Raw genomic sequence first — 57,671 nt, 5'->3', positions numbered from 1 at the left:
GGGCGAGAGCGAACGCGCCGCCGCGCTGCTCATGGCGGTCCTGCTCGGCGGGCCCCGCACCACGGCCGCCCGCACCACCCTGGAGACCCTCCTCGGCGCCGAACACACCAGCCGGCTGCGCGACCACGGCGCACACCTGCTGAACGGCTGCATCGACAACGTCCTGCACGGCGCCCGCGATCTGCGCCTCGCCCCGCTGGACAGCCTCGTCTCCGGGCCCGAACCACAGATGGAACTCGTCGCCGCGTACTCCCTGCTCGGCCGGGAGTACGCGACACACCTGCGTGCCGCCGCCCTCACGGCGCCCGGCGCCTACAGCGTGCACAGGGAGAGGTGAGCCCGTGTCGGCCCCACACGACCACGACCCCGACGACACCCGCAGGCAGCGCACACACCCGCGCGCGGCCGCACTCCCGGACCCTCCGCAGCCCCACGGCCCGGCCTCCCCGCCCGGCCGCCCCTCGACCTCCGGGCCGCCCTCCGCTGGACCGTCCCCTGCCGGGACGCGTCCTCATGGACCCGCCGCTGACGCTCCCGCACCTGACGGCTCGGCTCCTGACGGCTCGGCTCCTGACGGGTCCGCCCCTCACGGCTCGGCTCACGGTCAGGTCCCTCACGGCCCGACCCCCTGCGGGCAGGCCGCCGACGGTTCGCACCCGGACACCGCCGAGACCGGCGCGGGCGACGCCTGCCGCGACGCCGGTACCCCGGACGCTCCCGGCACCACCGCTCGGGAGACCGGCCCCCCGACTCCCGCAGCCCCCGCGGGCCGGGCGGACGGCCGTCACGGGGACGCACCGCAGTCGGCGGACCGCGGCAGCGAGCGCGACGACGACCGTCCCGGAGACCCGTCCGGCCACGCCGCCCCCTCCGGTTCGTCCGAACACCCGTGGGACGACGGCCTGATCGCCCGCCGGGCCCGCCCCGAAGCACCCGCCGGTCACGAGACGGAGACGGCCCTGCCGCACCAGCCGGTCACCGACGTCCCGCAGCCGCCCGCCGGCATCCTCCGGCAGGTCAGAGACTCCCGGGAGGCCGGACGTGTCGAGGGAGTTGTGGGCATCGGGGGCGACAGGGAAGCCGGGGGAGCCGATCGGGCCGGGACGGTCAGGGAATCCGGTGGAGACGGGGGAGCCGAGCGGGCCGGGGGAGTGCGGGCGGTCCGGGAAGCCGGGGAGACCGGCAGCGCCCAGGACATCGCGGCAGTCGCGGGCTCGGCGCACGCCCGAGGCCCGGCGCAGAGGCTCGACTCAGCGCGGGTCACCAGCTCATCGCAGGCCACCAGTTCGGCACAGGCCGACAACTCGGCGCAGACCACCGGTTCGGTGCGGGCCGACGGCTCACCGCCCGCTCCCGGCAGGCCGCATGCGAGCGGCACACCGCGCACTCCCGGCACACCGCAGGCGACCGGTGTGCCGCCCGCTCCTGGCACGCCGACGGGCCGTCCGGCCGAGGCATACGGACCCGGCGCCTCCGGTGCGGCGCGCGCGACGGACGCCGGGACGGCCCGGCCCGGCACCGGTTCCGGCTCCGTCTCCGGCCAGGGCGCGGACCTGACCTCCGGACCGTCCGGAACAACGCCCTCCGCTGAGGCCCGCAACATCGCGGAGCAGACCGCCGGTCCGGCCACTGCCACCTCCCGGTGCGCCGCCGCCGAACCGCCTCCCGCACCGGGCCACCACGCGGAAGCGGTCACCGCCCACGATGCCGCCCCTGTCATGGAAAGGACCGGTGTGCCCGGAGCCGACGACAGCCAGGGCACGGTCGACGCGTGCGGCCGGGCCGAGGGGCACGGCGACTCGCTCGCGGACGGCGGCCGGTCCGGCGAGCGGGCCACGGTCGGCCCGTACGCGCAGCCCGGGGTGACGGACGGCACCGGCGTACCCGAGATCGACGCGGCGCCTCCGCTTCCGCCGCGCGCCGCCGCACAGGAGGAGGAACTGCGGCAGCGCCTCGGTGCGCTGCGCGAGCTGATCGGCCTGTCCCGCACCCGGCTCGACACCCGGGTCCTGGGCGAGGCGGGGCGCGTCCTCGACTCGGCTGCCGCCCGCCGGGCCCTGTCCCGTTCCTGCACGACCGTCGCCCTCGCGGGAGCCACCGGCAGCGGCAAATCCACCCTCTTCAACGCCCTCGCCGGTACCCAGCTGTCCGAGGCCGGGGTGCGCCGCCCCACCACGGCGCTGCCCGTCGCCTGCACCTGGGGCGCCGAGGCGGGACGCGCATCCGGCAGACTCCTCGACCGGCTCGGCGTACCCGGACACGCCCGCCACCACGCCCCGGATCCCGAGTCCGCCGACCTCGACGGCCTCGTCCTCATCGACCTCCCCGACCACGACTCCGTCGCCACGGAACACCGCGAGACCGCCGACCGGATCCTGGAGAAGGTCGACGCCGTCGTATGGGTCGTCGACCCGGAGAAGTACGCCGACGCCGTCCTGCACGAGCGGTATCTGCGCCGCCTCGCCGGGCACGCCGAGGTCACCTTCGTCGTCCTCAACCAGACCGACCGGCTCGCCCGCGACGCCGTCGACGCCGTCCTCGACGACCTGCGCAGACTCCTCGACGAGGACGGCATGGCGCTCGGCGAGCACGGCGAACCCGGCGCCGTCGTCCTGGCCGCCTCCGCGCTGACCGGGGACGGGCTGGGCTTCCTGCGGGAGGAACTCGGGACGTTCGTCGCCGCCCGGCACGCCGCCGTCCTGCGGCTCGGGGCCGACCTCGACGGCGCCATGGAACGCCTCCGCCCCGTCTACAGCGACCCCGCGCCCGGAACCAGCGGTTCACCCGCCGGCCTCACCGAAGAAGCCCGCGGCGACTTCGAACACCACCTTGCCGTCGCCGTCGGGGCAGCCGCCGCCGGGCAGGCCGCCGAACGCGCCTGGCTGCGCCAGGCCGAACACCTCACCAGCACCCCCTGGATGCGGCTCCTGCGCTGGTACGCGGCCCGGCCGGGGCCCGGCAACGTGCCCGACACCGCGCGGATCCAGACGGCCGGGCCCGCCACCCTCGGCTCCGCCGCGCTGCGCCGCCTGCTCGCCCGCACCGAACCCGGCACCCTCACCGTGAGCACCCCGGTACCTGCGGGCATCACCGGAGCGCCCTCCTCCGGTACGGACGGCGCCGCCGCCGGCACCCGGCAGCGCACCACCCTCCAACAGTCCTGTGCTGCACGCCCGGTGGTGGCCCAGGCGGTGCGGGAACTCTCCGACGCGGCGGCCCACGGACTGCCGCAGGCATGGGCCCGCACCGTCCGCGAGACCGCCCGGCGGGGCGCGGCGGGCCTGCCGGAAGCCCTGGACGAGGTCATCGCCTCCGTCCCCGGCGAAGGCTCGTCCCCTGCCGCTCCTGATGCCGAAGCCGCACCTGCCGCACCCACGGCGGCGGCCGCCGGGCCGACGGCAACCACCGCATCTGCCGCACCCGTCACTCCTGTTGCCTCGGCTGCGGCGCCGGGCGCCCCGGCCGTGGCCGAGCCCGGCGCGGCTGCCGGGACCGGAGCTGCCGACGGCGGCGTCGGTACAGGCAGTACGAGCGGTACGGGCAGCGTGCGTGGCGTCGACGGCCGCGACGATGCGGATGGCGTGACCGTGGCAGCGGGCGGGGGCGGCCGGGGTGCCGGGATCGGCGAGGCAGGTGTGGCCGGTGCCGAGCCGTCGCCCGTGGCCGGGGCGGAGGGGGAGCGTGCCGGCGAGCACGGGAGCGCGGAGCGGAAGCGTCCGCCGCGTCCGCCGTGGCTCTTCGCCGTCCTGGCCGGGCACGGTCTGCTGGCGGCGCTCCAACTGGCGGGCGCCGTCTGGCTGCTCGCCGCCGTCGTGGCGGGTGCCCGGGGCGCGGCGTTCGCCCCGCCGCTCACGGCTCTCGCGGCAGGCGTCGCGGGCGGACCGCTGCTGGCCTGGGGGAGCCGGGTGGCGGCACGCGGCCCCGCGCGCGCGTACGGACTGGAGCGCGAGCACACGCTCCGCGAACTGGCCGCTGCCTGCGGTGCGGAGCGGGTGCTGGAGCCGGTCGCCGCCGAGCTGGTGCGCTACCGGGAGGTCCGGGAGCGGTACGCGATCGCCTCGGGCGCGCTGGGCGTTCCCGGGCTGCCGCTCGACGACTCGCTGTCGGCCACAGGCGCCCTCGGCTCCTCCGCATCCACCGCATCCGCCTCATCCCCTGCGTCTCCCTCGTCCTCTGCGTCCACCGCATCCACTGCGGGCGCCGGCTCTCTCGCCTCCACCACTGTCACCGGATCCACGGCCTCCGCCGACTCCACTGACCCCGAACCACCCGTTTCAGCGGCCGAGTTGTCCACAACTCACCAGTAATCCCCAGTTTTCCCGCCCTTTTCCCACACCTCCCCCTTCCTCCCGCACCCTGGTTCCACCGACGACCTCGGAACCCACGGGACGAAGGGGGAGAGTCATGTACGAGACGCGTGTGACCGTCAACGGGCGGGTGGCCACCCAGGTCGACCACTGGACGGCGCCGAGCGGAGCGCCCGTCAGCAGATTCCGGCTCGCCAGCACCGTTCGCCGGCTCGACCGGCAGAGCGGCAGCTGGACGGACGCCTTCACCAGCTTCTACACGGTGTGGGCCTGGCGTGCCCTCGCCGTCAACATCGCCTCGTCGCTCGCACTCGGCGAACCGGTCCTCGTCAGCGGCAGGTTGCGGATCCGCGAGGGCGAACGCGAAGGCAGGCGCTTCGTCACCGCGGAGCTGACGGCCGAGACGGTCGGCCACGACCTCTCCCGCGGCACCGCCGCCTTTCTCCGCTCCTCCGGAGCCAAACCCGGGCTGGTCCCCGTACCGGGCGCGGACATCGACGAGGAGCCACCGGAGCCGGACGCCGGCGCGCCGCCGGGCCGGGCAGCGGCGGCACCAGCGGGAGGGCAGGCGAACGGAGCGCGGGCGGACGGGGCGCCGGCGCAGGAGTCTCCCGCATGGTCGGCACACACAGCGGAGGGAGGAATTCCATTTCCGGCGACGGCGCCGTGAACGTCCTGGTCCGCCGGATTCGGCGATAACGATTCCGAGTCGGAATGTGTCACGGACCGGATTCCAGGCAACTGGCGCACGCCCCTCTCTCTACCATCCAGAACCGTTACTGACCTGGGGGGTTGAGAGCTTTGCGGCAGAGTCCGCGACCGCGCGCGAGGTCGCACTGCCCAGAGGGGAAGCCGATGACTTTGGTACGCGGGCGGACCACGGCACACCGCCTCGCCGTCACCGCGGTGGCAGCCGGACTGTGCACCGCGGGCATGACGGCCCTGGCGAGCCCGGCCCAGGCCGGCGGCCGGCCCGACGGAACGGTCGAGCAGTACGGCGGGGCCCAGGCCACGCTCGTCGGACTCACCACACACGGCCCGGCCGTCATCCGCACCGACGGCGAACGGCAGGAAGTCAGCGCCGGACTCTTCGAGATGACCGTCGCGGGCGGGGGCTCGCTCCAGACCTACGGGCTCGACGCCCTCAACCCCGTCCAGGCCCAGACCCGTTACGCGGAAGGCTCCTGGAAGTCCTCCACGCTCCACGGCAACCGCAACGCCGGAAAGATCCGCTGGATACTCGAACACTCCTACCCGAAGGTCAACGACCTCCAGAAGCTGGCCGACGCGGCCGGCACCCGACACCTCACACCGCAGAGCGCCGCCGCCGGCACCCAGGTCGCCATCTGGCGGTTCGCGGAAGCCGGTTCACAGCGCCCCGACGACCACACACACGACAAGGCCCGCGGCCACACCGGCGACAGCGCCCACGGCACGGCCCGGCACGGACGGCCCGAGATCACCGCCGTCGATCCGGCCGCGGAGAAGCTCGCCGACCGACTCGTCAAGAACGCCCGGTCCATGCCGGAACCCGGGGCATCGCTCGCCCTCGGGCCGGCGGAGGTCTCCGGAAGGAACGGAGACCGCGTCGGACCCGTCACCGTACGGACCAACGCCACCACCGTCAGCGTCGCCCCCGATCCGCACGCGGTCTCCCGCGGAGTACGGATCGTCGACAAGGAAGGAAAGGAGACCGACACGGCCCACAACGGCAGCCGCCTGTACTTCGACGTGCCCCCGGGCTCCGATCCCGGCAGCGCCTCACTGACCGCAGAAGCCGCCACCAAGATTCCGGCCGGACGTGTGTTCACCCAAGCCGGGGGACGCGGCAGGAGCCAGACGCAGATACTCGCCGGCTCCAGCCGCTCCACCGTCTCCGCCACCGCCGGCGTCAACTGGGCGCCGAAGGGGCCCGTTCCGGCCGCCACCTTCGAGGAGGACTGCGCCAAGGGCGGAGTCGGCATCACGGTGGCCAACCACGGCGACGAACCCTTCACCCTCCGTGCCGGAGGGCAGCGCGCGGAGATCCCGCAGGACGACACCCGGACCGTCATGGTCCCCGTCGAAGAGGACCAGCCCTACCGGATCCCCGTCGCCGGACCCAACGGCTACGAGAAGACCTTCAGCGGAGTCCTCGACTGCGCCACGTCCGCCGCGACCGACAGCGTCGGGCCGCACGGCGCCGTCGCGGGCGGTGAACGGCCCGCCACCGTCGGCGGCGGGGAAGCGGTGATGGGCAGCAGCAAGGACCTCGCCGAGACCGGAAGCGGCGGCACACATCTGATGGCCCTGATCGCGGTCGGCTTCGTCGTCGCAGGCGGAGTGACCATGATCCTGGTGAGACGACGGGCCTGACCCCCAGGGCAGGCGCCGTACGTCCGCCCCGCCCCGCCCGACGGCGGACCGCGAGGCGGACAGCCGGCGGCGGAGGCGACACCGCGACGGTGCGCCGACCCCGCCGGGGTGGAGGAGGCGGTGGGAGGGGTGGGGAGGGGAGGGGGAAGGGGATCCCGTTTCCGGCCCGGACCCCCCGTGCGGCAAGATGGGTTGAGTATGCCCAGACGCGGTACGCCCGCAGTGAGCCGCGCTGTGTCGCTCGGTGTAGCCGCCCTTCCACTCCGCGGTGCTGCCGTGTGACAGGTGCGCGGTTCGTGGCGGGCGTACCGCGTGCGAATACCTACTGACTGCCGGACGGTTTCTCTTGGCTGAGTACATCTACACCATGCGCAAAGCGCGCAAGGCGCACGGCGACAAGGTGATCCTCGACGACGTCACCCTGAGCTTCCTGCCCGGCGCGAAGATCGGTGTCGTGGGCCCGAACGGTGCGGGCAAGTCCACCGTCCTGAAGATCATGGCCGGGCTGGAGCAGCCCTCGAACGGTGAGGCCATGCTCACCCCCGGTTACAGCGTGGGCATCCTGCTCCAGGAGCCGCCGCTGGACGAGTCGAAGACCGTGCTGGAGAACGTCCAGGACGGTGTGGCGGAGACCAAGCAGAAGGTCGACCGGTACAACGAGATCGCCGAGCAGATGGCGACCGACTACACCGACGAGCTGATGGAGGAGATGGGCAAGCTCCAGGAGCAGCTCGACCATCTCAACGCCTGGGATCTCGACGCGCAGCTGGAGCAGGCCATGGACGCGCTGGGCTGCCCGCCCGGCGACTGGCCCGTCGTCAACCTCTCCGGTGGTGAGAAGCGCCGGGTCGCGCTGTGCAAGCTGCTGCTGGAGCAGCCCGATCTGCTGCTGCTGGACGAGCCCACCAACCACCTGGACGCCGAGTCCGTGCAGTGGCTGGAGCAGCACCTGGCGAAGTACCCGGGCACCGTCGTGGCCATCACCCACGACCGCTACTTCCTGGACAACGTGGCCGGCTGGATCATGGAGCTGGACCGTGGCCGCGCCATCGGCTACGAGGGCAACTACTCCACCTACCTGGAGAAGAAGCAGTCCCGTCTGAAGGTCGAGGGCCAGAAGGACGCCAAGCGGCAGAAGCGCCTCAAGGAGGAGTTGGAGTGGGTCCGCTCCAACGCCAAGGGGCGGCAGGCCAAGTCCCGGGCGCGGCTGACGCGTTACGAGGAGATGGCCGCCGAGGCGGAGAAGACGCGGAAGCTGGACTTCGAGGAGATCCAGATCCCGCCGGGGCCGCGGCTGGGCAATGTCGTCGTCGAGGTGGAGCATCTGCACAAGGCGTTCGGCGAGAAGGTCCTCATCGACGATCTGTCGTTCTCGCTGCCGCGGAACGGCATCGTCGGCGTGATCGGCCCGAACGGTGCGGGTAAGACGACGCTGTTCAAGATGATCCAGGGCCTGGAGCAGCCCGACGACGGCAGCATCAAGGTCGGTGAGACGGTCAAGATCTCCTACGTGGACCAGGCGCGGGAGAACATCGACCCGAAGAAGACGCTGTGGGCGGTCGTCTCCGACGAGCTGGACTACATCAACGTCGGCCAGGTGGAGATGCCGTCGCGCGCCTATGTGAGCGCGTTCGGTTTCAAGGGCCCCGACCAGCAGAAGCCGGCCGGTGTGCTCTCCGGTGGTGAGCGCAACCGGCTGAACCTGGCGCTCACCCTCAAGCAGGGCGGCAACCTGCTGCTGCTCGACGAGCCGACGAACGACCTGGACGTCGAGACGCTGTCGTCGCTGGAGAACGCGCTGCTGGACTTCCCCGGCTGCGCCGTCGTCGTCTCCCACGACCGCTGGTTCCTGGACCGGGTGGCCACGCACATCCTCGCCTACGAGGGCGACAGCAAGTGGTTCTGGTTCGAGGGCAACTTCGAGTCGTACGAGAAGAACAAGATCGAGCGGCTGGGGCCGGACGCGGCGCGTCCGCACCGGGCCACCTACAAGAAGCTCACCCGGAGCTGACGGCGTGCGGCACAGTTACCGTTGCCCGCTGCGCTGGTCGGACATGGACGCCTTCGGGCACGTCAACAACGCGGTCTACCTCCGTTATCTGGAGGAGGCGCGGATCGACTTCCTGGCCGGCGTGGCGCGGCGGGCCGCGCCGGAGGCGTTCACGGGCGGCACCGTCGTCGCACGGCACGAGATCGACTATCTGCGTCCGCTGGTGCACCAGCCGGATCCGGTGGTGGTCGAGCTGTGGGTGACCAAGCTCAGCGCCGCCTCGGTGACCTTCGCCTACGAGGTGAAGGACACCGAGGGGGCGGCCGGCCCGTATGTGCGGGCGTCGACGGTCGTCGTGCCGTACGACTTCGACGAGCAGTACCCGCGGCGGCTGACGGCGGCGGAACGCTCCTTCCTGGAGGGCTATTTCGATGACAGCCAGCACGGCTGAGCGGCTGGTCTTCGCGGACCCGGGGGAGGCGGCGGGTCTCGCCGCCTTCCTCGGCCGGCTGGTGCGCTGGGAGAAGAACGCGGCCGTCCGGATCCGGTCGGCCGGCGGCGTGGCCGGGGTGTTCGCGAAGCCGGTGCGGTTCGAGGTGCTGGCGGTGCGCACCGGCCGGCTGCTGGAACCGGTGGAGCTGGATGTCACGGTCTCCGCCGGTGAGCTGCTGGAACGGGTGGACGAGCAGCACGAGGCCGTCGGGGTGCCGGCGGCGGTGACCGGCCCGTCCTGGGCGGGGCTGCTGCCGCCGCGCGGCGGCTGGGAGGAGTTCGGCACCGTGCCGGTGGATGCCGTGATGTCAGTGGCGGCGGCGGCGATCGGCGAGTTCAAGGAGCGCGCGGAGAAGCTGCCGCCGCAGCAGCGGGAACGGGGGACGCTCGACGCGCTCGCGGAGGAGATCTGGTCGCGCCCCCTGGGGCGCACGGGGCTGCCGCTGCGCGCCGCGCACGCCGCCCACGCGCTCGGTTTTCTGCGCGGTGCGGGCGCGGCTTCGCTGACCCGTACCGGGGCGTGGCTGCGGCTGCGGACGGCCTACGGCTCCGTGGTGGTACGGCGGCCCGGCGGCGGCTCGGGCGGCGGGCTGAGCGTCACGCCTGTCTGAGCGGGCGCGCCCGTCCGGGCGTCCCGCACGCTCGTCCCCGGGCGTCGTGCCTGTCCGGGTGCCGTACCTGTCGGGCGGCATGCCTGTCTGCGCGGCATGCCTGTCTGGGCGTCGTGCCTGTCGGGCGTCATGCCGTCTGAGCGGGCACGTCGGCGGTGTGCCGTGTGCCGGTGGATGATCCGGCCCTCGCCCGTACCCGGTTTCGCCCCTGGCCCAGGTGGCGGCCCCGCCGCGTGTACGACGCGGCGGGGCCGCCACAGCTGTTTCCGCCGCCGCTCTCCGCCCGGTCGGTGCTGTCCGCCTCTTCGCCTGGCCGCCGCCGTGCTGCCCCCAACCAGCCGCCGTTTTCCGCCTGTTGGTCTGTTCGCCTGCTCGTCCGTTGGCCTGTTGGCCCATTGGCCTGTGCTCCGCCGTGGCGGTGTGCTGCCCGTGCGGGGCGAACACCGTGGGGTCCGGCGGGTGTCGGGGGCCCGCGGCGGGGGTCAGTCCTTGTCCGGGGTGTCGTCCGTAGTGTCCTCAGGGGCGTCGTCCCGGGTGCCGTCCGCGGCGTCGTCCCGGGTGCTGTCCGCTGCGTCGTCCCGGGGGGAGTCCGGGGTGTCCGCGTCCTGGCCCGGGCGGACCTCGATGTGGTCGGGGCGGAGTTCCAGCAGGACGCGGTCGCGGATGTCGAGGGGGCGGGTGAACTCCGTGGGGAGTTGGAGGCGGCCGGAGCGGTCGATGGTGGTGTATTCGCGGCTGACGGTGGAGGTCTTGCCCTGTTCGTCGTGTGCGGTGCTGCGCAGCGTCTCGGTGCTGGTGCGTCCGTCGCGGATGGAGACGGTGCGGCTGACCTGGCCGGCGACGGAGTTGTCGTGGGTGACGACGAGGATGGTGGTGCCGAGTTCGGCGTTGGCGTGCCGCAGCGCGGCGAAGACGTCGGCGGCGGTGGTGCTGTCGAGTTCGCCGGTGGGCTCGTCGGCGAAGACGACGGAGGGATTGTTGGCGAGGGCGACGGCGATGGCGACGCGCTGTTGTTCGCCGCCGGAGAGCTGGTCGGGCCGGTGGTCGCGGCGGTCGGCGATGCCGAGCAGGTCGAGGAGTTCGAGGGCGCGCCGGGTGCGGTCGCGGCCGCGTACGGGCCCGCCCCGGCCGCGCAGCTTCATGGGGAGGGCGACGTTCTGGACGGCGCTGAGGTAGGGCAGCAGGTTGTGCGAGGTGCGCTGCCAGATGAAGCCGACGGTTTCGCGGCGGTAGCGCAGCCGGGTGCGGGCGTCCATGGCGAGCAGGTCGTAGCCGGCGACGGTGGCGCTGCCGGCGGAGGGGGTGTCGAGGCCGGCGAGGATCGTCAGGAGGGTGGATTTGCCGCTGCCGGACGCGCCGACGATGGCGGTGAGTTCGCCTCGCCGCACGAGCAGGTCGAGTCCTTGGAGCGCTTGGACCTCGACGCCTTCGGCGCTGAAGATGCGTACGAGCCGGTCGCAGACGATGAGGGCGTCGTCGTCGTGGTGGCGGGGCGCGGCGCGGTCGGCGGCGCGGCGTTCGAGGTCGGCGAGGGTGGCGGTGGCGGGTGGCGGCCCGGGTGTGGTGTGCCGGCTCATCGGGTCTCCTGGTGCTCGGTGCGGAGTTCTGCGGTGGGGCGGTTGGCGGCGCGGGTGGTGAGCCGGGCCTGGAGGAGGAGCCCGGCGGTGGCGAGCCCGAGGAGGGCGAGCGGCGGGAGGGTGAGGGAGGCGGGGTCGGCGGTGACGTGCGCGGGGAAGGTGTCGGGGGTTCCGGCGAGCGCGGTGAGGTCGATGCCGGGCCCGAGGAGGGGTACGGCGGCGAGGCCGGTGAGGGCGCCGGCGGCGGCGGTGAGGGCGTAGAGGGGGAGGCTTTCCCACAGCAGGAGCCCTTGGCCGTGGCGGCGGGGCAGGCCGAGGGTGCTCAGCCGGACGAGGAGGGCGCGGCGTTCGGGCACGGCGTGCAGGAGGGTGAGGAGGACGGCGAGGGCGGCGTAGCCGGCGGCGCCGAGGGTGGCGGCGGTGCAGAGCCGTTCGGCTCCGTGCTGGAGGACGGTGTCGGCGTAGCGGGCGCGTTCCTCGGAGCGGAGGGTGAGCAGGACGCGGGTGTCGGCGTGCGGCCCGGCCTTGTCGTGGATGCGGTGGAGGGCGGCGGGGTCGGGGTCGCCGTCGGCGAGGAGGGTGTTGGGGGCGAGGAGCGCGGTGCCGCGGGTGTCGGGGCGGGCGCGGGCGACGGCTTCGCGGGAGAGGACGAGGAAGGCGCCGTCGCGGACGGCGGGGGTGTCGTCGCGGGTGACGGCGGCCCGCACGGGCAGTTCCAGGCCGGGCAGGGCGAGTTCGGCGTGGCCGCCGTGCAGGGCGCGGGCGAGGCCCCGGGAGGCGAGGGCGGGCAGGGGCCGTCCCGCGGGGGTGCCGCGGGGGACGGTCAACGCGTCGGCGGGGAAGGCGCCTTGGTGGTTGCGTCGGGCGAGGCGGGCGTAGGCGGGGGCGTCGACGAGGGCGACGGTGAGGTGGTCGGTGACGCCGGGGAGTTCGGCGTCGTCGTGGACGCGCAGGGTGGTGGTGTGGGTGACGCCGGGTGCGTGTGCGGTGCGGCGGGCGAGTTGCGGCAGGAGGTCTTCGGCGTCGGGTGCTTCGAAGCGGGCGTCGGCGCCGACGGCGGCGAGCGCGGCCCGGTCGCGGCCGTCGTGGATGCCGGTGAGGACGCTGCCGCCGAATCCGGCGACGGTGAGGGCGACGAGGAGCGCGACGAGCGTGGGGGCGACGGTGGCGGGGGAGGGGGCGCGGGCGGCGCGGGCGAGGCCGAGGAAGGCGACGGGGCCGCGGCCGCGTGCGGCGAGCCGGGCTGCGAGGCGCAGCGGCAGGGGGTAGCAGCGCAGCAGGAGGACGGCGCAGGCGAGGGCGAGCAGGACGGGGGAGAGCGCGGCGAGGGCGTTGCCGTCGTCGCTGCCGTTCCGGCGCAGGGCGAGGACGGCGGTGGCGAGGACGGCGAGGCCGGTGAGTTCGAGGACGGTGCGGCGCCGGCTCGGCCGGGTGCGGGTGAGGTCGGTGCGTGCGGCGGTGGTCTGCACGCGGCGGTGGGTGAGGGCGGCGCGCAGCGGCAGGGCGAGGACGGCGACGGCGGTGGCTGCCGCGGCGGCGGTGAGGGCGGGGCCGGTGCGGGTGCCGTCGGTGAGGGTGAGGGCGAGGGCGGTGGCGACGGCGGCGGCGGGGAGGGCGACGGCGGCGGCGCGTGCGGTGAGGAGTGCGGTGAGTCCGGCGAGTGAGGCGCCGCGGGCGCGCAGCAGGACGTGTTCGTCGCGGCTGCGTTCGGCGGTGAGGACGCCGGCGAGGAGCAGCACGGCGAGCGCGGTGGTGGCCAGTCCGAGGCCGGAGATGAGCAGCAGCGGCTGGACGGCGGCGTGTTCCTTCTGGAAGCCGGCGAGGGTTTCGCGCAGGTCGGGGTCGAGGGTGAGGGCGCCGACGCCGGCGTGCTGCTGGAGGCGGGCGGCGGGGGCGCCGGAGGTGAGGGCGGCGAGGCCGTCGGCGGCGTCGGCTGCCTGGTGGCCGGCGAGGCGGCCGGTGTCGAGGGGCTGGTGGAAGAAGAGTTCGGCGCCGTCGGGGAGTTCGATGAGGGCGCGGGAGGCGTCGGGGTGGAGGAACGCGGTGAAGTGCCAGTAGTGCTTGGGTGCGCCGCCGCCGGGTTCGGGCGGGACGGTGACGAGGGCGGGGCGGCGGGTGCTCTCCTCGGCGTTCCAGTAGACGCTGTCGCGCAGGTGGGTGCTGCTGCCGCGGGGGGCGAGGATGCCGGTGATCTCGACGGTGGTGGTGCCGGCGGGGCCGGGCAGGTGGAAGGTGTCGCCGACGCCGAGTTTCATGCGCCGGGCGGTGTCCTCGGTGAGGGCGGCCTGGAGGCGCCGGTGGCCCTGGGGGCCGTGGACGGTGGCGCGGGGGCGGTGTCCGGAGACGAGCCGGGTGGCGCGGTCGAGGCCGGATTGGGTGCTGAGGGTGGCGCGGGGCGGCAGATCGCGGCTGGGCCGGGGCAGTCCGGGGTCGGTGGCCTCGGCGGGGGTGGCGTTGTGGACGCCGTGGGCGGCGGGGGCGCGGTCGGGGGTGAGAGGTGCGGGGACGGCGTCGTGGAAGGCTTTTCCGGCGCGGTGGACGGTGCCGGGGCGTACGAGGTCGCGCAGGACGTCGGGTGCGGCGTCCTGGGGTGCGGCGGTGGCGGTGGCGGAGAGGGCGCGCTGGGCGGGCCGGATGTCGTCGAGGGTGGCGCGCAGGGCGTGGTCGGCGGTGGTGTCGGCGAGGCGGGGCAGCGCGGCGGCGGTGAAGACGGTGACGAGGACGAGGGCGGCCAGCAGCCAGGTGCGGCCGGCGTCGGCGCGCAGCCGGGGCCGCAGCCAGCGGTCGGCGCGCCGGGTCCGCGACCTGCTGCCGGCGCCGTCGGTGCCGTCGGTGCTGCGGGGGCCGGTGGTGCCGGTGGCGGCGGTGGTGGTCGTGTCCGCGGGGGTGCGGGCGCCGGGGGTGGGCTTCATGGCGGGTTCACTCTCCGCGTTCCGTGCGCAGGGCGGTGACCGGGTCGGTGCGGCGCAGCGCGGTGGCGGTGGTGGCGACGGCGAGCAGCGGCACGGCGAGGGTGGCGGCGAGGAGGGCGGCCAGCGGCCCGGCCGGCAGGTCGACGAGGAGGGTGGGGACGGGCGGCCGGGCCTGCGCGGTGAGGGTGACGAGCGGCACGAACAGGTGGGTGATCAGGGCGCCGAGGGCGAGGCCGAGCACGGCGGACAGCCCGATGAGGAGGCCCTGTTCGGCGACGAGGGCCCGGGTGAGGCGTCGGCGTGAGGTGCCCAGGGCGCGGAGCACGGCGTGTTCGCGGGCGCGTGTCCGGGCGGCTGCGGCGGTGCTGACGGCGAAGCCGGTGGCGGCGAGGACGGCGGCGGCGACGGCGACGGCGCTCAGGGCGCTGCGGGGGCCGGCGCCGAGCGGGTCGGTGTGCAGGGCGTCGGCGGTCTCGTCGCGGACGTGGACGGCGCCGAGGGCGGGTTGGTCGCGCAGGGCGCGGGCGACGTGCGCGGTGGCGCCGTCGCGGGTGGCGACCCACCAGGTGCGGGGTTCGAGGAGGGTGCCGTCGCGGTCGGCGAGCACCCGGTCGAGTGCGGCGAGGTCGAACATCAGGGCGCCGGCGCCGGGTCGGTCGCCGGCGTCGCCGGAGCGGACGGTGGGCAGGGCGCGGACGGAGCCGGTGATGCGGACGGTGAGGTCCTCGCCGGATATCTGGGCGGTGGCGGTGTCGCCGACGTGGGCGTCGTGGGTGCGCAGATAGGCGTCGGTGGCGAGGGCGGGCAGCGGCGCGTCGCCGGTGGCGGCGACTCCGGCGGCGCCGGGCGCTGTGGCCTCGGCGGTGACGAGGGCCGGCTCGGTCTTGTAGGGGATCGGCGGCGGTGCGGAGCCGGTGGTGTGCCGGAAGGTGAGCGCGGTGTCGCCGGTGGCGGTGCGGGCGGGCCGGGCGGTGGGGTCGGCGTGGCCGCCGCTGCCGAGGGTGCCGCCGGGGTCGACGGTGCGCAGCCGGGTCTTCCAGCGGTCGGCGTGCGGGGCGTGGACGGTGCGGGTGCCGTGCGGCCCGGTGGTGGTGAGGCGTTCGACGGTGAGCTGCCGTTCCCGGTCGTGGGTGGGGGCGTTCCAGGACAGGGCGAGCCGGGTGAGGCGCAGCGGCCCGGCGGGGGTGCCGCCGGAGCGGGCGAGTGCGGTGTGCACGCTGTGGGCGCGGCCGTCGGCGGGGATGTCGCCGAGCAGGAGCCGGTAGGGCACGCCGTAGCGGTCCTCGACGGTGAGGAGGAGCGTGGCCTCCTCCTCGCCGTCGCCCCCGCCTTCACCGGCGGCGTCCCCACCGGAACCGGAGCCGGAGCCGGAACCCTCGCCCCGCGAACCGCTGCCGTCGCTGCCCTTGCCGTCGTGGTCGTCTCCGCCGTCGGAGGCGCCGTCCCCGTGCTCGGTGACGTCGGACAGCCGCAGGCGCAGCCGGAGTTCGCGGGCGTCCGCGGGCAGCCGGATGCCGGCGGTGCGGGACGTCCCGGCGTCCGGGCCGGCGAGGGGGCGCAGCAGCTCCGGCAGCGGGCGCGGGCTCAGGTCCTCGCGCAGCAGGGGCAGTCCGGGCCGGGCCTGCCGGGTGTCGGTGGCGAGGACCTGCACGCTGCGGCCGCCCTCGACGGGGTAGTCGGTGCGGGCGACGGGCGCGGTGGCGGCGATGCCCGGCACGGAGTCGAACAGGCCGCCCTGGGCGAGCGGGGGTGTGCCCGCGCCGGAGACGGACAGGTCGGCCCCGGTGCGGAAGTCGGCCTGGTCGTCCTGCGAGCGGTCCCAGCCGGCGCCCTGGCCGAGGGCGAACACGCCGGTGGCGACGGCGAGGACGAGCAGCAGCGCGGGTCCGGCGCCGCGCAGCGGGCGGCGGGCCAGCTGCCAGCCGGCGAGGGCGCCGGCGAGGCCGCGGCCGCGGGCGGCGAGCCGTTCGCCGAGCCGGGCGGCCGCCGGCAGCACCCGCAGCACGAGGACGGCACCGGCCAGCAGCGCCAGCGCGGGCGCCGCCACCAGCACGGGGTCGATGCCGAGGGTGCCGCCGGCCTCGTCGGCGAGGACGCCGGCGCCGTCGGCGCGCTGCCGCAGCTGCCAGTAGGCGACGCCGGCGAGCGCCACCAGGGCGAGGTCGGCGCCGCCGCGCAGCACGGTCGCGGCGGTGCGCCGGCCGCGCGCGAAGGCCCGCGGGGAGGTGCGGACGGGCCGGTGCGCGGGCCCGTCCTCGGTGGCGCGGCGGCGCAGGGCGGGCAGGAGGAGCAGCAGGGCGCAGCCGAGCGCGGCGCCGGCGGCGGCCCAGCGGCTGCCGGGCGGCAGCCCGGTGACGGGTTCGACGCCGGCGCGGGCGAGCGGCCCGTAGGCGGTGAGCAGCCGGACGGCGGGCCCGGCGAGCAGCGGTGCGGCGACGGCGGCGGGCAGGGCCAGCAGCAGCGCTTCGGCGGCGGCGAGGGCGGCGACGCGGCGGGCCGAGGCGCCGCGGGCCCGCAACAGGGCGTCCTCACCGGCGCGTTCGGACCACAGGAGCCGGGCGACGAGCAGCAGGCACACCCCGGTGAGGAGGGCCAGTTGCAGCGCGGCGACCAGCAGTGTGGAGCGGGTGACGAGCAGGGACCGTTCCAGCTCGTCGAGGAGGCCGGGCAGTTCGCTGGTGGCGGTGGTGTGCGGGGCGTCGGCGAGGGAGCCGAGTGCCTTGGTGGAGTCGCGCACCGTGGTGCGCAGCCGGCCGAGGTCGGCCGCGGTCACCGACGACAGGTCGGCGCGGGCCTGCCAGCGGGCCTCGGCGGGCGGGAGCGGCCCGGTACCGCCGGGGCCGTCGGCGAACGAGGCGGCGGGGACGGTGAGGGGGCCGTAGGTGGTGTAGTCGAGCGCGGCGATGCCTTTGCCGCGCAGCGGGTCGAGCCGCCAGTAGGGCGAGCCGGCCGAGCGGGGCGCCCAGATGCCGGTGACGGTGACGTGCACATCGGGCGGCCCGTCGAGTCTGCTGCGGACGCGGAAGGTGTCGCCGGGCTCCAGGCCGAGCCGGGTGGCGGCCCGTTGTTCGACGGCGGCCTGGACGCGGGGCGCGGACGCGGAGCCGCGCGCTGCCCGGGGCCAGGTGCCGTCGACCATCCGCACCTGGGAGCGGTCCAGGGAGGCGAACCGTGTCAGGTCGGGGTCGTCCGCCTGTCCGCCGGGCGCGCCCTGGGCGTCCTGCGCGGGGGTGCCGCGCGGGTGGAGGGAGCGGGGCAGCGCGTAGGCGGCGGAGCCGAGGGTGCCCCGCACGGTGACGGGCAGCCCGCCGTAGGCGTCGTGTGCGGCGCGGCGCACGGCGTCGTCGGTGCGGCCGGCCTGCCGGGCGGTGACGTCGGAGCGGATGTCGAGGACGGTGCGGCCGGGGGCGCGTTCCAGGGCGCGGCGCAGCCCGGCGTCACCGAGTGCGGTGGAGAAGGCGGTGAGCGCCGCCAGCAGGCAGGTGGCCAGGACGACGGACAGCAGTGCGGCGGACACGAGCAGCCGGTGCGCGCGCATCCGCGACAGTATGAACCGCGTCACGCTCCGAGCCCCCCTGCCCGTGTGTCCGTTCCGTGCACCGTGTGCGGGTCGGCGCGCGGGCGGGCCGCGGCGCCGGGCCGGTGTTCACGGTGTCGCCCCGCGGATGGGCGTGGGGCGTGGTGCGGTACCGAGCGGGTCCGGGTCCCCCGTTGCTGCCGGGCTGCCGGGGCGGCCGGGCGGCTGCCGGGCGGCCGGGGCCGTCCGTGCGGGCACACGTCCGCCGTGGCGGTGTGCGGCGGGTGGGTACAGCCGTTCGCTCAGTCCGCGGAGTTGACCATAGACCCGGCGGCGTAAACGAGGTAGTCCCACAGCTTCTTCTCAAGCGGAGCGGGAAGTTCCAAGCTGTCGACGGCGTCGCGCATGTGCCGCAGCCAGGCGTCGTGCGCGGCCCGGTTCACGGTGAACGGGGCGTGCCGCATCCGCAGCCGCGGGTGGCCGCGCTGCTCGCTGTAGGTGCGCGGCCCGCCCCAGTACTGCATGAGGAACAGCGCGAGCCGCTCCTCGGCGGGGCCGAGGTCCTCCTCGGGGTACATCGGCCGCAGCAGCGGGTCCTCGGCCACTCCCTCGTAGAAGCGGCGGGCCAGGCGGCGGAACGTCTCCTCGCCGCCGGCCTGCTCGTAGAAGGTCTGCGTCTCCAAGGTGCCGCGCGGAATCTCCATCACCCGTCCATGGTGGCAGAAGCCGGGGCAGGACATCCCGGGCCGGCCGCGTACTCCTTCCGGCCTACGCCCCGCGTCCTGCCCGTGGCCCGCTCACGCGGCGTCCCAGCGGAAGAGCCGGGAGGCGATGAGCGTCATCACGGCGGCGAAGGCCAGCAGCCCGCCCATCACGGGCAGCGCCGCGCCCCAGCCCTCGCCACGGCTGAGCACGTCCTGCATGGCCGTCGCCAGATGCTTCAGCGGCAGGAACTCGCTGACGGTGCGGACCCACTGCGGGGCCGCCTCCAGCGGGAAGAACGAGCCGGACAGGAACGCCATCGGCAGGATGACGATCTGGGAGAGGCCGTTGGCGGACTCCTCGGTCTTCGCGAAGGAACCCACCAGCAGCCCGATGGACAGGAACGCCAGCGTCCCGCACAGCACCAGCGGCACGCACAGCCACCAGCTGCCGCTCAGCCGGAGCCCGTAGTACGGGGTGACGGCGACGCCGAGGAACAGCGCCGTCTGCACCATCGCCGTGGCGAGCGTCACACCGACCCGGGCGCCGATCACCGAGCCGGCGCCGACGGGGGCCAGCCACAGCCGCCGCAGCAGCCGTTTCCTGCGCCAGCTGACCAGGTTGAACGCCGAGCCGAAGACCCCGCTCATCGCCACGGCCCAGCCCAGCAGGCCCGGCGTGAGGAACTGGATCGGCTTGGTCGACTCGTCCTCGACCTGGCCCGCGGTGAGCCGGTAGGCGGGCGGCTGTCCGGTGGCCCGCTGGTTGGCGTGCTGGACGACCGAGTCCAGCACGCCGCGGATCGTGGCCGAGCGCACCTGGTCGGCGGCCGAGAACCGCAGCACCAGCGCGCCCGGGCCGTCGCCCTGGTGGACGACGGCGTCGGTGTCGCCCTTGCGGAGCTTCTCCAGCGCCTCGTCGCGGGCCGCGCGCGAACCGTCCGTCTTGGTGATCTCCAGTACCTCGCGCAGCCCGGCCCGCTCGCCCTCCGGCAGGGAGTCGAGCATCTTCACGTCGCCGACCTGCACCAGATGCGCCGGTTCGGAGCTGTCGTCCTTGAACAGCGCACCGAACAGCAGCAGGAACATCAGCGGGAACAGCAGCGTGAAGAACACGGCGGCCCGGTCCCGCAGCAGCCCCCGTGTCATGGCCAGCGACAGGCTGGCGAACGCCCGCGTCCTGCGCGCCCGCCGCGCCTCCGTCGTGCTCATTCCCGGTACTCCCGCCCCGTGAGCTGGAGGAAGACGTCCTCCAGGTTGTCCACCCCGGCCTCGGCCATCAGCGCCCGCGGCGCCCCCACCTTCAGCACCCGGCCGTGGTCCATGACGGCGACCCGGTCGCACAGCGCCTCCGCTTCGTCCATGGAGTGCGTGGTGAGCACGACGGTGCGGCCCTCGCCGTTGATGTGCCGCAGCAGATCCCACAGATTGCGCCGCGCCTGCGGGTCCAGGCCGGTGGTCGGCTCGTCCAGGAACACCAGCTCCGGGTCGTGCACCAGGGCGCAGGCGATCGACAGCCGCTGGGCCTGCCCGCCGGAGAGCCGGTCCTCGCGGGTGCCGGCCTTCTCGGTCAGCCCGACGGTCTCCAGCATCGCGTCGGCCCGGTCGGGCGGCACGTCGTAGAGGGCGGCGAAGGTGTGGATCTGCTCGTGGGCCGTCAGCCGCTCGAAGAACGACGACGCCTGCAACTGGACGCCGATCCGCCGCAGCAGCGCCGGTTTCCGCGGCCACGAGGGGATGCCCAGCAGCGTGGCGCGGCCCTCGTCGGGCTCGCGCAGACCCTCGACCAGCTCCATGGTGGTGGTCTTGCCGGCGCCGTTCGGCCCGAGGATGCCGTAGAACTCGCCGTTCTCCACCTCGAACGAGACCCCGTCGGCCGCCCGCGTCTCCCCGTACCGTTTGCGCAGCCCCTCGGCCGCTATGGCGTACTGCGGCGGTGCTGACGTCCCTGACGTCGCTGACATCGCTGACATGGCCGGGACGCTAATGAGGGAAGGTCACCTTCCGGCCTCGCGCGGACGTCGGATCACCCGCACATTGGGAGCATGGCCGCACAGCCCGGGCCGCCCCTGGACGCCGGGGACGCGCTCGCGCTCACCGAGCGGCTCGTCGAACGGGTCCGGGCCGCCGGCGGGCTGCGCGACCCGGCCTGGCACGCCGCGTTCGCACGGGTTCCGCGTGCGGCGTTCGTCCCGTTCTTCTACGCGCCGGCGCCCGGCGGCGGCCACGAACGGCTCTGGCGCGACGACCGCGATCCGCGCCGGCGGGCCCGCTGGGCCGAGGGCGTCGCCTCCGACCGGCCCCTGGCGACCCGGCTGCGCGACGGCGAACTGCTCTCCTCCAGCAGCCGGCCCTCGCTGATGGCGCGGATGCTGGAGTCCCTGCGGATCGGGGACGCGGGCGGCGGCGCCCGCCACCACGGCGGTGCCGGCCCCCGCGTCCTGGAGATCGGCACCGGCACCGGCTACAACGCGGCCCTGCTCGGCCACCGGCTCGGCGACGGCCGGGTGACCACCGTCGACGTCGACCCGGTCATCACCGAGGCGGCCCGCCGCCATCTCGCCGCCGCCGGCCGCCGCCCGCACGTCGTCACCGGCGACGGCTTCCTCGGCTGCCGCGCCCGGGCGCCCTACGACCGGATCATCGCCACCTGCGCGGTACCGCTCGTCCCCCCGCCGTGGATCGAACAGACCGTGCCCGGCGGGCTGATCCTCACCCCGCTGGCCACCGGCCTGCTGGCGCTGCGGGTGGCGGAGGGCGGACGCGCCTGCGGCCGGTTCGCGCCGGTACCGGCCTGCTTTGTCCCGCTGCGCGGCGGCGCCGTGCCCGGCCCCGGACCCGGACACCCCCGGGACGCCGAGGGCCCCGGCACCGCCGGGACCCCGGGCCCCGCCGGTGACTTCGACTTCCTGCTGGCCCTGGCCGGGGCGGTTCCGGCCCGGGGACCGGACGGGAGGCCGGAACCCGCGACAGGGCCCGGCCTGGCGAGCGGACACGAGCCCGGGCACGGGAACAGGCCCGGACACGGGAGCGGGGCCGGGCACGGCAACAGCGACAGCGACAGCGACGGGCACGGCCCCGGTCGGCGGGAGCTGTTCGCACTGTGGCAGGCCGCGGGCCGTCCGGGCCGGGAGCGGTTCGGGGTGGCGGTCTCGGCGGGCGGACGCCAGTGGGCCTGGCTGGACGATCCGGACGGGCCGCACACCTGGCCGCTGGGGCGGCCGGCGGCGGGCGGCGGCAGCGGGGAGGGAACCGCGGTGGCTCCCGGGGCGTGAGGGAGGGCAGGAACGCGGCCTCTCCCGTGCCGTCCGGCCCGGTGGCCGGACAGTGCACGGGGGACGGCGGGCGTGCGGCCCGAACACCCGGAATTCCACCGTCCGTTCTGTTCGGGGGCCGTCGGCCGGGCTCCGGGCGGGGCGTCTCGGTCGCGATCCGAACAAGATCCCGCCCGATGGGCTGTGGCGGCGGGGGCCGGCGGCCATACTGCTGGCCGGGGGGGCGCCGGGACGGCCCGGCGGCCGGGAGGACAGAGGGAATCGAGGGGGAGGTCCCGAGCAGTGACACAGCCGACCGCGCCACCACCCACCGCCCCACCACCGGCCCCGGCGGCCGGCGGTGCGGCCCCGGACCCCGGGCAGCCGCCGGGCCGGGGCGGCGCGCGGGACTCCCTCCGCCCGGCGCTGGAGCGGCTGCGCGCGGCGGCCACCACCGAGCCGGGCAGGCTGCGGGCGATCGGCGCGGTGCTGGCGGCGCTGCTGGTGCTCTCCGGCGCGGTCACCGCCTGGCAGGCCGCCGACCGCGTCGCGGCGGCGGACGCCGTGCGCGGCAGCAGTCAGCCGCTGAGCGCGGACGCGGCGCGCATCTACCGTTCGCTGGCGCACGCCGACACGGCGGCCTCCAGCGGCTTCCTGGCGGCAGACGCCGGTGACACGGAGCGCCCCGAGGTCCGCGAGGACTACGAGAAGGACATCGCCGAGGCGTCCGGGCTGCTGGCCAAGGCCGCCGCCAACTCCGGCGGTTCGGGCAGCGCCCGCCGGCAGATCACCGACCTCAACCGGGAACTGCCCGTCTACACCGGTCTGGTGGAGACGGCGCGCGCCAACAACCGGCAGGGCCTGCCGCTGGGCGGCGCCTATCTGCGGCACGCCAACCAGAAGATGCGGGACGAACTGCTGCCGGCGGCGAAGAAGCTGTACTCGGAGCAGAACAAGCGGCTCGGCCGCGACGACGCCGACACCACCGCCTGGCCCTACCCGGCGCTCGCCGTGGGCCTGGTGGCGCTGGGCGCGCTCGGCTGGGCGCAGCGCCGCCACTTCCGGCGCACCAACCGGGTGTTCAGCCCGGGCCTGCTGGGCGCGACCGCCGCGTGTCTGGCCTCCGTGGTGTGGCTGGGCGCGGGCCAGGCACTGGTCCGCTCGGGCATGGACGACGCGCAGGAGAAGGGCGCACGCTCGCTGCACGCGCTCAACGAGGCGTGGATCGGGGCGCTCCAGGCGCGCGGCTTCGAGAACATGACGCTGGTCGCGCGCGGCGGCGGCGCCGCCTACGAGAGCAGCTACACCCAGCAGATGGAGGCCGTCGCCGGCGGCCGGGCCGCCGAGGGCGGAAAGCTCCACGACGCGTTGACGGCCGCCGACGACGCGGAGGGCAGGAGCGCCGTCCGCTCCGCCCGCGGGGCCGTCGTCACCTGGCAGCAGCGGCACACGGCGGCGCGCGCCGAGGACGACGGCGGCAACTACGACGGCGCGGTCGAACGCGTCATCGGCGCCGAGGGCAGCACGGATGTGAGCTTCCGGAAGGCCGACCGGGCGCTGGAGAAGGCGGTGGCGCACGAGCAGCAGCAGTTCGAGGAGGCCGCCGACGGGGCGCGCTCCTGGCTGGTGGCGCTGCCGGCCGGCGCGCTGGTCCTGGCCGTGCTGGGCGCTGTCGCGGCGCTCGCCGGCGTCGGCCGCAGGATCGGGGAGTACCGGTGAGGCCGGCCGGGAGCGGTGCCGGGGGCCGACGGCGCACGAGGGGAGAGCACATGACAGCGGCAGGGCACCGGCCTCCGGAGGCGGACGAGCGGGCGGGCGCTCCGGCGCCGGGCGCCCGGCCGCGCACCGGGACGCGCCGCCGCCGACGGGCCGTCCTGGGCACGGCGGCGCTCGCCGCCGCCGTCGCCGCGGCCGTGGTCCCGGCGTCCGAGGCCCGGCACGGCGGGACGGGCGCGCACGAGGCGTCCGGCACGGCGCACGCGGCTTCGGCACGCCCCGCGGGCGCCCGTGCGGCCGCGCCCGCACAGGACTTCCGGCCCGGCGCTCCCGAGCCGGAGAAGTGCGCGGACGGCAAGAGCCCGGACGCGAGCCTGAGAGCGGACGGCGGTTCGGGGAAGACCGTCCGCGCGATCAAGAAGCGCGGGAAGCTCGTCGTCGGCGTCGACCAGAACAGCTATCTGTGGGGGTTCCGCGACCCGACCGACGGCAGCATCCAGGGCTTCGACATCGACCTCGTCAAGGCCATCGCACGCGACATCCTCGGCGACGACGGGCCCGACAAGATCACCTACAAGACGATCCCCACCAACAAGCGCTTCGAGGCCATCGAACACCGGGACGTCGACATGGTGGTGCGCGCGGTGACGATCACCTGCGAGCGCAAGCGGGACGTCGCCTTCTCCACCGCCTACTTCGAGGCCGGCCAACAGCTGCTGGCGCCGGAGGACTCCGATGTCAAGGGCTTCGACTCGTCGATGAACGGCCGGCGCATCTGCTACGCGTCCGGTTCGATGGCCGAGACGATGATGACCTCCGACCGCTTCCGCGCCCTGGGTGCGAAACCGGTCGTCGTCCCGAACCAGCTCGACTGCCTGGTGCGTCTCCAACTGGGCGAGGCCGACGCCGTCGTCACCGACAACGCGCTGGCGGCCGGGCAGGCGGCGCAGGACCCCTCCGTCGAACTCGTCGGCACACCGCAGACGGTGGAGCCGTACGGTGTGGCGATGCACCCCGACGCCGACGACCTGGTGCGCCGGGTGAACAAGGTGCTGGAGGACTACCGCAAGGACGGCTGGCGGGAGTCCTACAAGGAGTGGCTGGCGGACAACATGGATACGAAGGACGGGAAGGAACCGGCACCGCCGAAGGCGCGCTACAGCGACTGACGGCAGCGAGAGACAGCGAGGTGATCGATGGGGCCCGCGGGACCCACCTCCGGGGTCATGAGCAGGGAGGAGGCCGACCGTGCGCTGGAGCGGCTGGACGCCGAGCACGAGGCGGTCGAGGCTTCCTTGCTGGCGCTCCAGGACCACGCCGGGCGCCGGCTGCTGGAGGGCGCCGAGCTGACCGGCACCACGGCGCACCGCTGGGCGCGCGCCGAGGCGGCCATCACCCTGCTGTGGAACGGCTTCGAGACCTACACCCGCACCCTGCGCACCGCGCACGAGCTGCGCGGCCGACGCCGCTGGCCCAGCCGTGACGACCTGGCCGAGCTGACCCGACTGCTGCGCGGCACGGTCACCGTCTCCGGCGGCGCCGTCGCCGCCGCGGGAGCCGAGGGCGCCCCGCTGGCCGGCGGCGCCCGGCTCGCCGAGGAGGTCACCCTCGGCGGGCTCGTCGAGCGGATGAACGAGTGGTACGCGCAGGCCCTGGACGTGGTCGCGGCGGCCGACTCGGTGTGGTCGGCGCTGCCCGCCCGGATCGACATGCTCGCCGCCGAACTCCAGCGCGTCCGCTCGTTGGCGCACTCCGTGGGCGTGCGCCCCGGGGAGCACCCGGCGGGCGACGATCTGGAGCGCACCACGGCGGAGTTGACGGCGCTGCGCGCCCAGGTGCTCACCGACCCGCTCGCCTTCTGGTCGGCCACCGGCGGCAGCGGCGCCCCCGGCAGCGGACGGCCCGACACCGCGCGCTACGACGCCGCGGCCCGCGCGCTGGAGGAGGTGCGCCGCGAGATCGACGCCGTGCTGGGCGTCCGGCAGGACGCCGAACAGCGGCTGATGAAGCTGCGCGATCTGCTCTCCCGCGCCGACCGCACCCTGGCCGAGGCGCGCACCGCACGCGGCGAGGTCCTGGCGAAGATCGCGGCCTACGAGGTGCCGGCCGTCAGCGGACCGCCGACACAGCTGCACGAGCAGTTGAGCACGGCCGCCGACTACCGCAGACACGCCCAGTGGAACCGGCTGTCGCCGCTGCTGGAGAGCCTGGAGAAGAGCGCCGAGGACGAACTGGAGCGCGCCCGCGCCCAGTTGTCGGCCGTCACGGCGCCGCTGGCGGTCCGCGCCGAGCTGCGCGGCCGGCTGGACGCGTACAAGGCGAAGGTCGCCCGGCACGGGCTGGCCGAGGACCGCATCCTGATGGAGCGCTACGACGCGGCCCGCCGGATGCTGTGGAGCGCGCCGTGCGATCTGCGTGCCGCCGAGGAGGCGGTGCTGCGCTACCAGCAGGCCGCGCAGGAGAGCCTGCGGCCGCAGCAGCACGGCGGCCGGCCGGCGGAACGATGAGCATGGGGGAGAAGTGAGCGAGCAGGCGAGCGCGGCGGCACATTCGGCACAGCCGTGCCAGCGGCCCCAGTGCGAGGGCAGCTACGAGGACATGGGCGGCGGCGAGCTGTACTGCGACAACTGCGGGCTGGCGCCCGTGGTGGCGCCGGGCGGCCTGCTGGGCGCCACGCCCACGGGCCTCACCAGCGCGGGCCGGGACAGCCGGGGGAGTCGGGGGAGCCGGGGGAGTCGAGGGAACGACAGCGGGCCCTCGTCCTCGCTGCGTTCCGGTTCCACCTCGCAGGGCACCTCGTCCCGCTCCCGCTCCTCGCACCGCTCCGTCTCCGGACGGCTCTCGCGCACGCTCTCCGGTTCCGCTTCCCGCTCGGTGTCGGTGCGCAGCGGCAGTTCGTCGGCGAAGAGTTCCAGCCGCGGCCGGCTCGGCGCCGGGCTGGTGCAGATGCCCGAGGTGCCTCGCGCCGATCCCGCGACGGTCGTCCTGGACAACCCGGAGGTGCCCGAGCGGAAGCGTTTTTGCAGCAGCGGCGGCTGCGGCGCGCCCGTCGGCCGCTCCCGCGGCGGGCGCGCCGGCCGCACCGAGGGCTTCTGCACCAAGTGCGGGCACCCGTACTCGTTCGTACCGAAGCTGAAACCGGGCGACATCGTGCACGGCCAGTACGAGGTGGCCGGCTGTCTGGCGCACGGCGGGCTGGGCTGGGTGTATCTGGCGGTGGACCGCGCCGTCTCCGACCGGTGGGTGGTGCTCAAGGGCCTGCTGGACACCGGCGACGAGGACGCCATGGCGGCGGCGATCGCCGAACGCCGGTTCCTCGCCGAGATCGAGCACTCCAACATCGTGCGCATCTACAACTTCGTCGAGCACCTCGACCAGCGCACCGGCAGCCTCGACGGCTACATCGTCATGGAGTACGTCGGCGGCAAGTCCCTCAAGCAACTGGCCAACGAGCGGCGCACCCCCGAGGGCCGCCGCGATCCGCTGCCCGTCGAAGTGGCCTGCGCCTACGGCATCGAGGCGCTGGAGGCACTCGGCCATCTGCACAGCCGCAACCTGCTGTACTGCGACTTCAAGGTCGACAACGCGATACAGCAGGACGACCAGCTCAAGCTGATCGACATGGGCGCGGTGCGCCGCATGGACGACGACGACAGTGCCATCTACGGCACCGTCGGCTACCAGGCGCCCGAAGTCGCCGAGGAGGGCCCCTCGGTGGCCTCCGACCTGTACACGGTGGCCCGCACCCTGGCCGTCCTCACCTTCGACTTCCAGGGCTACACCAACGTCTACGCCGACAGCCTCCCCGAGCCCGGCAATATCGAGGTCTTCCAGAGGTACGAGTCGTTCTACCGTTTCCTGGTGCGCGCGACCGACCCCGATCCTCGCCGCCGGTTCGCCTCCGCCGAGGAGATGGCCGACCAACTGCTCGGCGTGCTGCGGGAGGTCGTCGCCCTGCGCACGGGACGGCCCCGCCCCGCCGTCTCCACCCTGTTCGGCCCGGAACTGCGCGTCGTGGACACCGAGTTGCTGGCCCCGGCATCCGGCGAGTTCTCCCAGCTGGGCGCCCGCGACCCGGACGCCGCACGCGGCCTGCTCGGCCGCCGCCGTGCCCGCACCGCCCGCTTCTCGACACCTCTCCCGGCCGTCCCCGCCCAACCGGGAGCCGCCACCCCGTCCACTCCGACCACCCCGTCCACCCTGCCCACTCCGACCAACCCGCCCCCGCAGCCCGGCACTTCGCCCACGGCCGGCGCCCTGCCCGCGCAGCACACCTCCGGCTCGGTTCCCGTATCCGCCGCGTCCACTCCGTCCGCCGCGCCGTCCACCCCGTCCACCGGGCCCTCGCCCTCCACCGGGCCTTCGCCCACCACCGGGCCTGCTTCCGCCACCGGGCCTTCGTCCGCCGTCCCCGCCCGCCCGGCGGCCCCGCCCGCGCCACCGGCCACCCCGGCGCCCGGCACACCCGTCGCCTCCGGCTCGCCCGGCGCGCCCGGCGCGTCCGCCGCACCCGTGGCGCTCGTGCCCGCGCAGCCCCGCCCGGCCGCGCTCGCGCTGCCCGTGCCGCGCGTCGACCCGTCCGACCCCAACGCGGGGTTCCTCGCCGGGCTGCTGGCCGCGGCGCCCGGCGATCTGATCGCCGCGCTCGCCGGTGCCCCCGCCGACTCGCTCGAACTGCGTCTGCGTGCCCTGCGCGCCCACCTGGAGACCGTCGACAGCGACATCTGCGCACAGGCCCGCACCGCCGCCGAGGCGCTGGACGGACTGGAGGCCCGGCACAGCGAGGACTGGCGGGTGGTGTGGTACCGCGGCCTGTACGCGCTCGTCACCGGGGACCGGGAGACCGCCGCGCTCTCCTTCGACGCCGTCTACGACGCCTTTCCGGGTGAGATCGCGCCCAAGCTGGCCCTGGGCATCTGCGCCGAGGTGCTCGACCAGCTCGACAACGCGGCCGAGTACTACCGCCTCGTCTGGACGACCGACCCGTCCCATGTGTCCGCCGCGTTCGGGCTCGCCCGGGTCCGGCTGGCCACCGGCGACCGGGCCGGCGCGGTCGCCGCGCTGGAGTCGGTGCCGGAGACCTCCAGCCACTGGACGGCGGCCCGGGTCGCGGCCGTCCGCGCCCGGCTGCGGCAGCGCTCCCCGCACGAGCCGCTGCTGGCCGACCTGGAGGCCGCGGCACAGCAGGTCGAGGGACTACGGCATGCTGGACTCGACGCGGTGCGCCGTGCGGAGCTGACCTGCGAGGTGCTCGGCAGCGCGCTCGACTGGGTGCTGTGCGGCGCCCCGTCCCCGGCGTCACCGGCGTTCCCGGCAGCACAGGCGCCCCAGGCGTCCACGGCAGCCGGCGGCGGCCCGCCCCCGGGCAGGCAGCTGCTGGACAGCCCGCTCACCGAGGAGGGGCTGCGCTTCGGCCTGGAACGCTCCTGCCGGCTGCTCGCCCGGCTCGCACAGACCGGCACCGAGAGGATCGAACTGGTGGAACGCGCCAACCGCTTCCGCCCCAGGACGTGGGTGTGACCATGCCTCAGCTCGACCAGATGTCCGCCTGCCCCCGGTGTGAGGAGCCGGTGGAGGAGGGCGACCGCTTCTGCGGCGCCTGCGGCACCGACCTGCACGCGGCACGCGCCGCCGCGGCGGCCTTCGACGGTACGCCCCCGCCGTCCGGCGGACCCGTGAACGGCGCGCGGCCCCGGCAGGACGGCGCGGCCCCCGCCTCCGGCACCGAGGCGCCCGCGTCCCCGTCCCCGGCCGCGTCCCCTGGCGGGGCCGGGCAGCAGGGCCGGGGAGCGGACCCCGCCGCACCGCAGGAGGACTTCCCGCTGGCACCCGCCGCGGCGCCCGTACCGCAGCAGGCCCCGGCGACCGGTGCAGCCGGTACGGCGGGCACGGCCGGTACGGCGGACACGGCGGGGACAGCCGGTACGGCCGGTACGGCCGGTGCGCCGTCCGGGCCGCCGCGCGACCCGCGCCGGGAGCCGCAGGCCGCACCGCGCGATCCGCGTACCGTCCACGACGAGCCCGCCGCGCCCCACCCCGAACACTCGGACGGCACCGTCGAGGAGTCGGTCAGCGCACCGCTCAGCGGGCCGGAGCCGCTGTGGCCGCGGTGCGTGGCCTGCGGCACCGGCGCCATCGACGACGACGGGTACTGCGAGCACTGCGGCCACAAGCAGCCGCGGGAACGGGACCACATGGAGACGGCGCTGGAGACCGTGGCGGCGGCCAGCGACCGCGGTCTGCGCCACCACCGCAACGAGGACTTCTACGCGGTGGCCGAGGCCCGCACCGGCGAGGGCGCCCCGGTGACCATCGCCGTCGTCTGCGACGGCGTCTCCTCGGCCACCCGGCCCGACGAGGCGTCGGCGGTGGCGGCCCGGGCGGCCCGGGACGCGCTGGCGCTGGCCGTGCCGCGCGGCAGCGGACCGCGGGACGCCATGCACGAGGCGCTCGTCGCCGCCTCCGAGGCCGTCGACGAACTCGCCGCCGACACCCCGCCGGACCCGGCGCGCAACGCCCCGGCGTGCACCATCGTCGGCGCGCTCGCCGGGGAGGGGATGCTCACCGTCGGCTGGGTCGGCGACAGCCGGGCCTACTGGGTGCCGCACGACCGGACGGAGCAGCCGTCCCGGCTGACCGAGGACGACTCCTGGGCGGCGCAGATGGTCGCCGCCGGGCTGATGAACGAGGCCGAGGCGTACGCCGACGCCCGGGCGCACGCCATCACCGGCTGGCTCGGCGCCGACTCCTACGAACTCGACCCGCACACCGCGACGTTCGCGCCGCACGGCCCGGGCGTCGTCGTGGTGTGCACCGACGGCCTGTGGAACTACGCCGAATCGGCCCAGGACATGGCGGCGGCCGTACCCGAAGCCGCGCTGTCCCGGCCGCTGATGGCCGCGCAGCACCTGGTCGGCTACGCCCTGGACGGCGGCGGCCACGACAACGTGACCGTGGCGGTCGTCCCCTTCCCGGGCCCGGCAGCGGCGCCGCAGCAGACCGACGGCGCCGCGGGCGCTGCCCGCGTCGACGGGGCTGCCGGGGCGGACGGGACCGGCGGGGCGGAACACGCCGGATAAGCGGAGCGAGCCGTCAGCGGAGCGCGTCGGGCGAGTCGTGAGGAGACGGGAAGAACAGCAGGGAAGACAACGGAACAACGGGACAAGGGGACAAGGGAACAAGGAAGCAAGTAAGCAAGGAAGCACGGGAGCAAGGGAGGACACGGCAAGCAAGGGAAGCCGCAGTAACACGGGGGTCCGGGGGGACCACGGGGGAAGACGGGGGATCCCGGAGGGTGTCGAGGGGGCGCGGGAATTCCCGGGGTCCCGGAGGCCCTCGGGGCCTCCCGTGGGAGCAGCACGGGAGACCGCCGGGGGAAGCACCGCGCGCCGCGCACCTTCCGCCCGCCCCTTCGCCTTCGTCACGCGAGAGCAGGAGCGGAACAGATGGCCAATTTCTCCAAGTCGAACGCGCCACGTTTCTCGGTCGACGTGTACCAGAACGAGTATCTGACCCAGGGCGCGGGCGAGGTGAACGCGATCGTCACCGTCACCGCGACCGGAGGCGGAACCTCCGGGGGGCTGCCGCTGGCCGCGGGCGCGGGCGGGCCCGACGCCGCGGTCGTGATCATGGTCGACTGCTCGGGCTCGATGGACTACCCGCCGACCAAGATGCGCAACGCCCGGGAGGCGACGGCGGCCGCCATCGACACGCTCTCCGAGGGCGTGTCCTTCGCCGTCGTCGCCGGCACCCACCAGGCCCGCGAGATCTACCCCGGCGGCGGCCGGCTGGCCGTCGCCGACGCCGGCACCCGCGACGAGGCCAAGGAGGCGCTGCGCGGGCTGCGGCCCTCCGGCGGCACCGCCATCGGCACCTGGCTGCGCCTGGCCGACCAGCTGCTCGGCGGCTCGGGCGCCGCCATCCGGCACGGCATCCTGCTCACCGACGGCCGCAACGAGCACGAGGAGCCGCACGAGCTGCGTGCCGCCCTCGACGCCTGCGCCGGCCGCTTCACCTGCGACGCCCGGGGTGTGGGCACCGACTGGGAGGTCAAGGAGGTCACCGGCATCGCCTCCGCGCTGCTGGGCACGGCCGACATCGTGGCCGACCCGGGCGGGCTCGCGGCGGACTTCACACAGATGATGGAGACCGCCATGGGCAAGGAGGTCGCGGACGTGGCGCTGCGCCTGTGGACGCCGCAGGGCGCGCGGATCCGCTTCGTCAAACAGGTCGCGCCGACCGTCGAGGACCTCACCGGCCGCCGCACCGAGACCGGCCCGCGCGCCGGCGACTACCCGACGGGGTCCTGGGGGGACGAGTCGCGCGACTACCACGTCTGTGTGGAGGTGCCGGCGGCCGACGTCGGCCAGGAGATGCTCGCGGCCCGGGTCTCCCTCGTCCTGCCGGAGCCCGGCGACGCCACCGGCCGGACCCTGTCGCAGGGCCTGATCCGGGCGGTGTGGACGGACGACATGGTCGCCACCACGGCCATCAATCCGCAGGTCGCGCACTACACGGGCCAGGCCGAGCTGGCCCAGGCGATTCAGGACGGACTGGACATGAGAAAGTCCGGGGACGAGCGCGGCGCGACCGCCCGGCTGGGCCGAGCCGTCCAGCTCGCCAGCGCCTCCGGGAACGCCGATACGGCGAAACTGCTTTCGAAGGTGGTGGACGTGGTGGACGCTGCTGCGGGTACTGTTCGACTGAAAGCCAAGGTCGCCGAGGCCGACGAGATGACACTGGAGACGCGGTCCACCAAGACCGTGCGCGTCAAGAAGTGACGACGGCGCCCCACCGGGGGCCGCCGAAGTGACTCAGCGCACGGCGCCGCCGGGCCGGATCGGGTACTCCGGTACCTGCGGTGTGCGCGCCTCGCTGACGGATGGCGCCGACGCCGAGGGTGCCGCCGGCGCCGGGCGTGATCCGCGCCGTCCGGCGCCCCGGTCGTCCGCCGTCCACAACACGTCCAGGAACACAGCAGGAGCACTGAGGGGGAGGCACTCACCATGCCGACTTGCCCGAACGGTCACCAGTCGGCGGCCGACGACTGGTGCGAGGTGTGCGGGCACCGCATGACCGGTGCGTCCGCCCCGCCCGCCGGTGCCGCCCCGCCGCCACCACCGCCTCCCCCGGCGCCCGGCGGCGCCCCGCCGCCTCCGCCCCCGCCCCCGCCGGCCCCCGGCGGCGGCTACGGCTACCCCGGTCCGTCCGGTCCGTCCGGTCCGTCCGGCCCGTCCGCCCCCGGTGCCCCGCCCGCCCCCGGTGCCCCGCCCGCGTCCGGCGGCCCCGGCGCTCCCGCGGCGCCCGGCTACGGCTACCCCGGCCCCGGCGGCCCCCAGGCCCCCGAGGGACCCGGCCACGGCTACGGCTACCCGGGGCCCGGAACGCCCGCCCCCGGCCAGGGCCCGGGCCAGGACCGCGCCGAGCTGTGCCCGCAGTGCGGTACGCCGCGCGAGGCACAGGCGCCGTTCTGCGAGGAGTGCCGCTACAACTTCCTCACGCACACGCCGACCTCCTACGCTCCGCCGCCGCCCGCGGGCGGCGGCGGAGGCGCGGGCGGCCCCGGCGCTCCCGGTGCCGGTGCTCCGGGCGGGTTCCCCGGCCAGGAGCCGCAGGGCCCGCCGCCCCCGCCGTCGTTCCCGGGCCCGGGCCAGGGCCCGCCGCAGCCGGGCCAGGGCCGGTTCGACTACGACCGCTCCCGCCCGTCCGAGATCAACCGGCCCGCCGAGCCGCTCGGCCCGTTCGGCGACGAGCAGCCGGGCGGCCCGGCCGGTGCGCAGCCCGCGGGGCCCGCCGGGGACTGGGAGCTGTCCCCGCCGAGCGCGCCCGTGCACCCCGGTGCGCCCGCGCAGCAGCAGGGCGGTCCCGGCGCCCCGCCGATGCCCGGGCAGGGCCCCGAGGCCGGCCCGCCGCAGCCCCCGCAGCCGGGCCCGCCGCCCGGCCCGGACGGCGGAGCCCCCGGCTTCCCCGGCGGCGATCCGACGGTGCCGCCCGGCTACCCGGGCGCGCCCGGCCCGGGCGACCACGCGCCGCAGGGCCCGCCGGCCCCGCAGGCCGACTTCCAGCAGCCCGGCCAGCCCGGCCAGCCCGGCCAGCCCGGTCACCAGGGCGACTTCCCGCAGCCCGGTCAGCCCGGTCACCAGGGGGACTTCCCGCCCGGCCCGCCCGGCCAGCCCGGTCAGCAGGGCGGTTTCCCGCAGCCGGGTCAGCCCGGCCAGCCGCCGCAGGGATCCCCCGGTCAACCCGGACAACCCGGTCAACCCGGCCAGCACGGCCAGCCCGGTCAGCCGGATCCGCAGGGCGCTCCCGGCCGGCAGCCGGGCCAGCCGGGTCAGCAGGGCGGCGGGCCCTGGATGGCGGTCGTCGCGCCGGACCGTGAGTACTTCGCGGCGATGATGCACCGCAGCGGCCCGGAGGCCGCCGGGCTCAACCTGCCCGCGTACTCGCCCGAGCAGCAGCTCCCGCTGAACGGGCACCAGGTGACGATCGGCCGGCGCCGCGCCTCCACGGGCGAGGCCCCGGACATCGATCTGGGCCGCCCGCCGGAGGACCCGGGCGTCTCGCACCAGCACGCGGTGCTCGTCCAGCAGCCCGACGGCAGCTGGTCCGTCGTCGACCAGGACTCCACGAACGGCACCACGATCAACGGCGCCGAGGACCCGATCCAGCCCTATGTCCCGGTGCCCCTCAAGGAGGGCGACCGGGTGCACGTGGGCGCCTGGACGACGATCACGCTCCACCGGGGCTGACCCGGCCTTCCCGGCCCCGGGCCGCCGCCTCACCGGCGCGGCCCGGGGCCGCTCGCTGTCCGCACCCCGGACCCCGCGCCGACCGGGCCCGCTCCGACCGGCCCCGGACCGCCGGGCGTCACGAGTCCGCTTCCTGCCGCCGGGCGCGGAACGCCGCCGCCTTGGTGCGGCTCTGGCACGCCGTCGAGCAGAACTGCCGGGCCGCGTTGCGGGACGTGTCGACGTAGACGCGGTCGCAGCGGGCGGCCCGGCAGACCCCCAGGCGGTCGGAGAGGTCGCCGCCCAGGGCGAGCGCCAGTCCGGTGGCACAGCTGGCGGCGGCGCTGACGGCGGGGGAGTCGTCCGCGCCGTGGAAGTGCAGCCGCACGGGCTCGCCCGGGTCGCGGTGGAGGTACGGCCGGGCGCCGGTGGCCAGCAGCAGGGAGTTGACGGTGGTCACCGCGTCGTCGGGACGGCCGGCGCAGACCGCCTCGAAGGCCCGGCGCAGCTCTTCCGCGGTGCGCACGAGACAGGCGGCCTGGTCGGAGTCCATCCCGTCGGCCCGCACGAACGGCAGGGCCGTGGCGATCGCCCCGGGAAGGCCGTCGCCGCTCGGTGCCTCAAAGGGTCTGCCGCGGGCTTCTCCGCTGGTCAGCGCGTTGACGACGGCCACGGCCTCGTCGAGCCGCAGCATCACGTGACTGTCGAACTGCACTTGACCGGTCACCTCTTCCATGGTTGAGTCAGCCGCATGTTACTGGCGTCAGGTGTTACGCCGGTAACGCCAGTAAGGCCGGCAGCGCCGGTCGCGCCGGGTTTCCCGCGCTGTCCGGGCCGCGTCGTCGACGCGGTCCGGCCGGTCACCACCGCCACGCACCCAGGAGGACGTCGCAGTGCAACGCATCGGCATCATCGGAGTGGGCGAGATCGGCCGGGCCCTCGTGCAGGGCCTGTGCGAGGGGGACGGCACCCTGCCGGAGGTGTTCCTCTCCCCGCGCGGAGCCGGCGCGGTCGCGGAGCTGTCCGAGCGCTTCGACAGCGTGCGGGTGTGCGCCGACAACCAGCAGGTGGTGGACCGCTCCGACCTGGTGATCGTCGCCGTGCGCCGCCAGGACCGGCACGAGGCGCTCGCGGGCCTGCGGGTGGACGCCGGCAAGCCGGTGGTCGATGTGATGGCCGGCGTCGGCCTCGACGAGCTGCGCCGGCTGCTGGCCACCGACGCCCCGCTGGTACGGGCGATCCCGCTGCCCGCCGTACGGGAACGCCGCGCCGTCACGGTGACGTACCCGTCGCACCCGGCGGTCGACCCGCTCTTCGAGCGCCTGGGCGGGGTGCTGCCGGTCGCGGACGAGGCGGCGTTCGACGTCTTCTCCGCGCTGACGGGCACGCTGACCGCCCACTACGCGTACCTCGCCCGTCTCACCTCGTGGGCTGTCGGTAACGGTGTCGCCCCCGAGGACGCGGACCGCTATGTGCGCGGCCTCTTCCAGGGGGTCGGCCGTGCGCTCGGTGACGGGACCCGTTCCCTGCACCGGCTCGCGGCCGACCACGAGACCCCGAACGGCAACAACGAACGCGTCCGCGCCACATGGTTCACCCCGGCCAACTCCGAAGCCCTCGGCGCCGCCCTCGACGACCTCCTCGCCGATCTCCGGGGACACCGGGGAGATCGGGGACATCGGAGAACCTGGGACACCGACGCGGCGGTCACCGGCAGCGGCGGTTCGTCCTGAACATCGGCGCACCGTCGCACCGTCCGGGAGACCGGAGCGGCGGCCGGGTGCCCAACGGGGCCCGGAAACCCCGGAGTTGGCGGACCGGACAGCGCGCACGGCGGTGATGACACGGCCCGGCAGCGGGGGGTGACGCACACCGGGCGGCGGACGCCGTACCGCGGGAGCGCCGCGGCCGGACACCCCCGCCCCCCCCCGGTCCGGGCGGCCGGGCCAACACCCGTCCACCGGCGCGATCTTCACGTCTCCCCGCCGCCCGGCCCGTGCGACCGGACAGCGGGCGGCGGACGCGGGAACCGGTCACCGGGTGCGCGGTCTCCACAGCGGTGCACCGCCGCCGGGCCGGGTGTGTGCCTCAGCGCGGTCCCGGTACCCGGGGGCCCGCCGCGTCGCCCTTGCCGAGATCGACCGCGCCCCGGCCGCTCTCCAGGGCGAGGGACTGTTCGTCGACGATGCGGATGCCGCGGCCGTCCAGGGCCTTCTTGATCCGCCAGCGCAGCTCCCGTTCGGTGCCCAGGCTCTTGCCGGGCATGGTCTTGGCCGAGACCCGCAGCCGCATGGAGTCCAGGGTGACCTCGTCCAGCCCGAGCAGTTCCACCGGGCCCCACAGGACCTCGTCCCACGGGCTGTCCTTGCTCATGGCGTCGCCCGCCTCGACGACGGCCGCGCGCACCTCGTCGAGGTCCTCGTCGGCCCGTACCTGCACATCGACCAGCGCCGTCGACCAGCCCTGGCTCAGATTGGCGACGCGCTTGATCTCGCCGTTGCGGATGTACCAGATGCCCCCGCCGTCGCCGCGCAGCTGCGTCACCCGCAGCCCGATCTCCATGACCACGCCGGACGCCTCCCCGACGTCGACCCGGTCCCCGACGCCGTACTGGTCCTCCAGCAGGATGAACATGCCCGCGAGGACGTCCATCACCAGGTTGCGGGCGCCGAACCCGAGTGCTACGCCCGCGACTCCGGCGCTCGCCAGCAGCGGCGCCAGGTTGATGCCGAGCCCCGACAGCACCGTCAGCGCGGCGGTGCCGAGGATGACGAACGAGGCGACGCTGCGCAGGATCGAGCCGATCGCCTGCGAGCGCTGCCTTCTGCGCTCCCCGTTGACGAGCATGCCGCGCAGCGCGTTGCCGCTGTCGGCGACCTCCGAGCGCCGGTTCATGCGCGCTATCAGCTTGGTGATGGCCCGCCGTATGACATAGCGCAGGACCACGGCGACGGCGCAGATGAAGAAGATGCGCAGCCCCGTGGCGAGCCAGTCCTGCCAGTTGTCCTGGAGCCATCCGGCGGCCTCGCCCGCCGACTCCTGGGCGTCCTCCAGCGAGCGGGGAGCCCGGGGCCCCTCCGGTTCGGGTGAGGGAGAAGCGCTGAGCAGCCAGTACACAGGGGTGACCTTCCGTGTGAATCACATCCGTGGGGCAGTCCCCGGAAGCCGCGACCACACTAACGGCGCAGAGCCTTCACAGTTGGTGCCGGTTCGCAGGATGTGCACAGCGGTGCAGGCGCTGCCCGGTGAGGGAGAGTTCGGCCGGAAATCCCCGCGCGGGGGGCGGACGCGCGGTGTGGTTGACAACACATTCGGTGGGTTGCCCGGTCGTGGTGGCGAAGGGAGCACACGCCGGGACACACTGAGGGGAGATCGTCCCGGCGCGAGCCACGCGCCGCCGACGTACAAGGAGGCACCGTGCCGCATGTTCTGGTCCTCAACGCGTCGTACGAGCCGCTCGGCGTCGTACCGCTCCGCCGCGCGCTCATCCTCGTGCTCAACGAAAAGGCCGTCAGCCTCGAGGATTCCGGCGCCCTGATGCACAGCGCGACCCGTGTGATACCCGCCCCGAGCGTCGTCCGTCTCAAGCGCTTCGTCCGCGTGCCGTTCCGCGGGGCCGTCCCGCTCACCCGGCGGGCGCTGTTCGCCCGGGACGGCGGCCGGTGCGCGTACTGCGGTGGCGTCGCAACCAGCGTCGACCACGTCATCCCGCGCAGCCGGGGAGGGGCGCACGCCTGGGACAACGTCGTGGCGGCCTGCCGCCGCTGCAACCACGTCAAGGCCGACCGTCAGGTCGCCGAGCTGGGCTGGAGGTTGCGGCATCAACCCGCGCCGCCGTCCGGACTGGCCTGGCGCATCATCGGCACGGGCCATCGGGACCCGCGCTGGCTGCCCTACCTCCAGCCATATGGTGCGGACGACGACCTCGCCCGGATCGACGGCAGAGCCTCTGCCTGAGATCCGGGCTTTGTCGTCCGTGGCGGCGCGTCCCCGGGACGCGCCGCCACGGCGTCGTCCGGCCGGGGCGCGGCACGAGCTGCGGCTCGGCGGCGCGCCCGCGGCGGACGACCCAGGCTCAGCGCCGGCGCCGGAGGCTCAGCGCGCCGCGTCCCCGCCCTCCACCGCGTAGATCTCCATCGACCACAGCGAGATCCCGTACCGGGCGTCGGCCCGCTCGTCCCCCTGGACGCGGACGAAGCGGGTGTCGCGCGGCGCGTCCATGCGGACCGTCTCCCGGCCGCCGCGCCCGTCCCGCACCCTCGCCGCGGTACGCCAGCGCCTGCCGTCGGGGGAGACCTGGACGCGGTAGCGGGACGCGTGGGCCTCCTGCCAGTGCAGCACCACCTTGCCCACGCGCGCCCGTTCGGCCAGTTCGATCTGCACCCAGTGGCCGTCGCCGGCCGGCGAGGACCAGCGGGTGGAGCGCCGGCCGTCGGCGACCGCGGCGGCGGGGAAGTCGCCCGTCTCGTCCGCCGAGGAACGGGCCCGGCCGGTGCGGGCCAGATCGGGGCCGCCGGTGCGCGGGTGGGCGCGGACCGTCAGCGTGCGCTGCTGCCCGCCGAAGGAGACGGGGATCCGGTGGCTGCCCGGCCGTACCGAGGCGTCCGCGGTGATCCGCAGCGGCACCTCCAGGCTGCTGCCGCGCCGCACCGTGGTGTGCGCGGGCGTGTCCACGGTGAAGCCGCGCGGGGCCCGGGCCGTGAACTCGCCGTGGGTGTCGCGCTGCCGGTTGCTGGTCAGCCGCACATGCGTACGGACGGGCTCGCCGCCGACCTCGGCGTCGAGGACGGTGCGGGCCGGGGACAGCGAGACCGCGGGGGTGTCGCCGTACCACGGGATCACCTCGTGCACCACCGGCGGCTCGGTGCCCCGCGCCCACACCAGGCGCACCGCGTCGGCGCGCGGCACACGGTGCGCGCCCGCGTCCAGCTGCGTCCACCCCGACGGCGAGAGCGCACCCAGCCGCCGCCAGCCGGCCCCGGGGACGTGCGCCTCCACCCGGGCGCGGGTACCGGAGCCGGGCCCGGTCAGCACCGTCACCGCACGCAGCGGCCGGGGCCGGGGCAGCCGCACGGTGAGCGCGGGCCGGCCGTCCGCTTCCGTGGCCGGTTGCGGGCGGGAGGGCGGGCGCAGCATCGGCGGCGCGTCGGGCAGGAGGTGATCGCTCGCCGGGACGCCCGCGGCCCGGTACGCCGTGTCCGGATCGCCGTCGACGACGCGGGAGAGCGGATGCCCCGGCTCGGCGTCCGGCACACCGCGCACCGTGGGCGCACCGGCGGACGCCCCCTTTCCGCCCGGTGCGCCGCCCCCGGCCGGTGAGGTGCGGGCACCGACGAAGGCGTCGGACAGCCGCAGCGCCCGGTCGGCGAAGCGCTTCAGCACGCCCTGGCCGACGGTCGCCTCGCTCTGCGCGCTCCGGTCCCGCAGCCGCCGCACCTCCAGCCGGGACCGCCAGGCCGCAGCGCCGTCGCCCCGGGCCTGCGCCAGCAGCATGTCGACCGCGTGTTCCCCGGCGCCGCCGAGCCGCGCCAGCTGCTCCAGCCAGGGCCGGACCTCCTCGGCGAGCTCGGCCGGCACCTCGTCGGGCGCGGTCCGCATCGTCGTGAAGGCGGCACGCAGCCGCTTGCCCGCCGCGCGGAGCCGGTCCTCCTCGCCGCTGTCCCAGGCGCTCCAGAAGGCGTCGGTCAGCGGCCGCAGATAGGCCGACTCCGTGCCGTCCAGCACGGACGAGGCGTCGTTGGCGGCCAGCGCGTGCACGGCCGCGCGGGTGCCGCGCCCCGCGCCGTCGCCCGCGACCTCGTCGACGGCGGCCCGCCAGGAGTCCCCGGGACGGTAACCGTGCGGGTTCCAGGCGAAGTCGGCGGCGGTGAACAGCGCGACGCGTGAGGCGACGGGCTGTTCCATGGCGTTGGCCAGCACCCCGGCGGAGCCCGTGGCCACCTCCGGCGCGCGGCCCCGGTACGGGCCCAGGAAGATCCGGTCCTCGGCGAAGTCGTTGACCGGGTAGTTGTCCGTCATCAGCAGCTGCTTCCGGCCGAACGCCCGCTGCGCGGCCTCCAGTTCGGCCCCGCTGACGGTGCGCGGCACGACACCGACACCGCTCCAGCCGACGACGATCCGCGCGTCCAGCTTCCGCGCCAGCTCCGAACGGTAGGCGGTGGCGCCCCGCTGGTAGAACTCCGTCGGCAGCACCGACAGCGGCTCGGCGCCCGGGTGCCGCTCCGCCAGGTGCCGGGCGACCGCACCGGCCAGCTCCGCCTGGGCGCGGGCGGCGGCCTCGGGGCCCGAGCCGTAGGCGTCGGAGTCGGCGCCGCAGTGCCATTCGCTGTAGCTGACGTCCTCGAAGCGCAGCTGGAAGACGCGTACGCCCAGCGCCCACATGGCGTCCAGCTTGCGCAGCAGCGCCGCACGGTCCTCCCGCGAGGAGAAACACAGGCTCTGGCCCGGCGCGACGGCCCAGCCCAGCTGCACATGGTTGCGCCGGGCCCGCTCCGCCAGCTCCCGGAAGCGGGCGCGTTCGGCGGCCGGATACGGGTCGCGCCAGCGGGTCTGCCGGAAGGGGTCGTCGCCCGGTGCGTAGAGGTAGCGGTTCTGCTTGGTGCGGCCGAGGAAGTCCAGCTGGTCCAGGCGCTGCCGGTGGGTCCAGGGGCGGCCGTAGAACCCCTCCGTGACGCCGCGCACGGCGGCGGCCGGCCAGTCCCGTACGGTCACCCCGGGGAAGCCGCGGGTGCCGTGCCGCTCGGTGACGAGCCGGCGCAGCGTCTGCGCGGCGTGGAAGAGCCCCGCGCCGTCGGCCCCGTCGAGCGCGACCGTGGGCCGGCCCCGCAGCTCTCCCGCCGCGAGCCGGTAGCCGCCCGCCGGCAGCTCGCCGCGCGCCGGAGCCCGCAGCTCCCGCAGCGCCCCCTCGGCGGACGCGCGCCCCACCCGCACGACCAGCCCGCCCCGGACCGCCTTCCCCTCCGATGTCTCCTCCCGGATCTCCCGCACCCCGGCGGCGCGCAGCACGGAACGGACCGTCTCCAGGGCGGGACCGTCCGCCCCCTCGTCCGCGACGAGCACGGCCTCCCTGCCCGCCGGGACGAAGCCGCCCCGGGCGCTCATCGTCTGCGGACGGGGCCACACGGGCGGCAGCCCGGCCCGTGCGCTGTCGTCCTCGGAGGCACCGGCCGTCCCGTCGTCCGGCGCCGCCGGTGCCGCCTGCCCCACGGAAGTGCCCAGCAGGGAGGACGAGACGAGCGCCGCGGTGAGCGTGACGGCCCCCGCCCGCCATCTGCCGCCCCGCGGACGGACACCCTCGCCCCGCGCTGTCGTCGCCACCGCTGATCCCTCCCCCACAGGACCGTGCCCCCACCGTCCCGCTCGTCCGTGCGCCCCCTCACTCCGGAGAGTGAGGGGTCATGTGCCCTCCGCATTCTAGGAGTTCGCACGAGCCCCGTCCGCCGCGTGCCGCTCCCCGCTCCGGCCGGGAAGGGGGTGCGGGCCACCGGAAAACCTGTCGCGCGGGGGCCCGTTCGTCCGTTCTTCCTTCGCCGTCGCGGCCGTCGGGCGCCACATCTTTGGCGGAACCGGACGTGACCTGGGCCACGTTCCCGGGCTAGACACGTCTGCGCGTCGGCTTACTGGGTAATGGCGACCCTGTCCGCCTTCCTCAACGAACGGAGGCCCCCGTGGCCGCGTCCGCTGAACTCCTGATGTCCGCCCTCGCCCCGCTTCCGCAGCAGAGGGCGCTGTCCAAACAGGGGCACGAGCCGGCAGACCTGTCCGCTGTGTCCGCCCCCGACTCCGGACTCGACGGCTCGTGCATCTGCGGCTGTGCCGACACCCCCCTCACCAGCGAGCCCCCGCTCATCGACCTGGCCCCGCTGACCAGCGAGCCCCCGCTGGCGGAGGCCCCCCTCACCAGTGAACCGGCCGGCGTCCCCTTCGGCACGGACCCGGCAGCGATCTGACGCCGTCTCCCGAACAGGCCCGACATGCGGATGGGGGCGCCTCGGAGCGGGGGTCTCCCGGAGGGGGGCGGAGCCTCCTGTAGCGGGGGGCTGTGGCGCCACCCCGAGCCATAAAAGGTGGGACCTATACCTTCCACGCACGGCACAACTTCCGGCACCATACCGAAAGCCGACCAAGAGATCCGACCTCTGGTCCCGGTGTGGCAAGGGAGTTGGAAGCCATGGCGACACCCACCCCCCGCAGACACCCCCGCAGGCACCCCCGCAGGCACCCCCGCAAACACCTCCGCGGACGCCTCCTCCTCACTCTCACGGTGGGAGCGGCGGCGTCCCTGCTCCCCCTCCAGGCCACGGCGGCCCCCACCGCACCCCCCTCCGGGGCGGAGCGGTGCACGGGCCCCGTCCGCCCGGCCTCGCAGATGCGGATCGAGCCCTGCGACACCCCCGACCGTGTCATCGAGAAGGCCGCCAAGACCGTGCCCACGAAGGGCCAGTACGCCTGGCAGCAGCGCGAGGTGACGGCGTTCACGCACTTCGGCATGAACACCTTCACGAACCGCGAGTGGGGTTCGGGCGCCGAGGACCGCTCCTTGTTCGACCCGGAACACATCGATTTCGACCAGTGGATGCGGGCGTACAAGGCGGCCGGCGCCGAGCAGGTCATGCTCACCGCCAAGCACCACGACGGCTTCGCCCTGTGGCCCACCCGGTACACCGAACACTCGGTGGCGAACAGCCCCTACGGGCGGGACATCGTCGGCCGGTACATCCGTGCGGCCCGCAAGGCCGGGCTCAAGGTGGGCGTGTACCTCTCACCGGCGGACGGCGCCGAACTGCCGCACGCGTGGCACAAGAAGTGGCTGGAGCGGATCGCGGCCAAGCAGGAGGCGGGGGAGCAGCTGTCCACGGTCGAGCGGACGGCGCTGGAGGACGGCGGTTCCCCGCAGGGGCGGGGCCGCTACGGCAACGGCAGCGAGCCGCGGATGCGGACCTTCCCCACGCTGGTGCCGGGCGACGACCGCGCGGACGATGTCGCCGCCGGCCGGCTGCCCCGGTTCCGGGTGAAGGTCAACGACTACGACGCCTACTACCTCGACCAGGTCTATGAACTGGTCACGCAGTACGGCCCGTTGGACGAGCTGTGGCTGGACGGCGCGAACCCGTGGAGGGACGCCGGGATCACCCAGGAGTACAACTGGAAGGAAATCTTCCGGGGTATTCACGAACTGGCGCCCGACACCCCGGTCTTCGGCGGCCCGCAGGGCGTGCGCTGGGTCGGCAACGAGAACGGCATCGCACGGGAGACGGAGTGGAGCGTGACACCGCACACCGTCGACCCGTCGACCGTGCACGCGGGCGGCCTGCCCAACGACTCCACGGACCCGGACATCGGCTCCCGCGAGCGGCTCCTCGACCCGTCGACGAAGTACCTCCAGTGGTACCCGGCGGAGGCGGACGTCTCCAACCGGCCCGGCTGGTACCACCATCCCGAGGAGCGGCCCAAGACGGCGGCGCAGCTGATGGAGCTGTACGAGAAGAGCGTGGGACGCAACGCCTCGCTGCTGCTCAACGTCCCGCCGGCGAGGAACGGCCGGATCGACGCGGCGGACGTGCGGGAGCTGACCGCCTTCGGCAGGTCCGTCCGCGCGGTCTACGGCACCGATGTGCGCGCCAAGGGCGCCGGCCCGTACACCTTCGACCGGATCGCCCTCGGCGAGGACATCCGCAAGGGCCAGCGTGTGGAGGGCTTCACCGTCGAGGCCCGCACGGACGAGGGCGGCGGCTGGCGGAAGATCGCCTCGGGTACCACCGTCGGGCACCGGCGCATCCTCGCGCTGCCCGAGCCGGTGACCGCGCGTGACGTCCGGGTCCGGATCACCGCGAGCCGCGCGAAACCGCACCTCGGGCCCGTCACCCTGCATCTGTCCGGGGCCGCGCGGGGCGGGGCGGGAGGCGGACGCTGAGGCCCGTCCCCGGGACGGCGCCGGGGCCCGCCCCCGGGATGGGGCACCCCGCCGCGCGGGCCGTTCACCCGTCCGCTATGTTGGCGATGTGAGCAACGAGGTTCGAGTGAGCACCGAGACCGGCCGGGCCGCGAAGGCCGCCAAGGCCAACAAGAACGCCCTGCGCGCCGGCACCGTGACGGCGGGCGTCGCGCTGATGACGCTGCTGTCGTCCCCCGCCTTCGCGCTCACCCGCGACGACGGCGACGACCCGGGCCCCGGCCTGAGCGTCCTGGAGACCCTGGGCCTGTACGTCGCCGCGCCGATCGTGCTCTTCCTGGTGATCGCCGGCCTGGTCATGGTGGGCGACAAGTCCCGCAAGAAGAGCTGATCCACCGCACGGCAGCGGTCGGACGCAACCACAGGGCGCCCCGCCGGGGCGCCCTGTCGCGTACCGGGCCCCGGCGGTCCGGTGCCGTCCCGCGCTCCGGGTGACCGCACCCCCCCCCGGTAGCGGACCCTGCCCGGCAGCCGCCGGGTCCGGAAGCCGCCCTGCCCGGCGGCCGGCCGACCGCACTCGGCGCCCGGACCGCCGCGCTTGAGCACGGAGTTGTCCGGATTCCTCGACAGGTCTGTCACATCCGTCGGTTTCCGCTCCGTGCCGGGGAATCGCGCAGGGCATGACGCACGACGCACCCCTCTCCCCCCGGCCGCTCGCCGCGCTGAGCGAGGCCGCTCCCAGCGTGATGACCGTCCGCGCCCTGCACGAGCACGGCGTCACCCCCGCCACGACCGCGGAGCGCTGCCGCCCCGGCGGCCCGTGGCGCACCCTGCTGCCCGGCGTCTGCCTGCTGCGCTCCGGCGAGCCGACCGGCGGCGAACGGGCCCGGGCGGCGCTGCTGTACGCGGACGCGGCCGGGGCGGCGCCGGACGCGCGGACGGCGGCCGGGCCGGTCGCCATGGTCACCGGTCTCGCCGCGCTCGCCCTGCACCGCTTCGCCGCCGCGCCCTCCCTGCGCGACTGCGAGCGCGTCGACGTCCTGGTGCCCCGCGGCCGGCGGCTGCGCTCCGCCGGCTGGGCCCGCGTCGTGCGCAGCCCGGTGCTGCCGGACGCCGAGGAGGTGACGGGGCTGCGCGTGGCCCCGGTGCCGCGTGCGCTGGCGGACGCGCTGGCCGGGCTCACCGACGCCACCCGGGCGCGACGGCTGCTCACCGAGGCGGTGCGCGGCGGCCACTGCGAGGCGGGCGTGGTGCTGGCCGAGCTGGCCGGGGCGCGGCTGCTGGAGCGGGCCCACCTGGCGGACGCCGTCGCGGGACTGCTCGCCGAGCGGCGTGCCCAGGCCGAGGGACGGCTGTACGACATGGTGCTCCACCACGAACTGCCCGATCCCTGCTGGAACGTGGAGCTGCGCACTCCGCGGGCCCGCTCCCTGGGCACCGTCGACGCCTACTGGCCCGACCACGGTGTGGCCCTGGAGCTGGACGAGCGCTCCGGGCCGCACGGCAGGTCCGAACCGCACGGCAGGTCCGAACCGTACGGGTCCGACGCGGCCTGGCGGGCTGTGGTGCACCGCCGGGAGATGCTGGAGGAGCACGGCGTCACACTCCTCCACGTCACCCCGGACAAGCTGCACACCGCGCTCGGGCAGCAGGCGGCCGTCGTGCGGACCGCGTTGATGACCTCTGCCGAGCGCGGCCCGGTGCCCGCCGTCCGCGCACTGCCGCGCTGACGGGGGCGGTGCGAGGGATGTCACACCCGGGGCCTACGGTGGCCCGCATGGCTGTGAACCGTGCATTCGTCAACGTCCTCGCCGACCCCGAACGCCTCGCCGAGACCAGGGACTTCTACGTCGCGCTCCTCGGGCTTGAGCCCATGTTCGACAGCGACTGGTTCGTCAATCTCCAGGACCCGGAGGGCTCCGGCAGCGAACTGGGCATCTGGCGGCGGGATCACGAGCTGGTGCCGCGGGAGTACGCCGGTGCGCAGGGGCACCACCAGGGCACCGTCGCCACGTTCGTCGTCGACGACGTGCACGCGGCGCACCGCACGGCAGTGGAGCGCGGGTTCACCGTCGTCGAGCCGCCGCGGGATGTCTTCTACGGGCAGCGCAGCATGCTGGTCCGCGACCCCAACGGCCAGCTCGTGGACGTCTCGACGCCGACGGAGGATCTCCCGGAGGAGGGCTGACGGCCCACCGGGTGCGAGGCCGGGGCGGCGGCGGGCCGTCGGCGCCCGCTCAGCCGGCGGCGGCCCCGAACCACCTCGGCAGCTGCTCGTCGAGGCTGCGCTGGTCGTCACCGACCCAGGCGACGTGCCCGTCGGGCCGCAACAGCACGGCGGGAACGCCGAGTTCACCACCGTCCCCGCAGGACGTGCCGTGCGCGCCGGGCGTGCCGGAGCCGTCGACCCGGTCGACCCGGTCCGTCCAGCCCGCGACCGACAGCCGGCCCGTCCGGTCGAGCAGCAGTCCCCGGCCGGCGTGCATCAGTTCGTACAGGCGGCGCCGCCCGAGCCGTACGTCCCGCAGCCGCCGGCCGAGCAGGCGGTGCCCCTCGCCGAAGTCGTAGCGGACGTCGATCGCGGTGATCTTCCCGATCAAACGGCGGTTCACCTCCTCGCAGTCCATCAGCTCCGCGACCAGCCGCCGCACGGCCCGCGGGCCCGGCTCGGTGGACAGCAGCTGCATCTGCGCACGGGTGTTGTCCAGCACGGCGGCGGCCACCGGGTGGCGTTCGGCGTGGTAGCTGTCCAGCAGGCCCGCCGGTGCCCAGCCGGCGACCTCGGCCGCCAGCTTCCAGCCCAGGTTGAACGCGTCCTGCACGCCGAGGTTGAGGCCCTGCCCGCCCAGCGGCGGATGGACGTGGGCCGCGTCGCCCGCGAGCAGCACCCGGCCGGTCCGGTAGCGCTCGGCCTGCCGGGTGGCGTCGCCGAAGCGGGCCAGCCGGCGTGGCGCGTGCACGCCGAAGTCGGTGCCGGCGACCGCCCGCAGCTGCTGCCTGACCTCGTCGAGCGTCGGCGGGACGGAGCGGTCGGCGCTCACGCCCGCCGCGGGGACGACGACGCGGAAGAGCCCGTCGCCGAGCGGCCCGACGCCGAACCGCTTCTCGACCGCGCGGACCTCGGCCACCACGGCGGCCACGGCCTCCGGCGCCGCGGTCAGCCGCATCTCGCCCAGCAGCGTGTCGACCCGGGAGGGTTCCCCGGGAAAGGCGACGCCGAGGAGCTTGCGGACGGTGCTGCGGCCGCCGTCGCAGCCCACCAGATAGCGGGCGCGCAGCCTGGTGCCCCCGTCGGTTGCGACGGTGACCCCGTGCGCGTCCTGGCACAGCCCGGTCAGTGCGCTGCCGCGCCGGATCTCCACGCCGAGCGCGGTGGCGTGCTCGGCCAGCAGGCGCTCGGTGGTGGGCTGCGGGATGCCCAGGACGTAGCCGTGCGCGGTGTCCAGCCCGGCAGGCCAGGGCTTGTCCAGGGCGGCGAAGAACCCGCCGGTCTCGTACTTCCTGCCGTGTGCGAGGAACCGCTCCAGCAGCCCCCGCTGGTCCATGATCTCGATGCTGCGCACGTGCAGCCCGAGCGCGCGGACGAATCCGCTGGGTTCCGCCTCCTTCTCCAGCACCTGGACGCGCAGGCCGTGCAGCCGTAGTTCGCAGGCCAGCATCAGGCCGGTCGGTCCGCCCCCGGCAATGATCACGTCGGTCATGCGACCCCCCTCGTGGTACGGCGGAGCGCCCGTGACGTGGGCTCCCGCCGCTTCGGGTGGGTCATCCTGCGGGACGGGGCCGGTCTTGCCGCAAGGCCCGTGGGCCGCTATAGGTTGAAAGTGGCGGGGAGCGGCAGACGGCTCCCCGCCTTCGTCGTTTCCGGGCCCGGACGAGAGACCGGGCGCCCGCCCGGGGCAGGCGTACCCCGTGAGCGGAACTCCGGCGCCCCGGGGCGGGGCCGCGTGGAAGGATGGCGCGAGGACGACACCACCGGGAACGTGGAAGTGGGGAGATCACCAAGTGCCTGGCACGAATCTGACGCGTGAGGAGGCCCGCGAGCGGGCCCGGCTGATCGGCGTGGACGGCTACGAGATCGAGCTGGACCTCAGCGGCGCCCAGGCGGGCGGCGAGCCCTCCCCGGGCGGTGACGGCGAGGGCACGGGCACGTTCCGCTCGGTGACCACCGTCCGTTTCGACTGCGCCGAGGCCGGCGCCGCCACGTTCGTCGATCTCGTGGCCCCCCGGGTGCGGGAGATCACGCTCAACGGCGAGAGCCGCGATCCGGCCACGGCCTTCGCCGACTCGCGGATCGCCCTGGACGGGCTGGCCGCCGGCCGCAACGAGCTGCGGGTCGTCGCCGACTGCGCCTACACCAACACGGGCGAGGGCCTGCACCGCTTCGTCGACCCGGTGGACGGCCAGGCGTACCTCTACACGCAGTTCGAGGTGCCGGACGCGCGCCGGGTCTTCGCGAACTTCGAACAGCCCGACCTGAAGGCGACGTTCCGCTTCACCGTCACGGCCCCCGACGGCTGGAAGGTGATCTCCAACTCGCCCACGCCGGAGCCGGTCGAGGGCGAGCACGGCACCGTGTGGCGGTTCGCGCCCACGCCCCGGATCTCGACGTACATCACCGCGCTCATCGCCGGCCCGTACCACGCGGTGCACAGCTCCTGGCAGGACAAGGGCGCGGGGGAGGGCGGACGCACCGTCCCGCTGGGCCTCTACTGCCGTCCCTCGCTCGCCGAACACCTGGACGCTGACGCGATCTTCGAGGTCACCCGGCAGGGCTTCGACTGGTTCCAGGAGAAGTTCGACTACCCGTACCCCTTCGAGAAGTACGACCAGCTGTTCGTGCCCGAGTTCAACGCGGGCGCCATGGAGAACGCGGGCGCGGTCACCATCCGCGACCAGTACGTCTTCCGTTCCAAGGTGACCGACGCCGCCTACGAGGGCCGGGCGGAGACGATCCTGCACGAGCTGGCCCACATGTGGTTCGGCGACCTGGTCACCATGGAGTGGTGGAACGACCTGTGGCTGAACGAGTCGTTCGCCACCTACACCTCCATCGCCTGCCAGGCGCACGCCCCCGGCAGCCGCTGGCCGGACGCCTTCACCACGTTCGCCAACCAGATGAAGACCTGGGCCTACCGGCAGGACCAGCTGCCCTCCACCCACCCGATCATGGCCGAGATCCGCGATCTCGACGACGTCCTGGTCAACTTCGACGGCATCACCTACGCCAAGGGCGCCTCCGTCCTCAAGCAGCTCGTCGCCTACGTCGGCATGGACGAGTTCTTCCAGGGCGTGCGCACCTACTTCAAGCGGCACGAATGGGGCAACACCCGCCTGGAGGACCTGCTGCGCGCCCTGGAGGAGACCTCGGGCCGCGATCTGCGGTCGTGGTCCACGGCGTGGCTGGAGACCGCCGGCATCAACGTCCTGCGCCCGGAGGTCCCCACGGCCGACGACGGCACCATCACGTCCTTCGCGATCCGCCAGGAGGCCCCGGCGCTGCCCGCCGGCGCGACCGGCTCCCCGACCCTGCGCCCGCACCGCCTCGCCGTCGGCTTCTACGACCTCAAGGACGGCCGGCTGGAGCGCACCGACCGCATCGAGCTGGACGTCGACGGGGAGCGCACCGAGGTCCCGCTGCCGGCCGGCACCAAGCGGCCCGACGTGGTGCTGCTCAACGACGGCGACCTCACCTACGCCAAGGTCCGGCTGGACGCCGAGTCCCTCGCGACCGTCACCGGGCACCTGGGCGACTTCACCGACTCCCTGCCGCGCGCCCTGTGCTGGGCCTCCGCCTGGGACATGACCCGCGACGGCGAACTCGCCACCCGGGACTACCTCGACCTGGTGCTCTCCGGCGTCGGCAAGGAGTCCGACATCGGCGTCGTGCAGTCCCTCCAGCGCCAGGTCAAGCTCGCCCTCGACCTGTACGCGGCGCCCGCCTGGCGGGAGACCGGCCTGGCCCGCTGGGCCGAGGCCGCGCTCGACCACCTGCGCACCGCCCGGCCCGGCAGCGACCACCAGCTCGCCTGGGCCCGCGCGTTCGCCGCCGCGGCCCGCACCGACGCGCAGCTCGATCTGCTCGCCGGACTGCTCGCCGGCACGGAGACCATCGAGGGCCTCGACGTGGACACCGAGCTGCGCTGGGCGCTGCTGGAGCGGCTCGCCGCCACGGGCCGCGCCGGTGAGCAGGAGATCGACGCCGAACTGGCCACCGACCGCACCTCGGCCGGCGAGCGGCACGCCGCCGCCGCGCGCGCGGCCCGGCCCACCCCGCAGGCCAAGGCCGAGGCGTGGGCGTCCGTCGTCACGGCGGAGAAGCTGCCCAACGCCGTGCAGGAGGCGGTCATCGGCGGCTTCGTGCAGACCGGTCAGCGCGAGCTGCTGGAGCCGTACACCCGGCGGTACTTCGACGCCCTCGGCGCGGTGTGGGAGGAGCGCAGCCGCGAGATGGCCCAGCAGATCGTCGTCGGGCTGTACCCGAGGCTCCAGGTCTCGCAGGAGACGCTGGACGTGACGGACGCCTGGCTGGCGGAGGCCGAGCCGGGCCCGGCGCTGCGCCGTCTGGTGACCGAGGCCCGCGCCGGTGTGGAGCGCGCTCTGCGCGCCCAGGCCGCCGACGAGGCAGCGGCGGCGCGCTGACCGCGGCACACCACAGGCGTCGGCCCCCCGTCCCGAAGGCGGGGGGCCGACGTGTGGGGAGGCGGACCCCGGGGCCGCGGGCGCCGGTGCAGTCGGCGCCCGCGGCCGTACGGTCCGCCGCGGTGCGGGCCGCGTGTGGGTCGCGGCCCGGCCGCGGCGGACCGCCGGGATCCGAGCGGTGCCGTGCCGTCCGGGCGGCCCCGGCGTGCGCCGGAGTGCGTGACGGTTCGGATGCGGCACCGGGTCCGCGGGGCTCCGGCCGGGGTGGGGAAGGCGGCCGGAGCGCCGGGTCATGCGGGGGCGCGGGGACGCCGCGCCCGCGCGGCAGAGGTCACTTGAAGGCGACCTCGTCCAGCATCACGGAGGCGACGCCGTTCGCCCACAGCTGCTCGACCTGGGCGCGCTCCGCCGCGTTGGGCTGGTCGTTGGTGCAGGACGGACCGGCGCCGCCGCCGGACATCAGCTCGTCGCAGGGGCCCTCGTAGTGGTCGGGCAGGCCCAGCACATGGCCCGTCTCGTGGGCGACGACGCGGTTGGAGTCGTACTGCTGGTTCTGCGCGTAGTCCAGGAAGATGTAGCCGCTGCCGTGCCCGTCCGTGGAGGCGTAGGAGCCGCGCGGGTCGTTGCCCTCGCGGTAGTCGAACGAGGCGCCGCTGCCCTCCTTGAGCTGGACGTTCTTGACGGCGGAGTTCCACACCGAGGCGCTGTTGGCGATCTGGCTCTGGAAGGTGGGCGCCTTGCTGGCGTCGTAGGTGACCGTGACCTGCTGGGCACCGGGGTTCTTCGCCTGCTTCTTCATGGCGGCCTTCACGACGGCCTTGAAGAACGCCTCGTTGTTCTTGCTGTTCTCGCCGGTGAAGCCCTGGGTGGTGGTCGTCGTGGAGGAGGAGTGCGCACGCGAGGCGGTGGCCCCGTCGGAGGCCGTCGCGGGAACGGCGCCCAGGCCGAGGCTCACGGCCAGACCCAGGCCGACCGTCGCGGAAAGGGCCGTCTTGCGGTATCTCATGGGGGGTCTCCTCGGGTTCCGAGGGACCGGCACCGCGCCGGGCTGTGCGGGTGGGGGGCGGCACCGGGCCCTTGGGACGGATTCCTGCTGACGAGAGTGTGTGCGAGCCGGTGCCGTTCCGGGATGATGCCAGCAGGCGATAGGACGGCCCAATCCCCCGATGCCGCCGAGGTGTTCACCGGCCGACCACCGTCTGGCCGGGCGGCCGATACCGCCGTATGCTCCGGCCCGTGGAGCTGGAAGTGAGGCATCTTCGTGCGCTGTGCGCGATAGCCGACACGGGCAGCGTGCACAAGGCCGCCCGCCGGCTCGGCATGACGCAGCCGTCCCTGACGACCCAGCTGCGCCGCATCGAGCAGGCCGTCGGCGGCCGGCTGTTCTCCCGCGGCCGCGACGGCAGCAGGCCCACCCCGCTCGGCCGTGCGGTGCTGGTGCGGGCCCGGCCGATCATCGCGCAGATGACGGAGCTGGTCGACGAGGCCAGGGACGCCGCGGGCCGCGCGGCCCCCGGCGGCCGGACGCGGCTGCGCCTGGGCAGCACCGGGAGCCGGGCCGTCCCCGGGTGGCTGCGCCGCCTCGGCGTCCGCTTCCCGGACGCGGACATCACCTTCCAGACGGACGTCTCGGCGAACACGCTGCTGCGCATGCTGGAGGACAACCAGCTGGACGTGGCCTTCGTGCACGAGGTCGAGGGCGCCCCGCTGACCGTGCCCGAGAGCGTCGGCACGCGGGTGCTGGTGCACCGGGAGCCGCAGTTCGTCGCGGTGCCGGCCGGGCATCCGGCGGTGCGCGAGGGCCGTCCGGTGAGCATCGAGGAGCTGGCCGGCGAGCAGTGGATGGTGGATCCGGCCGTCGACGGCGACTGGTACGGGCTGCGCCGGGTGTTCGCCGCGGCGGGCGTGGCCCCGCGCATCGTCCACGGCGACTACCACTCGGCGGGCGAACTGGTCGCCGCCGGGCAGGTCGTCACCCCCTGCCAGGCCACCTCGCGGGGCCGGCCCGGCATGGAGATCGTCCCGCTGCGCGGCGATCCGCTGGGCGTACGGCTCCTGGTGGGCTTCCGCGCGGTGCGCACCCCGGGCCTCCCGGCGGACCCCGGGCCTCCGGACCACACCGGACCGGCGGCACATCCCGAACACCCCGAAGGCCCCGGACACCCCGAAGGTCCCGGACACCCCGGACACACCGCATCCGCCGAACAGGCCGGACACGTCGAACACCCGGGGTCCGCCGAGGACTTCGAGGCCGTCAACGACGCCGTCTTCGAGGAGCTGCGTGCCGCCTACGAGGAGGTGGCACGCTCCAGCGAGGTCTACCGCCGCTGGCTGGCCCGCCAGGAGGACCCGCCGCTGCGCGTCGTCGCCTGAACCGCGACGGGCCCCGGCCGAGCGGAACCCCGGCGCCGCGGCCGGCCGGGACGGAGCGCGCCGCCCCGGCCGGTACGCCTCAGGCCCCCTCGGGCCGTACGGCGGTGGCGTCCGCGCGCTGCGCGGTCAGCGCCCGGGCGAGGTCGTCGCGGGACTCCGCCACGAGCCGCCGCAGCGCCGGCGCCGCCTGCGGGTGGGCCTCCAGCCAGGCGTCGGTGGCCTCCAGCGTCGCCCGGTCGCGCTGGGCGGCCGGGTACAGGCCCCGCACGACGGCCATCGCGATCTCGATGGAGCGCGAGGCCCACACCGACTCCAGCATCTCGAAGTAGCGGGCCGTGTACGGCGCGGTCAGCTCCGCCTGGCCGGGCTGGGCGAAGCCGGAGATGGTGGCCTCCACCAGGGCGTTGGAGAGCCGGTCGGACTCCACGACGGACGCCCACGCCTGCGCCTTGACCGCCTCGTCGGGCCGGGCGGCCAGGCAGCGCACCTGGTGGCGCTTGCCCGAGGCGGTGTCGTCCCGGGCGAGTTCGGCGGCGACGGCGCTCTCGTCGGCCGCTCCGGCGGCGGTCAGCGACTCCAGGAAGGTCCACCGCAGCTCCTGGTCGACGGTCAGCCCGTCGATCCGTGCGGAGCCGTCCAACAGGCCGCGCAGCAGCCGCAGTTCCTGCTCCTGCCCGGCCACGGCCGCCAGGAAGCGGGCCCAGGCGAGCTGGTGCCCGCTGCCCGGCTCCGCGTTCCGCAGCTCGGTGACGGCGCCCTCGGCCAGCCGCTGCTGGGCGAGCGCCCGGTGCTCCTCGGCGGTGTACATGTCGACGGCGAGCTTCGCCTGGGAGTGCAGCAGTTGCAGCACCCCGATCTCGCTCTCCCGCCCGGCGAACCGCAGCACGATGTCGACGAAGTCCCGCGCGGGCAGCAGCCCGTCCCGGGTCAGGTTCCACAGCGCCGACCAGCACAGGGCGCGGGAGAGCGGGTCGGTCAGCTCGCCCAGGTGCGCCCGCAGCGTCGCCAGCGAGACCTCGTCCAGCCGGACCTTGGCGTAGGTGAGGTCGGCGTCGTTGACGAGTACCAGGTCGGGCCGTTCGGCGCCGGCCAGCTCGGCGACGACGCTGCGCTGCCCGGTCACGTCCGTCTCGGCGCGGGCGTAGCACTCCAGCGTCCCGGCGGCGGCGTCGCGCCGGTAGAGCCCGACGGCGACGCGGTGCGGGCGCAGCTCCGGGTGCGCGTCGGGCGCCTCCTGGAGGACGGCCAGCTCGGTGACGCGGCCGGCGGCGTCGTGCGCGAGCTGCGGCGTGAGGACGTTGACGCCGGCGGTCTGGAGCCAGGACTTCGCCCAGTGGCCCATGTCGCGCCCGGAGGTCTCCTCCAGCACGGACAGCAGGTCCTCCAGCCGCGTGTTGCCGTACTGGTGCCGCTTGAAGTAGCGCCGCGCGCCCTCCAGGAACGCCTCCTGCCCGACGTAGGCGACGAGCTGCTTGAGGACGGCGGCGCCCTTGGCGTAGGTGATGCCGTCGAAGTTGAGCTTGGCGTCCTCCAGGTCCCGGATGTCGGCGGTGACCGGGTGGGTGGAGGGCAGCTGGTCGGCGCGGTAGGCCCAGGACTTGCGGCGGTTGGCGAAGGTGACCCAGCCGCGGGTGAACCGGGTGGCGCCGACCAGCGCGAAGGCACCCATGAAGTCGGCGAAGGACTCCTTCAGCCACAGGTCGTCCCACCACTCCATGGTGACCAGGTCGCCGAACCACATGTGCGCCATCTCGTGCAGGATGACGTTGGCCCGGCCCTCGTAGGACGCCTCGGTGACCTTCCCGCGGAAGACGAACTCCTCCCGGAAGGTCACACAGCCCGGGTTCTCCATCGCGCCGATGTTGTACTCGGGCACGAACGCCTGGTCGTACTTGCCGAACGGGTACGGGTAGTCGAAGTGGTCGTGGAAGAAGTCCAGGCCCTGCTTGGTGACGGTGAAGATGTCGTCGGCGTCGAAGTACGGCGCGAGCCCCCTGCGGCACAGCGCCCCCAGCGGCACCTCCAGCTCGGTGCCGTCCTCGAAGGTGCGCCGGTAGGTGTCGGAGACGTAGTGGTAGGGCCCGGCGACGACCGCGGTGATGTAGGTGGAGATCGGCCGGGTGCGGGCGAACCGCCGGATGGCGCTGCCGTCCTCCAGGGCGCGCGCCTCGCCCTCCTGCGCGCCGTTGCTCAGCACCGTCCAGTCGGCCGGGGCGGTCACGGTGAACTCGAACGGGGCCTTCAGGTCGGGCTGTTCGAAGTTGGCGAAGACCCGGCGCGCGTCGGCGGGCTCGTACTGCGTGTAGAGGTAGGTCCGGCCGTCCTCCGGGTCGACGAAGTGGTGCAGGCCCTCACCGGTGCGGCTGTAGGCGCACTGTGCGTCGACCGTCAGCTCGTTGTCGGCGCGCAGCCCCGGCAGCGCGATCCGGGTGCCGTCGAAGACCTCGTCGACGGGCAGCGAGGCGCCGTTGAGCGTGACCGAGTGCACATGCGGGGCGACGAGATCGGCGAACGAGGTGGCGCCCTCCTCGGCGCAGCGGAACCGGATCGTCGTCGTCGAGCGGAAGGTGCGCGGCCCCTCGGCCGGCGGGGGAGCGACGGCGGACCGCAGATCCAGGGCGACCTCGTACCCGCTCACCTCCAGCAGTGCGGCACGCCGGCGTGCCTCCTCGCGGGTCAGATTCTCTCCGGGCACGGCGTGGCTCCCTCTCCTTGATCGCGCAAGCTGAACGGGTCCGCTCAGCATCCCATGCGCCCCCGGGTGGTGAGCAGGGGGAATGTCCCGGAGGGCCCATACGCTGACGTGACACACGAGCACGTATGCGGCCGATCCCCGTCCGTGGTGAGAGCACTGCTGATACGAGGAGAGACGACGATGACGAGCGAGACCACCGCCGATTTCTGGTTCGACCCCGCCTGCCCCTGGGCCTGGATGACCTCGCGCTGGATGCTGGAGGTCGAGAAGGTGCGCGACGTACGGGTGCGCTGGCGTGTGATGAGCCTGTCGGTGCTGAACGAGAACCGCCTGGACGAACTCCCCGCCGAGTACGCCGACTTCAACCGGCGCGCATGGGGTCCGGTCCGGGTCTGCATCGCCGCCGAGCAGCAGCACGGCGCCGAGGCGCTGGGCCCGCTGTACACGGCGCTCGGTATGCGGGTGCACAACGGCGGCCGCGAGTGGAGCCGTGAGCTGATCGAGGAGGCGCTGGAGGAGGCCGGACTGCCCCGCTCGCTGGCCGACGCCGCGGATTCCACGGAGTACGACAAGGCGCTGCGCGCCTCGCACGACGAGGGGATCGGCCTCGTCGGGCAGGAGGTCGGCACCCCGGTCATCGCGGTGCCGGGCCCGGAGGGCGGGCGCATCGCCTTCTTCGGTCCGGTGGTCACCCCGGCCCCCAGGGGCGAGGCCGCGGCCCGTCTGTGGGACGGCACGCTGATGGTCGCCTCGACGCCGGGCTTCTTCGAGCTGAAGCGCACCCGCGACGTGGGGCCGATCTTCGACTGACCGGCCCGCACGGGCGAGAGGGCCCCCGGAGTGTCACGTCCACTCCGGGGGCCCTCTCCGTGTCCCGCCTGCGTGAAGGTTGAGAAGACGATCACGAGGACGGGACGGCTGGGGGACGGCGGCCGGGGTCGCCGGCCGGGCCGTCCTGGCGCCGTGGCGCCGGGCCGTCAGGGCGCCAGCAGCAGGTTGTTGGCGCGCTCCTTGGCGGCGGTGTACCGCTTGGCGACGTCCTGCCAGTTGACGACGCGCCACATGGCTTCGATGAAGTCCACCTTCTGGTTCTTGTACTGGAGGTAGAAGGCGTGCTCCCAGGCGTCGAAGACGAGGATCGGCACCGAGCCCTGGCCGACGTTGCCCTGGTGGTCGTAGATCTGCTCGATGATCAGCCGGCCGGTGACGGGCTCGTAGGCGAGGACGCCCCAGCCCGAACCCTGCGTGGTGGCGGCGGCCTTGGACAGCTGCGCCTTGAACCGGGCGAAGGTGCCGAAGGATTCGGCGATGGCGTCGGCCAGTTCGCCGGTGCCGTCCTTCTCCAGCGGCTCGCCGCCGCCGTCACCGGTCATGTTCTGCCAGTAGATGGTGTGCAGGATGTGCCCGGAGAGGTGGAACGCGAGGTTCTTCTCCAGCCCGTTGATCGAGCCCCACTGGTCCTTGTCCCGGGCCTCGGCCAGCTGTTCGAGGGTGTCGTTCGCCCCCTTCACATATCCCGCGTGGTGCTTGTCGTGGTGCAGCTCGATGATTTCGCCGCTGATGACCGGCTCCAGCGAGGAGTAGTCGTACGGCAGTTCCGGCAAGGTGTAAGTGGCCACGTTCTCGCCTCCTGCTCGCTAATGCACATTACTTGCAACAGGAAGGTAGCAGCAACAGTGCGGCGAGGAGCGGAGCGGCCCCCCGCCGCGGGGGCTGCTCCGCCGGTGTCGGCGCAGGTCAGCTCGGTCGGAAGTCCTGGGCCGCGGCCGTGGGGACGGTTGCTCTGTCCGTGCGGTGTGCGCGGGTCCCCGCGCGTCCTGCGGGTCTCCGCGGGAGCCGGCGGGCGTCCGTGGTCGTCGACGCGGCGTCCGTGCGCGCGAACGACGGCGGGCCACGACCGGAGTCGTGGCCCG

38 protein-coding genes (1 of these 38 running past the window's edge) are annotated in these 57,671 nt (G+C 74.9%); 25 read left to right on the top strand and 13 right to left on the bottom strand.

Annotation, left to right across the window (positions count from 1 at the left end):
* The 7 genes from SCA03_RS17315 to SCA03_RS17285 all read left to right on the top strand — a co-directional run.
* Positions 1-337 carry the 3' portion of a dynamin family protein gene (locus tag SCA03_RS17315; RefSeq protein ID WP_107428957.1) on the top strand. Its footprint begins 1,472 nt before the window's first position, so the window shows 337 of its 1,809 coding nt (coding positions 1,473-1,809); the start codon falls outside the window, past its left edge; the stop codon is at positions 335-337.
* A gap of 1,381 nt (positions 338-1,718) precedes the next feature.
* Positions 1,719-4,307, top strand: coding sequence for a GTPase (locus SCA03_RS37250; protein ID WP_230988774.1), 2,589 nt, complete (start codon positions 1,719-1,721; stop codon positions 4,305-4,307).
* 97 nt (positions 4,308-4,404) lie between these two features.
* Positions 4,405-4,977 (top strand): single-stranded DNA-binding protein, encoded by a 573-nt coding sequence (locus tag SCA03_RS17305; RefSeq protein ID WP_063764729.1) that lies wholly within the window; start codon positions 4,405-4,407, stop codon positions 4,975-4,977.
* A 185-nt stretch (positions 4,978-5,162) separates the two neighbouring features.
* Complete coding sequence (locus SCA03_RS17300; RefSeq protein WP_086818358.1) at positions 5,163-6,662, top strand: thioester domain-containing protein; 1,500 nt, start codon at positions 5,163-5,165, stop codon at positions 6,660-6,662.
* Between the two features lie 346 nt (positions 6,663-7,008).
* Positions 7,009-8,673: an energy-dependent translational throttle protein EttA gene (ettA, locus tag SCA03_RS17295; RefSeq protein ID WP_030890205.1), complete on the top strand. Its 1,665-nt coding sequence runs from the start codon at positions 7,009-7,011 to the stop codon at positions 8,671-8,673.
* A 4-nt stretch (positions 8,674-8,677) separates the two neighbouring features.
* A complete protein-coding gene (locus SCA03_RS17290) occupies positions 8,678-9,103 on the top strand; it encodes an acyl-CoA thioesterase (RefSeq protein ID WP_030890208.1) in 426 nt (141 codons plus the stop codon).
* Complete coding sequence (locus tag SCA03_RS17285; protein ID WP_086815143.1) at positions 9,084-9,755, top strand: DUF8185 domain-containing protein; 672 nt, start codon at positions 9,084-9,086, stop codon at positions 9,753-9,755. The genes SCA03_RS17290 and SCA03_RS17285 overlap by 20 nt, the downstream gene beginning before the upstream one ends.
* Before the next feature lie 482 nt (positions 9,756-10,237).
* Here the strand turns inward: SCA03_RS17285 and SCA03_RS17280 are convergent, their stop codons facing one another.
* From SCA03_RS17280 to SCA03_RS17250, 6 genes are all read right to left on the bottom strand, one after another.
* Complete coding sequence (locus SCA03_RS17280) at positions 10,238-11,332, bottom strand: ATP-binding cassette domain-containing protein (RefSeq protein WP_086815144.1); 1,095 nt, start codon at positions 11,330-11,332, stop codon at positions 10,238-10,240.
* Positions 11,329-14,244 carry an FtsX-like permease family protein gene (locus SCA03_RS36825; RefSeq protein ID WP_170223842.1) on the bottom strand — a complete coding sequence of 972 codons (2,916 nt, stop codon included), beginning with the start codon at positions 14,242-14,244 and terminating at the stop codon, positions 11,329-11,331. Before SCA03_RS36825 ends, SCA03_RS17280 begins: the two co-directional genes overlap by 4 nt.
* Before the next feature lie 7 nt (positions 14,245-14,251).
* A complete protein-coding gene (locus SCA03_RS17265) occupies positions 14,252-17,806 on the bottom strand; it encodes an ABC transporter permease (protein WP_141275479.1) in 3,555 nt (1,184 codons plus the stop codon).
* A 257-nt stretch (positions 17,807-18,063) separates the two neighbouring features.
* Positions 18,064-18,468 (bottom strand): globin, encoded by a 405-nt coding sequence (locus SCA03_RS17260; RefSeq protein ID WP_037851905.1) that lies wholly within the window; start codon positions 18,466-18,468, stop codon positions 18,064-18,066.
* Between the two features lie 90 nt (positions 18,469-18,558).
* Complete coding sequence (locus tag SCA03_RS17255) at positions 18,559-19,674, bottom strand: ABC transporter permease (protein WP_230988773.1); 1,116 nt, start codon at positions 19,672-19,674, stop codon at positions 18,559-18,561.
* Entirely contained in the window at positions 19,671-20,435 is a 765-nt protein-coding gene (locus tag SCA03_RS17250) for an ABC transporter ATP-binding protein (protein ID WP_086816868.1), read from the bottom strand. The genes SCA03_RS17255 and SCA03_RS17250 overlap by 4 nt, the downstream gene beginning before the upstream one ends.
* A 72-nt stretch (positions 20,436-20,507) precedes the next feature.
* On the opposite strand from SCA03_RS17250, the gene SCA03_RS17245 reads away from it, so the two are divergent.
* The 8 genes from SCA03_RS17245 (at position 20,508) to SCA03_RS17210 (ending at position 34,180) form a co-directional block, all read left to right on the top strand.
* On the top strand, positions 20,508-21,737 hold the full coding sequence (locus tag SCA03_RS17245) for a methyltransferase domain-containing protein (RefSeq protein ID WP_086816865.1): 1,230 nt from the start codon (positions 20,508-20,510) through the stop codon (positions 21,735-21,737).
* Between the two features lie 282 nt (positions 21,738-22,019).
* Positions 22,020-23,435, top strand: coding sequence for a GlnX family signal transduction membrane protein (locus tag SCA03_RS17240; RefSeq protein WP_230988771.1), 1,416 nt, complete (start codon positions 22,020-22,022; stop codon positions 23,433-23,435).
* A 50-nt stretch (positions 23,436-23,485) separates the two neighbouring features.
* On the top strand, positions 23,486-24,601 hold the full coding sequence (locus tag SCA03_RS17235; protein ID WP_086816863.1) for a glutamate ABC transporter substrate-binding protein: 1,116 nt from the start codon (positions 23,486-23,488) through the stop codon (positions 24,599-24,601).
* Between the two features lie 27 nt (positions 24,602-24,628).
* Positions 24,629-25,939, top strand: a complete 1,311-nt coding sequence (locus tag SCA03_RS17230; RefSeq protein WP_086816861.1) for a hypothetical protein — start codon at positions 24,629-24,631, stop codon at positions 25,937-25,939.
* 91 nt (positions 25,940-26,030) lie between these two features.
* Positions 26,031-28,952, top strand: a complete 2,922-nt coding sequence (locus tag SCA03_RS17225; protein WP_141275493.1) for a serine/threonine-protein kinase — start codon at positions 26,031-26,033, stop codon at positions 28,950-28,952.
* Positions 28,953-28,954: 2 nt separating this feature from the next.
* Positions 28,955-30,511 carry a protein phosphatase 2C domain-containing protein gene (locus tag SCA03_RS17220; RefSeq protein WP_141275494.1) on the top strand — a complete coding sequence of 519 codons (1,557 nt, stop codon included), beginning with the start codon at positions 28,955-28,957 and terminating at the stop codon, positions 30,509-30,511.
* Between the two features lie 366 nt (positions 30,512-30,877).
* Positions 30,878-32,212 carry a vWA domain-containing protein gene (locus SCA03_RS17215; protein ID WP_030893372.1) on the top strand — a complete coding sequence of 445 codons (1,335 nt, stop codon included), beginning with the start codon at positions 30,878-30,880 and terminating at the stop codon, positions 32,210-32,212.
* A 225-nt stretch (positions 32,213-32,437) separates the two neighbouring features.
* A complete protein-coding gene (locus tag SCA03_RS17210) occupies positions 32,438-34,180 on the top strand; it encodes an FHA domain-containing protein (protein WP_141275478.1) in 1,743 nt (580 codons plus the stop codon).
* A gap of 118 nt (positions 34,181-34,298) precedes the next feature.
* Here the strand turns inward: SCA03_RS17210 and SCA03_RS17205 are convergent, their stop codons facing one another.
* Positions 34,299-34,886: a CGNR zinc finger domain-containing protein gene (locus SCA03_RS17205; protein WP_230988766.1), complete on the bottom strand. Its 588-nt coding sequence runs from the start codon at positions 34,884-34,886 to the stop codon at positions 34,299-34,301.
* 166 nt (positions 34,887-35,052) lie between these two features.
* On the opposite strand from SCA03_RS17205, the gene SCA03_RS17200 reads away from it, so the two are divergent.
* Positions 35,053-35,892 (top strand): NAD(P)-binding domain-containing protein, encoded by an 840-nt coding sequence (locus tag SCA03_RS17200; protein ID WP_051846776.1) that lies wholly within the window; start codon positions 35,053-35,055, stop codon positions 35,890-35,892.
* A 355-nt stretch (positions 35,893-36,247) separates the two neighbouring features.
* Here the strand turns inward: SCA03_RS17200 and SCA03_RS17195 are convergent, their stop codons facing one another.
* Positions 36,248-37,276 carry a mechanosensitive ion channel family protein gene (locus SCA03_RS17195; protein ID WP_086817930.1) on the bottom strand — a complete coding sequence of 343 codons (1,029 nt, stop codon included), beginning with the start codon at positions 37,274-37,276 and terminating at the stop codon, positions 36,248-36,250.
* 300 nt (positions 37,277-37,576) lie between these two features.
* On the opposite strand from SCA03_RS17195, the gene SCA03_RS17190 reads away from it, so the two are divergent.
* Positions 37,577-38,116 (top strand): HNH endonuclease, encoded by a 540-nt coding sequence (locus tag SCA03_RS17190; protein WP_030890850.1) that lies wholly within the window; start codon positions 37,577-37,579, stop codon positions 38,114-38,116.
* A 138-nt stretch (positions 38,117-38,254) separates the two neighbouring features.
* Here the strand turns inward: SCA03_RS17190 and SCA03_RS17185 are convergent, their stop codons facing one another.
* Positions 38,255-41,476 (bottom strand): glycoside hydrolase family 84 protein, encoded by a 3,222-nt coding sequence (locus SCA03_RS17185; protein WP_141275477.1) that lies wholly within the window; start codon positions 41,474-41,476, stop codon positions 38,255-38,257.
* Positions 41,477-41,826: 350 nt separating this feature from the next.
* Between SCA03_RS17185 and SCA03_RS17180 the strand changes: the two genes are divergently transcribed.
* From SCA03_RS17180 to SCA03_RS17160, 5 genes are all read left to right on the top strand, one after another.
* Positions 41,827-42,108, top strand: coding sequence for a hypothetical protein (locus SCA03_RS17180; RefSeq protein WP_030890856.1), 282 nt, complete (start codon positions 41,827-41,829; stop codon positions 42,106-42,108).
* A gap of 221 nt (positions 42,109-42,329) precedes the next feature.
* Positions 42,330-44,072, top strand: a complete 1,743-nt coding sequence (locus SCA03_RS17175) for an alpha-L-fucosidase (protein WP_141275476.1) — start codon at positions 42,330-42,332, stop codon at positions 44,070-44,072.
* A 106-nt stretch (positions 44,073-44,178) separates the two neighbouring features.
* Positions 44,179-44,442, top strand: a complete 264-nt coding sequence (locus tag SCA03_RS17170) for a hypothetical protein (protein ID WP_037851851.1) — start codon at positions 44,179-44,181, stop codon at positions 44,440-44,442.
* Between the two features lie 289 nt (positions 44,443-44,731).
* Positions 44,732-45,781, top strand: coding sequence for a hypothetical protein (locus tag SCA03_RS17165; protein ID WP_086817349.1), 1,050 nt, complete (start codon positions 44,732-44,734; stop codon positions 45,779-45,781).
* A 47-nt stretch (positions 45,782-45,828) separates the two neighbouring features.
* Positions 45,829-46,239: a VOC family protein gene (locus SCA03_RS17160; RefSeq protein WP_211293550.1), complete on the top strand. Its 411-nt coding sequence runs from the start codon at positions 45,829-45,831 to the stop codon at positions 46,237-46,239.
* 49 nt (positions 46,240-46,288) lie between these two features.
* On the opposite strand, the gene rox is transcribed toward SCA03_RS17160, so the two are convergent.
* Positions 46,289-47,752, bottom strand: a complete 1,464-nt coding sequence (gene rox, locus SCA03_RS17155; RefSeq protein ID WP_086817351.1) for a rifampin monooxygenase — start codon at positions 47,750-47,752, stop codon at positions 46,289-46,291.
* A 301-nt stretch (positions 47,753-48,053) separates the two neighbouring features.
* On the opposite strand from rox, the gene pepN (SCA03_RS17150) reads away from it, so the two are divergent.
* Positions 48,054-50,690, top strand: coding sequence for an aminopeptidase N (gene pepN / locus SCA03_RS17150; protein ID WP_086817353.1), 2,637 nt, complete (start codon positions 48,054-48,056; stop codon positions 50,688-50,690).
* Between the two features lie 331 nt (positions 50,691-51,021).
* Here pepN (SCA03_RS17150) and snpA read toward each other — a convergent pair whose 3' ends face one another.
* Positions 51,022-51,696 (bottom strand): snapalysin, encoded by a 675-nt coding sequence (snpA, locus tag SCA03_RS17145; protein ID WP_030890878.1) that lies wholly within the window; start codon positions 51,694-51,696, stop codon positions 51,022-51,024.
* 230 nt (positions 51,697-51,926) lie between these two features.
* Here snpA and SCA03_RS17140 point away from each other — a divergent pair, with 230 nt between their 5' ends.
* Positions 51,927-53,063, top strand: coding sequence for a LysR family transcriptional regulator (locus SCA03_RS17140; protein WP_443098231.1), 1,137 nt, complete (start codon positions 51,927-51,929; stop codon positions 53,061-53,063).
* Positions 53,064-53,142: 79 nt separating this feature from the next.
* Here SCA03_RS17140 and pepN (SCA03_RS17135) read toward each other — a convergent pair whose 3' ends face one another.
* Complete coding sequence (pepN, locus tag SCA03_RS17135) at positions 53,143-55,758, bottom strand: aminopeptidase N (protein ID WP_030890883.1); 2,616 nt, start codon at positions 55,756-55,758, stop codon at positions 53,143-53,145.
* A gap of 180 nt (positions 55,759-55,938) precedes the next feature.
* Here pepN (SCA03_RS17135) and SCA03_RS17130 point away from each other — a divergent pair, with 180 nt between their 5' ends.
* On the top strand, positions 55,939-56,568 hold the full coding sequence (locus SCA03_RS17130; protein ID WP_030890885.1) for a mycothiol-dependent nitroreductase Rv2466c family protein: 630 nt from the start codon (positions 55,939-55,941) through the stop codon (positions 56,566-56,568).
* Positions 56,569-56,735: 167 nt separating this feature from the next.
* Here SCA03_RS17130 and SCA03_RS17125 read toward each other — a convergent pair whose 3' ends face one another.
* Positions 56,736-57,377: a superoxide dismutase gene (locus SCA03_RS17125; RefSeq protein ID WP_030890888.1), complete on the bottom strand. Its 642-nt coding sequence runs from the start codon at positions 57,375-57,377 to the stop codon at positions 56,736-56,738.
* Positions 57,378-57,671: the final 294 nt, after the last annotated feature.

It is taken from the genome of Streptomyces cacaoi (genome assembly GCF_006539165.1).
GTDB lineage: Bacteria > Actinomycetota > Actinomycetes > Streptomycetales > Streptomycetaceae > Streptomyces > Streptomyces cacaoi.
This window is presented reverse-complemented; position numbering and strand designations above follow the sequence as displayed.

Coding starts and splice junctions, on each gene's coding strand:
- SCA03_RS37250 (WP_230988774.1), top strand. CDS start 1,719: ATGGAAAGGACCGGTGTGCCCGGAGCCGACGACAGCCAGGGCACGGTC.
- SCA03_RS17305 (WP_063764729.1), top strand. CDS start 4,405: ATGTACGAGACGCGTGTGACCGTCAACGGGCGGGTGGCCACCCAGGTC.
- SCA03_RS17300 (WP_086818358.1), top strand. CDS start 5,163: ATGACTTTGGTACGCGGGCGGACCACGGCACACCGCCTCGCCGTCACC.
- SCA03_RS17285 (WP_086815143.1), top strand. CDS start 9,084: ATGACAGCCAGCACGGCTGAGCGGCTGGTCTTCGCGGACCCGGGGGAG.
- SCA03_RS17280 (WP_086815144.1), bottom strand. CDS start 11,332: ATGAGCCGGCACACCACACCCGGGCCGCCACCCGCCACCGCCACCCTC.
- SCA03_RS36825 (WP_170223842.1), bottom strand. CDS start 14,244: ATGAAGCCCACCCCCGGCGCCCGCACCCCCGCGGACACGACCACCACC.
- SCA03_RS17255 (WP_230988773.1), bottom strand. CDS start 19,674: ATGAGCACGACGGAGGCGCGGCGGGCGCGCAGGACGCGGGCGTTCGCC.
- SCA03_RS17250 (WP_086816868.1), bottom strand. CDS start 20,435: ATGTCAGCGATGTCAGCGACGTCAGGGACGTCAGCACCGCCGCAGTAC.
- SCA03_RS17245 (WP_086816865.1), top strand. CDS start 20,508: ATGGCCGCACAGCCCGGGCCGCCCCTGGACGCCGGGGACGCGCTCGCG.
- SCA03_RS17235 (WP_086816863.1), top strand. CDS start 23,486: ATGACAGCGGCAGGGCACCGGCCTCCGGAGGCGGACGAGCGGGCGGGC.
- SCA03_RS17230 (WP_086816861.1), top strand. CDS start 24,629: ATGGGGCCCGCGGGACCCACCTCCGGGGTCATGAGCAGGGAGGAGGCC.
- SCA03_RS17225 (WP_141275493.1), top strand. CDS start 26,031: ATGGGCGGCGGCGAGCTGTACTGCGACAACTGCGGGCTGGCGCCCGTG.
- SCA03_RS17220 (WP_141275494.1), top strand. CDS start 28,955: ATGCCTCAGCTCGACCAGATGTCCGCCTGCCCCCGGTGTGAGGAGCCG.
- SCA03_RS17215 (WP_030893372.1), top strand. CDS start 30,878: ATGGCCAATTTCTCCAAGTCGAACGCGCCACGTTTCTCGGTCGACGTG.
- SCA03_RS17210 (WP_141275478.1), top strand. CDS start 32,438: ATGCCGACTTGCCCGAACGGTCACCAGTCGGCGGCCGACGACTGGTGC.
- SCA03_RS17175 (WP_141275476.1), top strand. CDS start 42,330: ATGGCGACACCCACCCCCCGCAGACACCCCCGCAGGCACCCCCGCAGG.
- SCA03_RS17165 (WP_086817349.1), top strand. CDS start 44,732: ATGACGCACGACGCACCCCTCTCCCCCCGGCCGCTCGCCGCGCTGAGC.
- SCA03_RS17160 (WP_211293550.1), top strand. CDS start 45,829: ATGGCTGTGAACCGTGCATTCGTCAACGTCCTCGCCGACCCCGAACGC.
- rox (WP_086817351.1), bottom strand. CDS start 47,752: ATGACCGACGTGATCATTGCCGGGGGCGGACCGACCGGCCTGATGCTG.
- snpA (WP_030890878.1), bottom strand. CDS start 51,696: ATGAGATACCGCAAGACGGCCCTTTCCGCGACGGTCGGCCTGGGTCTG.
- SCA03_RS17130 (WP_030890885.1), top strand. CDS start 55,939: ATGACGAGCGAGACCACCGCCGATTTCTGGTTCGACCCCGCCTGCCCC.